At 73.2% G+C, this 57,671-nt stretch carries 32 protein-coding genes (2 of these 32 cut by a window edge); 13 read left to right on the top strand and 19 right to left on the bottom strand.

From position 1 onward, the window contains the following. From ACFV88_RS14475 to ACFV88_RS14450, 6 genes are all read right to left on the bottom strand, one after another. Nucleotides 1–1,056, bottom strand: partial view of an acyltransferase gene (locus ACFV88_RS14475; RefSeq protein ID WP_385490329.1) — the 5' portion only. The gene continues 159 nt to the left of window position 1, outside the view; the window shows 1,056 of its 1,215 coding nt (coding positions 1–1,056); its start codon is at nt 1,054–1,056; its stop codon lies off the left edge, out of view. Beyond that, on the bottom strand, nt 1,049–2,146 hold the full coding sequence (locus ACFV88_RS14470) for an alpha/beta hydrolase (RefSeq protein WP_385490326.1): 1,098 nt from the start codon (nt 2,144–2,146) through the stop codon (nt 1,049–1,051). Before ACFV88_RS14470 ends, ACFV88_RS14475 begins: the two co-directional genes overlap by 8 nt. 235 nt (nt 2,147–2,381) lie before the next feature. After that, nucleotides 2,382–3,449 (bottom strand): ABC transporter substrate-binding protein, encoded by a 1,068-nt coding sequence (locus tag ACFV88_RS14465; RefSeq protein WP_385490323.1) that lies wholly within the window; start codon nt 3,447–3,449, stop codon nt 2,382–2,384. Nucleotides 3,450–3,518: 69 nt separating this feature from the next. Next, nucleotides 3,519–4,355: an ABC transporter ATP-binding protein gene (locus ACFV88_RS14460; protein ID WP_385490320.1), complete on the bottom strand. Its 837-nt coding sequence runs from the start codon at nt 4,353–4,355 to the stop codon at nt 3,519–3,521. 3 nt (nt 4,356–4,358) lie between these two features. After that, nucleotides 4,359–5,447: a FecCD family ABC transporter permease gene (locus tag ACFV88_RS14455; RefSeq protein WP_385490317.1), complete on the bottom strand. Its 1,089-nt coding sequence runs from the start codon at nt 5,445–5,447 to the stop codon at nt 4,359–4,361. 3 nt (nt 5,448–5,450) lie between these two features. Then, the gene (locus ACFV88_RS14450) at nt 5,451–6,455 is read right to left on the bottom strand and encodes a FecCD family ABC transporter permease (RefSeq protein WP_385490314.1); all 1,005 of its coding nucleotides are present in this window, start codon (nt 6,453–6,455) and stop codon (nt 5,451–5,453) included. Between the two features lie 481 nt (nt 6,456–6,936). Here ACFV88_RS14450 and ACFV88_RS14445 point away from each other — a divergent pair, with 481 nt between their 5' ends. Then, complete coding sequence (locus ACFV88_RS14445) at nt 6,937–14,793, top strand: amino acid adenylation domain-containing protein (RefSeq protein ID WP_385490311.1); 7,857 nt, start codon at nt 6,937–6,939, stop codon at nt 14,791–14,793. Then, nucleotides 14,790–21,872, top strand: a complete 7,083-nt coding sequence (locus ACFV88_RS14440; protein ID WP_385490308.1) for an amino acid adenylation domain-containing protein — start codon at nt 14,790–14,792, stop codon at nt 21,870–21,872. The genes ACFV88_RS14445 and ACFV88_RS14440 overlap by 4 nt, the downstream gene beginning before the upstream one ends. 36 nt (nt 21,873–21,908) lie before the next feature. Here the strand turns inward: ACFV88_RS14440 and ACFV88_RS14435 are convergent, their stop codons facing one another. Further along, on the bottom strand, nt 21,909–23,555 hold the full coding sequence (locus tag ACFV88_RS14435; protein ID WP_385490305.1) for a (2,3-dihydroxybenzoyl)adenylate synthase: 1,647 nt from the start codon (nt 23,553–23,555) through the stop codon (nt 21,909–21,911). A 285-nt stretch (nt 23,556–23,840) separates the two neighbouring features. Between ACFV88_RS14435 and ACFV88_RS14430 the strand changes: the two genes are divergently transcribed. Together ACFV88_RS14430 and ACFV88_RS14425 are read left to right on the top strand one after the other, a co-directional pair. Continuing rightward, nucleotides 23,841–27,371 carry an amino acid adenylation domain-containing protein gene (locus ACFV88_RS14430; protein ID WP_385490302.1) on the top strand — a complete coding sequence of 1,177 codons (3,531 nt, stop codon included), beginning with the start codon at nt 23,841–23,843 and terminating at the stop codon, nt 27,369–27,371. Then, a complete protein-coding gene (locus tag ACFV88_RS14425) occupies nt 27,364–29,673 on the top strand; it encodes a salicylate synthase (protein ID WP_385490300.1) in 2,310 nt (769 codons plus the stop codon). The genes ACFV88_RS14430 and ACFV88_RS14425 overlap by 8 nt, the downstream gene beginning before the upstream one ends. Before the next feature lie 143 nt (nt 29,674–29,816). Here the strand turns inward: ACFV88_RS14425 and ACFV88_RS14420 are convergent, their stop codons facing one another. Both ACFV88_RS14420 and ACFV88_RS14415 read right to left on the bottom strand, forming a co-directional pair. Next, nucleotides 29,817–31,400 (bottom strand): MFS transporter, encoded by a 1,584-nt coding sequence (locus ACFV88_RS14420; RefSeq protein WP_385490297.1) that lies wholly within the window; start codon nt 31,398–31,400, stop codon nt 29,817–29,819. Between the two features lie 134 nt (nt 31,401–31,534). Continuing rightward, complete coding sequence (locus ACFV88_RS14415; RefSeq protein WP_385490294.1) at nt 31,535–32,134, bottom strand: NADPH-dependent FMN reductase; 600 nt, start codon at nt 32,132–32,134, stop codon at nt 31,535–31,537. A gap of 162 nt (nt 32,135–32,296) precedes the next feature. Between ACFV88_RS14415 and ACFV88_RS14410 the strand changes: the two genes are divergently transcribed. Further along, nucleotides 32,297–35,569, top strand: coding sequence for a BTAD domain-containing putative transcriptional regulator (locus tag ACFV88_RS14410; protein WP_385490291.1), 3,273 nt, complete (start codon nt 32,297–32,299; stop codon nt 35,567–35,569). Between the two features lie 192 nt (nt 35,570–35,761). Then, entirely contained in the window at nt 35,762–38,014 is a 2,253-nt protein-coding gene (locus ACFV88_RS14405; protein ID WP_385490288.1) for an LLM class flavin-dependent oxidoreductase, read from the top strand. A 26-nt stretch (nt 38,015–38,040) separates the two neighbouring features. On the opposite strand, the gene ACFV88_RS14400 is transcribed toward ACFV88_RS14405, so the two are convergent. From ACFV88_RS14400 to ACFV88_RS14390, 3 genes are all read right to left on the bottom strand, one after another. Further along, a complete protein-coding gene (locus ACFV88_RS14400) occupies nt 38,041–38,697 on the bottom strand; it encodes a hypothetical protein (protein WP_385490285.1) in 657 nt (218 codons plus the stop codon). Continuing rightward, nucleotides 38,694–39,608 (bottom strand): ATP-binding cassette domain-containing protein, encoded by a 915-nt coding sequence (locus tag ACFV88_RS14395; RefSeq protein WP_385490282.1) that lies wholly within the window; start codon nt 39,606–39,608, stop codon nt 38,694–38,696. Before ACFV88_RS14395 ends, ACFV88_RS14400 begins: the two co-directional genes overlap by 4 nt. A 140-nt stretch (nt 39,609–39,748) precedes the next feature. Beyond that, complete coding sequence (locus ACFV88_RS14390; protein ID WP_385490279.1) at nt 39,749–40,477, bottom strand: ribonuclease H; 729 nt, start codon at nt 40,475–40,477, stop codon at nt 39,749–39,751. A gap of 95 nt (nt 40,478–40,572) precedes the next feature. Here ACFV88_RS14390 and ACFV88_RS14385 point away from each other — a divergent pair, with 95 nt between their 5' ends. Both ACFV88_RS14385 and ACFV88_RS14380 read left to right on the top strand, forming a co-directional pair. After that, complete coding sequence (locus ACFV88_RS14385; protein WP_385490276.1) at nt 40,573–41,052, top strand: RrF2 family transcriptional regulator; 480 nt, start codon at nt 40,573–40,575, stop codon at nt 41,050–41,052. A 105-nt stretch (nt 41,053–41,157) separates the two neighbouring features. After that, the gene (locus ACFV88_RS14380) at nt 41,158–42,378 is read left to right on the top strand and encodes an MFS transporter (protein ID WP_385490273.1); all 1,221 of its coding nucleotides are present in this window, start codon (nt 41,158–41,160) and stop codon (nt 42,376–42,378) included. 19 nt (nt 42,379–42,397) lie between these two features. Here the strand turns inward: ACFV88_RS14380 and ACFV88_RS14375 are convergent, their stop codons facing one another. Together ACFV88_RS14375 and ACFV88_RS14370 are read right to left on the bottom strand one after the other, a co-directional pair. Beyond that, a complete protein-coding gene (locus ACFV88_RS14375) occupies nt 42,398–43,084 on the bottom strand; it encodes an HAD family hydrolase (RefSeq protein ID WP_385490270.1) in 687 nt (228 codons plus the stop codon). Between the two features lie 436 nt (nt 43,085–43,520). Then, nucleotides 43,521–44,483 carry an NADP-dependent oxidoreductase gene (locus ACFV88_RS14370; protein ID WP_385490267.1) on the bottom strand — a complete coding sequence of 321 codons (963 nt, stop codon included), beginning with the start codon at nt 44,481–44,483 and terminating at the stop codon, nt 43,521–43,523. A gap of 362 nt (nt 44,484–44,845) precedes the next feature. Here ACFV88_RS14370 and ACFV88_RS14365 point away from each other — a divergent pair, with 362 nt between their 5' ends. Next, a complete protein-coding gene (locus ACFV88_RS14365; RefSeq protein ID WP_385490264.1) occupies nt 44,846–45,289 on the top strand; it encodes an RrF2 family transcriptional regulator in 444 nt (147 codons plus the stop codon). A gap of 71 nt (nt 45,290–45,360) precedes the next feature. Continuing rightward, nucleotides 45,361–46,560, top strand: coding sequence for a globin domain-containing protein (locus tag ACFV88_RS14360; RefSeq protein WP_385490262.1), 1,200 nt, complete (start codon nt 45,361–45,363; stop codon nt 46,558–46,560). Between the two features lie 36 nt (nt 46,561–46,596). Here ACFV88_RS14360 and ACFV88_RS14355 read toward each other — a convergent pair whose 3' ends face one another. Continuing rightward, nucleotides 46,597–47,697: a hypothetical protein gene (locus tag ACFV88_RS14355; RefSeq protein WP_385490259.1), complete on the bottom strand. Its 1,101-nt coding sequence runs from the start codon at nt 47,695–47,697 to the stop codon at nt 46,597–46,599. Nucleotides 47,698–48,318: 621 nt separating this feature from the next. Here ACFV88_RS14355 and ACFV88_RS14350 point away from each other — a divergent pair. Then, entirely contained in the window at nt 48,319–50,172 is a 1,854-nt protein-coding gene (locus ACFV88_RS14350; RefSeq protein ID WP_385490256.1) for a BTAD domain-containing putative transcriptional regulator, read from the top strand. Nucleotides 50,173–50,279: 107 nt separating this feature from the next. Here the strand turns inward: ACFV88_RS14350 and ACFV88_RS14345 are convergent, their stop codons facing one another. Beyond that, entirely contained in the window at nt 50,280–51,800 is a 1,521-nt protein-coding gene (locus ACFV88_RS14345; protein WP_385490253.1) for a long-chain fatty acid--CoA ligase, read from the bottom strand. Between the two features lie 6 nt (nt 51,801–51,806). Further along, entirely contained in the window at nt 51,807–53,348 is a 1,542-nt protein-coding gene (locus tag ACFV88_RS14340) for an AMP-binding protein (protein ID WP_385490250.1), read from the bottom strand. A 328-nt stretch (nt 53,349–53,676) separates the two neighbouring features. Here ACFV88_RS14340 and hemA point away from each other — a divergent pair, with 328 nt between their 5' ends. Both hemA and ACFV88_RS14330 read left to right on the top strand, forming a co-directional pair. Continuing rightward, nucleotides 53,677–54,915, top strand: coding sequence for a 5-aminolevulinate synthase (gene hemA, locus ACFV88_RS14335; protein ID WP_385490610.1), 1,239 nt, complete (start codon nt 53,677–53,679; stop codon nt 54,913–54,915). A gap of 45 nt (nt 54,916–54,960) precedes the next feature. Next, nucleotides 54,961–55,638, top strand: coding sequence for a class I SAM-dependent methyltransferase (locus ACFV88_RS14330; protein WP_385490247.1), 678 nt, complete (start codon nt 54,961–54,963; stop codon nt 55,636–55,638). Between the two features lie 59 nt (nt 55,639–55,697). Here ACFV88_RS14330 and ACFV88_RS14325 read toward each other — a convergent pair whose 3' ends face one another. Together ACFV88_RS14325 and ACFV88_RS14320 are read right to left on the bottom strand one after the other, a co-directional pair. Continuing rightward, nucleotides 55,698–56,801 (bottom strand): HAD-IIIC family phosphatase, encoded by a 1,104-nt coding sequence (locus tag ACFV88_RS14325; RefSeq protein WP_385490244.1) that lies wholly within the window; start codon nt 56,799–56,801, stop codon nt 55,698–55,700. Beyond that, nucleotides 56,798–57,671, bottom strand: partial view of an acyl-CoA dehydrogenase family protein gene (locus ACFV88_RS14320; protein ID WP_385490241.1) — the 3' portion only. It continues 251 nt past the right edge of the window; 874 of the gene's 1,125 nt are visible here — the last part of the coding sequence; its start codon lies off the right edge, out of view; its stop codon occupies nt 56,798–56,800. Before ACFV88_RS14320 ends, ACFV88_RS14325 begins: the two co-directional genes overlap by 4 nt.

Below are 57,671 nucleotides of genomic sequence, written 5' to 3'. Positions count from 1 at the left end.
CCAGAGCGCGAGGGTGAACACCGGGAGCCACGCCACTCGGGCGAGCACCCAGCCGGTGTCATCGGGCACGGTGTGCAGACCGGGTAGGGGCACCCCGCTGAACAGCCCCAGGGTGGTCACGGCGATCATTGCCGTCTGGTGCCAGAGGAACAGGGTCATCGCCGAGAGGTTCACCAGCGCCACGACCGCCCAGACCGCGGGCCGGACGAGGAGCCGCCGCAGCGGGCCCAGCAGGAGGAGGGCTGCGCCGCACTGGGCGAGGCCGAAGGTGACCACCGCCAGGGTGGGCGGGTCCAGGTTGGAGACCGGCTGCCCGGGCACTCCCACCATCGACGCGGGGTAGCCGCCCCAGCGGACGAGTCCGGCGGTGACCGCGGCCCCGCCGAGCAGCAGTGTCCAGCCGAACGGCCGCGTGTGCCGGCCGCCCTGTGCCCAGATGGCGCCGAGGCAGTAGGGGACCAGCCACGCCGCCAGTACGTTGGCCGAGCCGAGCCACTCGGGCCCGTTCAGGCCGAAGCGGATCAGGTCGATGTGCAGCACCACCGTGAGCGGCCACAGCGGGTGCAGTCTCACCACCAGGGGCGTCGCCGCTGTCAGAGCCGCGAAGACGAGCAGGAACCAGAGGGGCGACAGCACGCGTTTGCCCAGGGTGTACAGGGTCGTCCCGTCCACGCCCGAGGCGAGCATCACGATCACGGCGAGCGTCCACACGACCAGCACCACGGCGACCGGGCGGAAGAGTCGCAGCAGCCGAACGCCGAGCCACCGCCCGTACCTCGTGCCCCTGGCCCGGGCTGCGAGGTAGCTCTTCGTGCCCACCTGCCCGCCCACCAGGAAGAAGACCGCGAGTGTCTGGAACGCCCAGGAGACCGGGGTGAACTGGGGCAGGTGTCCGAGCGGGCTGTCACCGCGCAGGACACCGCTGTCGACGACGAGCGCGGTCACCAACCAGTGGCCCAGCACCACGCCGAGGATGGCCAGGGCCCGTAAGGCGTCCACGGCCCGGTCACGATCAGCGGGGGTGGCCGCGTCGATGTGACGGATCAGTTCACGCATGACGGTTCCCTCCGAAACGTTCGGCTGTGCCGCTGCCCGTACCAGCGCCCGTGTCCGCATCCCCACCCGTGTCCGTCGCTTCGCCGGCGACGATCCGGGCGATGTTGCGCAGGGGCAGCGAGCCGGGTTTCAGGTACTCGCTGTGTTGGCCGTGACCCGCGCGGAAGGTCCGGGCGCCGAACTCCGGGGAGACGGGGTCGGTGCCGAATCCGAAGGTGACGAAGGGGAGTCTCAGGCGCCGGTGCGGGATGTCCACCGTCCAGTCACCGCTGCTCCGGCCCGCCCATACGGTGGCTTCGGTGCGGAGCGCGGCTGCGCTGTCGTAGCCGGTTCCCGGGCTGCCGTAGAGCACGATGTCCGCGATCCGCACCCGGGAGGCGGCGCCGGCACAGACCACGGTGCCGTAGGAGTGGCACACCAGGGACGTACGTGCGGCGGGCTTCACCCGCGTCAGTTCGTCGACCAGAGCGCGTAGGTCGGGCACGGCTCGCGCGGCCCGTCGGGCCGTGGCCACCGACAGGCTCACCGCTTCCGGGGTCCGGTAGCCGAGCCAGGCCACGACGGCGGACCGGTCGCCCAAGGTGCGGCGCAGCGCGCCGGCGTCGCTCCGCAGTCGCCCGTAGTTGTCGACGCTGGTGCCCGCGCCGGGCACCAGCACGGCTATCCGGTCGGCCCGGGCGAGGTCGCCCATCACCTCGACGGCCCGGCCGCCGTTGCGACCGTCGAAGGAGAGGAGCTGACGGGCGGGGGCCGCCAGTGTGCGCAGGGCCTCGGCTCGTTGGGTGTCGCCGTGCTCCTCGGCCGTCCGCGCGGCGGCCACCAGGTCGACGCGGGTCCCTGCGTAGCGTTCGGCAAGGGCCGCGGGGGTCGCCGCGCGGAGCTGGCCGTGGACGGTCGGCGCGGGGGCCGGTACGTCCGCCGGGCGGGCTGCGCCGGATATCGGGACGGCCACCGATGCCGTGACCAGCGCGGCCAGCGCGACGCGGCGCAGCCGGCTCCAGCTGAGGCGACTCGTGCGAGGACCGCTCGAGCGGCGGCTCGTGCGGGGGTGAGTGGCGCGGGGGCTGCTGGTGCGGGAGCGGGAGGGCATGGCAGGTGGGCTTCCTATCGAACCGGGGATCCGTGGTGTGGTGGCTCTGTGAAGCTACGGACCGCCCGTCGTCGTCCGCGTCCCGCCGGGGGGTGACCTTCCAGCTAGCTCTGGAGTACTACGCGTAGGGGGTCGGCGACCGCCCCGTCCGTCGCTGGCCGTGGGCTCGGAGGAGGACAGCACGAACGCCCCCGGGAGCGTTCGTTCGCTTCCGGGGGCGTTGGGGAGGGGCGTGTCAGACCACGTCGACGCGTGCCTTGGACACGGCAGCGGCCAGGTCGTCGAGCACCTTGGCGAAGCGCTGGTACGTGAAGGGCGTCTCGGTCTGCCAGTCGATGACCTGTCCGGCCTTCACCGCGCGGCTGGCCCGCCACGTCGGGTACGCGTCCATCTGCCGGTGGGTCAGGCCGCCTTCGGGGCGGGCGTCCTCCAGGAGGAGGTCTGCTTGGTAGCGGCCCGCCTGCTCCCAGCTGAGTGCTTCGAAACCGGCCTCGGGCTTCTTCGGCTTGACGATGTCGAGACCGAGCTGTTGGAAGTACTTGACGTCGCCGTGGAAGGCGGGGTCGGCGACGAAGAAGTTGGCCTTGGTCCCGGACACGACCGCGACGGAGAGGCCCTTCTTCGCCTCGGCCGCCTTGGTGACCGCCGCGGCTGCGGTCTCGAACTGCGTCTTCGCCTTCTTGATCTCAGCGCTGTCGGGGTCGGCGCCGAGGGCCGCCGCCAGCTCGCCGAAGCGCTTCACCGCGTCCGGCACGGCCACGCCCATCAGTTGGATGACCGCGATCGGGGCGATCTCCTCGACCTTCTTGATCACGTCCTCGGGTATGTACCAGACCGTCGGGCCGTAGGCGATGGTGACGATCAGGTCCGGCTTGAGGGATATCAGCTTCTCCATCTGGAACTCGCCGAAGGCGGTGCCGACCGAGGTGGTCTCGGCGAGGTCCACATTGCCGATCTGCGGGCTGGGCTTGCCGTCCGCAGCCTTCTGCGGGCCGAAGATGCCGACCGGGCGGACGCCGAAGTCCCAGAGCGCGGCGGCGGGATGGGACTGGGCGACGACGCGCTCCGGGCGCCGGGGTAGTTCGATCTTCTTGCCCCGATCGTCCGTGAAGCTCCACGGGCCGCTGCCCTTCGCACCGTCGGAGCCGGAACCGCCGCTGCTCCGCGAGTCCTTCGAGTCGTCCGCACCGCAGGCCGCCAGCAGCGGCGCGGCGGCGACCAGTGCACTCAGGGCGAGGAACCGGCGGCGGTCCGGCCGGACGTCCGCGAACGGGGAGTGGGCACGGGAGTGGTGGCGGGGCATGGGTGTCCTTCCGGGCTGCGGTCACCGCAGGGTGGTGTCTGAGGGTGCACGGGTGGTGGTGGGCGAGGGTCAGCGGTTGATGACCGTCGCCGTGCGGTCGGGGGCGACGGCGTGGTGCCGGCCGAACGGGATGATGTGCGGGCCGCCGCCGGCCGGGTCCTCGATGACGGTGCAGCTGAGTCCGAAGACCTCGGCGATCAGGTGCTGGCTGACCACGGCGGCGGGAGCGCCTTCGGCGACGATCCGTCCCTCCTTCAGGGCGATGACGTGATCGGCGTAGCGGCAGGCGTGGTTGAGGTCGTGCAGCACCAGGACGATGGTGCGGCCCTGGTCCCGGTTGAGGTCGACGGCCAGGTCCAGGATGTCGATCTGGTGGGCGAGGTCGAGGTGGTTGGTGGGTTCGTCGAGGAGCAGGACGGGGGTGTCCTGGGCCAGGGCCATGGCGATCCACGCGCGCTGACGCTGCCCCCCGGACAGCTCGTCCACGCTGCGTTGCCCCTGTTCGGTGAGCCCGGTGGCGGACAGGGCCTCGTACACGGCCCGTTCGTCTTCGGGGGACCATTGGCGCCACCAGGACTGGTGCGGGCTGCGTCCGCGTTTCACCAGGTCCAGTACGGTGATGCCCTCCGGGGCGACCGGTGACTGCGGCAGCATGCCGAGCCGGCGGGCGAGTTCCTTGCCGCGCAGGGAGTGGATGAGCTGACCGTCCAGGTAGACGGCGCCCCGTCGGGGTGCGAGCAGCCGGGACAGCCCCTTCAGTAACGTCGACTTGCCGCAGGCGTTCGCGCCGATCACGGCGGTGATCCGGCCGGCGGGTATCGCCACGTCGAGGTCGTCGACCACGCTGCGGCCTTCGTACGCGAGGGTGAGGCCCTCCGCTGTCAGCCCCTTCGGTCGTGGGTCCACGGGTCAGCCTCCCGATCCGGTGCGGTTGGACCTGCTGAGCAGCCAGAGCAGGCAGGGGGCGCCGAGCACTCCGGTCACCACGCCCACCGGCAGTTCGGTGTCGGGCAGGAGTTGTCGTCCCACCACGTCCCCGGCGAGCACGACGAGGGAGCCGACCAGGGCCGACGGGAGTAGCGCGGGGCCCGGGGGGCCCGTGAGCCGTAGCGCGATCTGGGGGGCGATCAGGGCGACGAACGCGACCGGCCCGGCCGCCGCTGTGGCGAACGAGGCCAGCGCGGCTCCGACGACGAGCAGCGCGATGCGTGCGGTCTGCACCGGCAGGCCGAGGGACCGGGCGGTCTCGTCGCCGAGTTGCAGGCCGCTGAGCCAGGGCGCCAGCAGCAGGACGCAGGGCAGCAGCACGGCCAGGGCGAGGGCCAGGGGGCGCACGTGCTCCCAGTCGCGGGCGTTGAGGCTGCCGGTGAGCCACATCAGGGCCTGCTGGGCCTGGTAGACGCCCGCTTTCAGGAGCAGGTAGCTGGTCGCGCTGGTGCACAGGGCGGCCACGCCGATGCCGACGAGCACGATGCGGTAGCCCGTGGTGCCGGACTTCCAGGCGAGTGCGTAGATCAGTGCCGCGGCGGCGAGGCCCCCGGTCAGCGCGAACGTCGGGAGGGCGACCCCGCTGCCGGCGCCGAGCAGCATTCCGGCGGTGGCGGCCGTTCCGGCGCCCGCGGAGATCCCGATGACGTCGGGGCTGGCCAACGGATTGCGGGTGAGGTTCTGGAAGACGGCACCGGCGAGTCCGAAGGCGGCTCCGCACAGCAGCCCGACCAGCGCCCGGGGCAGTCGGAGCCCTTGGATCACCAGTTCGGTGGCGGGGTCGGCGTCGCCGAAGAGGCTGTGCACGACGTCGGCGAGCGGCAGGTCCAGTTCGCCGGAGGCGAGGGAGACGACGAAGGCCAGGGCGACCGCCGCGACGAGCAGGAGGCTGACGAGGGTGCCGCGCGGGCGGATGATCCAGGAGGCGCGGGTCCGGGGCACCCGCAGGACCAGGCCGCCGGCGGGCCGGGCGGTCTCCTTGACGGGAGGGGCGGTGGGAGTGGTGGGCATGGTTCAGGACTCCCGCAGCCGGCGGCGGCGCACCGACAGGATGAAGAACGGGGCGCCCACGGCCGTCACCACGATGCCGACGTGCAGTTCGTCCGGGCGGGCGATGAGACGGCCCACGAGGTCGGCGGCGAGGAGCAGAGCGGGCCCGAGCAGCGCCGAGTAGGCGACGATCCAACGGTGGTCGGGGCCGGTGAGCAGACGGGCGATCTGCGGGATCACCAGGCCGACGAAGGCGATCGGTCCGCAGAGCGCGACCGCGCTGGCGGTGAGGAGCGTGATGGCGGCGGCCCCGCGGACGCGGACCAGGCCCACGTTCTGACCGAGGGAGGTCGCGACGCCGTCGCCGAGGGCGAGCTTGTTGAGGGCGGGCGCGGTGAGGACGGCGAGCAGGAGGCCGGCTCCGAGGAAGGGCAGCAGGTCGACGAGGAGCCCCGCGGGTTGTCCGATGAGCGAGCCGACGGCCCAGAACCGGAAGTCGCCGAGGGCTGCCGCGTCGAACAACAGGACGGCGTTGACCAGGGACTGGAGCAGCGCGGAGACGGCTGCGCCGGCGAGGGCGAGTTTGGCGGGGGTGGCGCCGCCGCGGCCTGCGCCGCCGAGGGCGTAGACGAGGACCGTCGCGAGGAGGGCTCCGGCGAACGCGAACCAGAGGTAGCCGTGGACGGCCGTGATGCCGAGCAGTCCGGTGGTCACGACGACACCGAGTGAGGCGCCCGCGGTGACTCCGAGCAGGCCGGGGTCGGCGAGCGGGTTGCGGGTGAGTCCCTGCATCAGTGCGCCCGCCGTGCCGAGGGCGGCTCCGACCACGAGGCCGAACAGGGTGCGCGGTACGCGCATGTCGTGCACGATGCCGGACTCTTCGGAACCGTCGGGGTGGAGCAGGAGGTCGAGGACGCGGTCCGCGGCGATCCACTTGGTGCCGAGGGCGAGGGAGCCGAGGCAGAGCAGCAGCAGGAGGAGCAGGCAGAGGGGGACGGCCGCGTAGTGCGGGAGGGGCTTCAGGGTCAACCGGGACAACCGCGACGACCGGAGGGACCGGGATGGAGAGGGCCGGAGCGAAGCCTTCTCCGGCGAGGGAACGGGCGCCGCGGTCGAACTCGGCGGATCGTGATGCACGGGAAAAGGATAGCCATACCTAAGTGCCCGCCAACAAGGTTCGATGCGGCCCGTTGCGTCTCCGTTACCCTCACCCCCCGGCCATCCGACTTACCTGGACGCACCATCAATGACCCGGAGAGGGACTGGCGTTGAGCGAACAGGGCAAGCAGGCAACGGAGTACCGCGGAGCGCATCAGAGTCACTATAGCAAGATAAGGCTATCCTAAGTTAGTGTGCGGCTCACCAGTCGGACCTTGAGGGGACGTGAGCCTTCTTGTCGGGTGCGGACATCGGTGCGGGCGACGGATCGGCAGAGCGACGGAGGGAGTTGTTACGCCGGCAACTGGCCGTCCGCGGCATGGCAAGACCCCAGAGCGGGACCGGTACACCCGTGCATCCCGCACACCGCGCCGAAGGACCCGCGCCGCTCTCCCCACCGCAACGCCGGATGTGGCTCCTGCACCAACTCGACCCCGTGAGCACCGCCTACCACGTGTGTGTGGCGGTGCGCCTGTCCGGCGACCTCGCCGCGCCCGGGTTCGCGGACGCCCTGCGCACCGCCGCCGAACGCCACCACGTGCTACGCACGGTCTACCGGGTGGACGGCGACGGGGTGCCGTTCCAGGTGTTCCTTCCGCGCACCGTCGTGCCGGTGACCCTGACCGATCTGACGGGCGCGCCCGCCGACCGGCGGGAGGCCGCGGTGGACGCCGCCGCCTCCCGGCTCGCCGACCGACCCTTCGACCTGACGGAGGACGCCCCGGTCCGGTTCGAACTGCTGCAACTGTCAGCCCGGGAACACGTGTTGGTGCTCGTCGCCCATCACATCGCCTGGGACGACGGCAGTTGGCAGGTCCTGCTGCATGAGGTGGCCGCCGGCTATCGGGGCGCCGAGCCATCCGAACCGACCGTCCAGTACGCCGACCTCGCGCACGCCGAGACCCGTCGGACGCCCTGGACGGACGTCGATCTGGACCACTGGCGCACCACTCTCGCCGACCCGCCCGGGCCGCTTCCGCTGCCCACCGACTTCCCCCGCTCCCCCACCGGGGCCGCCGAGGGCGGGCGACTGGTCCGTACCCTTCCCGCCGAGCTGCGGGAGCGCCTGCACGCCGGGTGCCGGGCCGAAGGCGTCAGTCCGTTCATGGCCCTGCTCGCGGTGTTCACCACCCTGCTGCACCGGTTCTGTGGCGCACCGGACGTCCTGGTGGGATCACCCGCGGTGCTGCGGTCCGCACCCGGCGCCGCGGAGCTCGTCGGCAACTTCGGCAACACCCTGGTGCTCCGCTCGACGGCCGGCCCCGACACCACCTTCCGGGCGCTGCTCGCACAGGTCCGCGAGCGGTGCCTCGGCGCGTACGCCCATCAGGCCGTGCCCTTCGACACCCTGGTGGAGGAGTTGCGCCCCGAGCGCACCCCGGGTCACCACGTGCTGTTCGACGTGATGTTCTCGCTGCGCAGTGATGTGTGGGAGGGCTTCGACCTGCCCGGCGTCCGGCTCGCCGACCGGCCGGTGGCGGGCGGCGGCGCCGCCTTCGACCTCTCCGTTTCCGCGGTGTTGGACGCCGCGGGCACCCTCACCCTGGACACCACCTACCGCCGGGACCTGTACGCGCCGGACACCGTGGCCGGGCTGCTCGACCGGTTCGCCCGCCTGCTGGACGCGGCGCTCGACGCACCGGACACGCCGCTCGGTGACCTCGCGCCGATCGGCGGAGAGGAGCAGCGGCGCCTGCTCGCCGACTGGACCGGCGAGGCTCCGGCAGCGCCGCGCGCCACCCTGCCGGAGCTGTTCGCCCGGCGGGTCCGCGACGCCCCCGACGCCCCGGCGCTCAGCTGGCAGGACGGTGACCCCGACGGGACGGTGCACCGGCTCAGCTACGCCGAACTGGACGCCCGGGCAGAGACGTTGGCCGGGGAGTTGGCCGCGCTGGGCGCGGCGCCCGAACGGGTGGTCGCCGTGGCGCTACCGCGCTCGGGCGATTTCCTGGTGGCGGCGCTCGCCGTCCTGAAATCGGGCGCCGCGTACCTACCGGTCGATCCGGAGTACCCGGCGGACCGGATCGCCCTGATGCTGGCCGACGCCCGCCCGCACCTGGTGGTCACCGACACCCGGTCCGCGGCCCGGCTCGCCGGGGACACCACCCCACGGCTCCTCGTCGACGACGGGGCCCGCGCCACGCTCGGCGCCCGTGCGCCGCTGCTCCCCGCGCACCCCGAACACGCCGCCTACCTCATCTACACCTCGGGATCGACGGGCCGACCCAAGGGGGTGGTGGTCACCCACGCGGGGGTGTCCGCACTGGTGTCGACCATGTCCGGGGAGTTGGGCGTCGGACCCGGCTCCCGGGTGCTCCAGTTCGCCTCGTTCAGTTTCGACACCTCGGTGTGGGAGTGGACGATGGCCCTGCTGACCGGTGGCGCGCTCGCCGTCGTCCCCGCGGAGCAGCGGCTCGGACCGCCGCTCGCCGCGTTCTGCGACCGGCACGCGATCACCCATCTGACCCTTCCTCCCGGGGTGTTGGCCACCCTGCCCGACGAACACGCGCTACCCGACGGCGTCACCCTGGTCGTCGCGGGTGAGGCCTGCCCCGCCGCACTGATGCGTCGCTGGGCGGGCACCACCCGGATGTTCAACTCGTACGGGCCGACCGAGACCACCGTCGACGCCACCCTCTGGGCCTGCCGTCCGGATCGTGACGGCTCCCTCGTACCGATCGGCGGGCCGGTGCACCACACGGCGCTGCGGCTGTTGGACGACCGGTTGCACCTGGTGCCGCCGGGCTCGCCCGGCGAGTTGTACGTGACGGGCGAGGGACTGGCCCGCGGTTATCTGGACCGTGGCGGCCTCACCGCGGGGCGGTTCGTCGCCGACCCCTTCGGGCCGGCCGGCGGGCGGATGTACCGCACCGGTGATCTGGCGCGCTGGAGCGCCGACGGAGTCTTCGAGTACCTGGGGCGGGTCGACCACCAGGTGAAGATCCGTGGTTTCCGCGTCGAGCCCGGCGAGGTCGAACACCTGCTGCGGCACGCCGGAGGCATCGCCCAGGCCGCCGTCATCGCACGGGAGGACACCCCCGGTGATCCTCGGCTGGTGGCCTACGTGGTGCCTGCCGAGGGGGCCCCGGCACCCGATCCCGAGCTGCTGCGCGCGGAGCTGGCGGCACGACTGCCCGACCACCTGGTGCCCGCTGCGGTCGTCGTCCTCGGGCGGCTGCCCCTGACCGGCAACGGGAAGCTGGACCGGAGGGCGTTGCCGGCCCCCGTGTACGCCCGGGCCACCGGTCGGGCACCCGCGACCGCGGCGGAGACCCGGCTGTGCGCGCTGTTCGCCGCGGTGATGGATGTTCCGGAGGTCGGGCCCGACGACGACTTCTTCCTGCTCGGCGGGCACTCCATGCTCGCGGCACGACTGCTCACCCGGATCGAGAGCGCCTTCGGGGTGCGCCCGCCCCTGCGCGCGCTCTTCGATGCGCGCACCCCCGCCGGGTTGGCCCGGCTCCTCGATGCGGAGGGGCCGGTGACCGATGCCGGTAATCGGCCCGCCCTCACGGCCTCGGCGGATCGGGCGGCTTCGCCGGGCTCAGGGGAGGACGGGGCCGCACCGCTGTCGTTCTCCCAGCAACGGCTTTGGCTGCTGCACCAGTTGGAGGAGCCGGGCGCGGCCTACAACATCCCGACGGCGCTGCGGATCAGCGGGCCGCTGGACCGGGAAGCCCTGGCTGCCGCCGTGGTCGACGTCGGCACCCGGCACGCCACCCTGCGCACCGTCTTCCACGGCCGGGACGGGACCGCGTCGCCGGTGGTCCTGCCGCCGGAACAGGGGCCCCGGCTCCAGCTGTGCGCGGTGGCGCCCGCAGGGGTGGCGCAGTCGCTGGCCGAGGCCGCCGCGCACGTGTTCGCGCTCGCGCAGGAACCGCCGCTGCGCGTCACCCTGTTCGAGACCGGGCCGGAGGAACACGTACTGCTCCTGCTGCTGCACCACATCGCGGGTGACGGGCAGTCCCTACCGGTGCTCGTGGACGACCTCGCCCGCGCGTACCGCGCACGGCGGATCGGCGAGGCACCGGCGTGGGATCCCTTGCCGGTGAGCTATGCGGACTTCGCCCGGTGGCAGCGGCAGTTGCTCGGCGAGGCGGAGGACCCGAGGAGCGTGACGTCCCGTCAGGCTGCGTTCTGGAAGAAGGAACTGACGGGTGCCCCCGCCGAGTTGCGGCTGCCGGCGGACCGCTCCCGCCCCCCGGAGTCCTCCTATCGGGGCGGTACGGTCCGGTTCGCCGTGGACGGGGAGTTGGCCCGCCGGGTCCGGAGCCTCGCCACCGATCTGGGTGTCACCCCCTTCATGGTCTACCAGGCGTCGGTGGCCGCACTGCTCGGCAGGCTCGGCGCCGGGGAGGACATCCCGCTCGGGACCCCGGTCGCCGGGCGTTCGGCCGAGGAACTGGACGGCTTGGTCGGCTTCTTCGTGAACACCCTCGTGCTGCGTACCGACGTCAGTGGCGACCCGTCGTTCGTGACCCTGCTGCACCGCGTCCGGGAGACCGCCGTCGCGGCGTTCGAGCACCAGGACCTCCCGTTCGAGCGGCTGGTCGAGATCGTCAACCCGCCGCGTTCCACCGCCCGGCACCCGCTGTTCCAGGTGATGGTGGTGCACCAGTCGGGCACCGCCTCCGAACTGCCCGTGCCGGGACTGCGCAGCCGGCCCGAGGTGGTGTCGGCCGGGACCACCACCTTCGATCTGAGTCTCACCTTCATCGAAGGCTTCGACCCGGACGGCGACCCGGACGCGGTCGCCGGATTCGCGCAGTACAGCGCGGACCTGTTCGACCCGGACACCGTGGAGCGGCTGACCGGACGGCTGCTGCGGCTGCTGGCCGCCGCGGTGGACCGGCGGGACCTGCCGCTCTCCCACCACGACCTGTTGACCGGAGCGGAACGCGCGGTGCTGCTGGCGGAGCCCGAGCCCGCGCCGGTGGTGCCGTTGTTGCACGAGGTGTTCGCCGAACGGGTCCGGTACGCCCCCGGTGCGACGGCCCTCGTCCTCGGTGGTCGAGGCGGCGCCGGCGAACGGCTCACCTACGCCCAGCTCGACGCCCGGGTGGAGCGGTTCGCGCGGTGGGCCGCGGCACGGGGCGCCGCCCCCGGGCGCATCGTCGCGCTCGCGTTGCCGCGTCATGCGATGGTCCCCGCACTGTTGGGGGTGCTGCGCACGGGTGCGGCCTTCCTGCCCCTCGACCCCGGGTACCCGACGGACCGGCTCGCGGGCATGCTGGCGGACGCAGCCCCGGTCTGCCTCCTCACCACCCGCGCCCTGGCCCCGTCCCTGCCGGTGTGCCCCGAGGTGCCCGTGGTGCTGGTGGACGCCGAAGCGCCCGGCGGTGCGCGGGGGCCGTTGGTCGGGGCGGGGCCGGACGACGCCGCGTACGTGCTGTTCACCTCGGGTTCGACGGGGCGCCCCAAGGGCGTGGTGGTCACCCACGCCAACCTCGCCAACCTGTACGCCGCGCACACCTCCACCCGCTTCCCGCCCGAGGTGGACGCGGTCGGGGGCAAGCGGCTGCGGGCCGGGCACATCGCCTCCTTCGCCTTCGACGCCTCGCTCGACCCGGTGGTCCTGTTGGTGGGCGGCCACGAGCTCCACGTCCTGGACGAGGACACGTACCCGGACGCCGAAGCGGTCGCCGCGTACGTGGCCGCCGAACGCCTCGACTATCTGGGGCTCACCCCCGTCCAGCTCCAGCAACTCGTCGCCCACGGGCTGCTGGACGAGGGGCGGCACCGGCCCGCGCTGCTCGGGCCGGGTGGGGACGCCCTGCCCGAGGCCCTGTGGCGCAAGCTCGCGGCGCACCCCACGACCACTGCGTACAACCTCTACGGTCCGACCGAGTGCACCGTGGACTCGGTGGTCGCCGAGGTCACGGGGGACGGCCCGCCCCGCATCGGGCGCCCGGTCCGGGGCGCGACCGCGTACGTGCTGGACGGCCGGCTGCGCCCGGTGCCGCCGGGGGTGCCCGGGGAGTTGTACCTGGCGGGCGCGGGCCTGGCCCGCGGCTATCTGGGGCGGCCCGGGTTGACGGCCGAGAGGTTCACGGCCGACCCGTACGGACGGCCCGGCACCCGGATGTACCGCACCGGGGACCTGGCGCGCTGGAGAACCGACGGGGAGTTGGAGTGCCTGGGCCGCACCGATCACCAGGTGAAGATCCATGGCTTCCGCATCGAGCTGGGTGAGATCGAGACCGTCCTCGGACGTCATGCGGGTGTCGCGGAGGTCGCCGTGCTCGCCCGGGACGACGTGCCCGGTTCGCGCCGGCTGGTCGCCTACGTGGTGCCAGCGGCCGGCCGGGCGGTGGACCCGGACGGTTGGCGGGCGCACGCCGCTTCGTTGTTGCCCGATCACATGGTGCCCGCGCTGTGGGTGCCGATGGAGCGGCTGCCACAGTCCGCGAACCTCAAGCTGGACCGCGCGGCGCTGCCCGTGCCGGTGCTGCCCGAAGGCGTCGGCCGGGCACCCGCCGACGTGACGGAACGCCTGTTCAGCGACCTGTTCGCCGCGCTGCTCGGCCGGCCGGAGGTGGACGCGGACGGCAACTTCTTCGCACTGGGGGGCGACAGCATCATCGCCCTGCAACTGGTCTCCCGGGCCCGGGCCGCGGGGTGGACGGTCGGGGCCCGGGAAGTGTTCCGGCACCAGACACCGGCCGCCCTGGCCGCGGTGGCCGTCCCCCTGACGGACCGCGCCGAGACGGTCGTGCGGGCGGACGACGGGCTCGGGCGGATCGCGGAGACGCCGATCGTCGCCCGGCTGCGGGAGCTGGCCACGGCGTCGAACGCGCCCCGGCCCGGGAGCGTCGGACCACTGGTGGACGACTACAGCCAGGGCATGACGCTGACGACGCCGCCCGGGGTGGACCGCGCCGCGCTGGTGGCCGTGCTCCAGGCCGTGCTGGATCGTCACCCCGCGCTCCGGGCCCGTCTCGTGGTGGCGTCCGACGGCACCTGGGAGCTGGCCGTACCCGCGCCCGGCACCCCGCGCGCGACAGACCTCCTCCGGCTCGCACGGGGTGATCACCAGCAGGAGACGGCGGCGGCCGGTACGCGGCTGCGGCCGGCGGACGGGGTCATGGTGCAGGCGGTCTGGTGGCCCCCCGCGAGCAGCGGGTCGTCCGGGCAACTCGCTCTGGCCATTCACCACTTGGTGGTCGACGGGGTGTCCTGGCGCGTGCTGTGCGACGATCTCGCCACCGCCTGGCGGGGCGAGGAGCTGGCCCCCGAGGGCACCTCCCTACGGACGTGGAGCGGGTTGCTGCGCGACTACGCCCGGCGCCCGGCCACCGTCGACCGGGCGGAGCAGTGGGCCGCCGCGGTCAGCGCAGCGACCCGACTGACCGAAGTGGCGCCGGACCCCGTACGGGACACCGCGGCGACGTCGGCCCGCCACACGGTGACGGTGGGCCCCGAGGACACCGAAGCGCTGCTGACGCGGGTGCCGGCGGCCTTCCACGCGAACACCGAGGACGTTCTGATCACCGCCCTGGCCCTGGCGGTCGCCGAACGACGGCGCACCACCGGTACGAGCAGTGGACGGGCGGTGAGCGTCGACCTCGAAGGGCACGGCCGTGAAGCCTTCGCGGGCGCCGACGCCGAGTTGTCCCGCACGGTGGGCTGGTTCACCACCGTGCATCCGGTGCGGCTCGACCCAGGGGCCGTGGACCTCGCCGACGCCCGGGCCGGGGGCCCGGCGGCCGGACAGGCCCTCAAGACCGTCAAGGAGCAGGTGCGGTCCCCCGCCGACGGGGGCCTCGGGTACGGTGCGTTGCGCCACCTCAACCCGGACACGGCCGCTACCCTCGCGGCGCTGACCACCCCCGACATCGCCTTCAACTACCTGGGCCGGTTCGGCGGTTTAGGCGAGCAGGCCGAACCGTGGCAGCCGGTCACCGGCGCGCACGCCCTGTTCCACCGGGTGCCGCCGACGCTGGCGCTGGGTCATGCCCTGGAGATCGACGCGTATGTCACCACGGGCCCCGACGGGCCCCGGTTGACGGCCACTTGGTCGTACGCGTCTCAGGTCCTGCGCCCGGACGCGGTGGCGGAGCTCGCGGCGGGCTGGCTCGCCCATCTGAGGGGGATCGCGGCCCATGCCGCCACCGCCGACGCGGGTGGGTGGACGCCCTCCGACCTCTCCCTCATCGCGCTCACCCAGGACGAGATCGACGACTTCGAAGCCGACTGGAGGCATGCGTGACGGCCCGATCCGAGCTGGCGGACATCCTTCCGCTGACGCCCTTGCAAGAGGGCCTGCTGTTCCGGGCGGAGTTCGACGACCACAGCCGCGGGGTGTACGTGGGCAGACTCTGCCTGACGCTGCGCGGCCCGGTGGACGAGCCGGCGCTGCGGTCGGCCGCCCAAGCGCTGCTGGACCGCTGGCCGGGGCTGCGCGCGGCGTTCCGTCGCAACCGGCGGGGCAAGGCCGCAGCGCTGATCCCGTCCCGGTTGGCCGTCGACTGGGCGTACGACGACCTGCGCCCGCTGTCGGCCCCGGAGCAGGAGCGCGAAGCGGCCCTGCTGACGGAGGCCGATGCCGCACGGGGCTTCGACCTGGGCCGGCCGCCCCTCGTCCGGTTCCGGCTGCTCACCCTGGCGGACGAGTCGCACCGGCTGGTGATCACCAATCACCACATCGTGCTGGACGGCTGGTCACAACCCCTCCTGGTGCGCGAGCTGTTCGCGCGGTACGCCGCCGGTGCGGGTCGTGCGCCGGCACCGGCCGCGTCCCCGCGCGCACACCTCGACTGGCTGGCGTCCCAGGACCGGCCCGCAGCGGTCGCCGCCTGGCGGGAAGCCCTGCACGGGGTGGAAGGACCGACCCTGATCGCCCCCGACTCCACCGATGCGGTCGGGGTTCGTCCGCGCCGGATCGTCGTGGAACTCACCGAGGAGCTGACCGGCTCGGTGACCGCCCTGGCCCGTTCGCGGGGGCTGACCCTGGGGACCGTCGTGCAGGGCGCCTGGGGTCTGGCACTCGCGCGGACCCTGGGGCGCACGGACGTGGTGTTCGGCGGTGTGGTGTCCGGGCGGCCCGCCGACCTGCCGGGCGTGGAAACGATGATCGGCGTGTTCGTCAACACGGTTCCGGTGCGCACACGTTGGGATGCGGCCGAGCAGTACGCCGCGGCGCTGGCCCGGTTCCAGGAGGAGCAGTCGACGCTGGTGGCGCACCAGCACCTGGGGCTCACCGAGATCCAGGGGGCCTCGGGAGGACGGGAGCTGTTCGACACCCTCGCCGTGGTGGAGAACTACCCCCTCGACCCCGCTGCCCTCGCCGAGCTCGCCCCGGGGTTGCGCCTGCTGGAAGCCGACGGCCACGAGGACGTGCACTATCCGCTGGCCCTGACCGCGCTGCCGGGCCGCCGGCTGCGGCTGAGCCTCGGATACCGCGCCGACGCCGTCACCCGGACCCAGGTGCAGTCGATCGCCGACCGGTTGCGCCGGGCGTTCGAGGCGTTCGCGACCACCCCTGACCTTCCGCTCGGCCGGATCGATCTGCTCCGACCGGAGGAGGTGGCGCGGGCGACGGTCACCGGCGGCGAACACGCGGTGCCGGACGCCACCCTCGCCGATCTCCTCGCCGCCCAGGTGGCCCGCAGCCCGGACGCCACCGCCGTGATCGCCCCGGGCGGCACGCTCAGCTACGCCGAGTTGGACGCCCGGGCCCGGGCGCTGGCCGCCCGGCTCGTGCGGCACGGGGCCGGACCCGGCACGGTGGTGGCGGTGGCGCTCCCCCGGTCCGCCGAGCTGGTGGTCACGCTCCATGCGGTGGTGCGGGCCGGCGCCGCCTATCTGCCGTTGGACCCCGACTACCCGGCGGACCGGATCGCCTTCATGCTCGCCGACGCGCACCCGGTCGCCCTCGTCACCGACGGCTCCGGCGCGCATCCGGCAGCGGGCGGCAGCACCGCCGTACTGGTGGCGGACGACCCTGCGGCGGACGCCGACGACGACTCCGACGGCCCCGCCCCGGTACGGGCGGCCGGTCCGGGCGACCCGGCGTACGTGATCTACACCTCCGGGTCCACCGGTCGTCCCAAGGGCGTCGTCGTACCGCACTCGGCGATCGTGAACCGGCTGTCGTGGGCCCAGGCCGAGTACCGCCTCACCCCCGACGACCGGGTCCTCCAGAAGACCCCGTCCAGTTTCGACGTGTCCGTGTGGGAGTTCTTCTGGCCGCTGATCACCGGGGCGGCCGTGGTGGTGGCCCGTCCGCAGGGCCATCAGGACCCGCGGTACCTGGCCCGGCTGATCCGGGAGCACGGGGTCACCACCGTGCACTTCGTGCCCTCGATGCTGCGGGCGTTCACCGCCGAAGCGGAGGCCGCCGGCTGCACGGGACTGGTGCGGGTGCTGTGCAGCGGCGAGGCCCTGGCCCCGGACCTGGTCGACGGCTTCCACGCGTTGTACGACGGCGCGGTCGAACTGCACAACCTGTACGGGCCCACCGAAGCCGCCGTGGACGTCACCGCGTGGCCCTGCCCGAGGTCCGGTGCCGCCCCCGCCGCGAGCGTGCCGATCGGCCGTCCGGTGTGGAACACCTCCGTCCACGTGCTGGACGCGGCGCTGCGCCCGGTCCCGGACGGGGTGCCCGGGGAGCTGTACCTCGCCGGCCGCCAGTTGGCGTACGGGTACCTCGGCCGCACCGGGCTGACGGCGGGGCGCTTCACCGCGGACCCCTACGGGCCGCCCGGTACCCGGATGTACCGCACCGGCGACCTGGCGCGGCGGCGCGCCGACGGGGTGATCGAGTACCTGGGCCGCACGGACGACCAGGTGAAGGTCCGCGGCTTCCGGGTGGAGCCCGGGGAGGTCGAGGCGGCGTTGACCGCGCACCCCTCGGTCCGCCAGGCCGTGGTGGTCGCCCGCACCGACCTGGGCGCGGACGCGGCGGCCGTCCTCGTCGGCTACGTCACCGGAGCCCCGGGGCACGCACCCGAGCCCGCCGTCCTGAGGCGGGCGCTGTCCGCCTCGCTGCCCGAGCACCTGGTGCCGACGGCCCTGGTGGTGCTGGACGCCCTGCCGCTGACGCCCAGCGGCAAGCTCGACCGCCGTGCCCTGCCCGCGCCGCTACCGGGCACGGTCCCGGGTACCGGGCGGCGGCCCCGCACCCCCACCGAGGAGATCCTGTGCGACCTGTTCGCCGAGGTCCTCGGCGTACCCGAGGTCGGCATCGACGACGACTTCTTCGACCTCGGAGGGCATTCGCTGCTCGCCACCGGGCTCGCCAGCCGGGTGCGCTCCACCCTGGGTACGGACCTACCGCTGCGCAACGTGTTCGACGCGCCCACCGTGGCGTCGCTGGCCCCGACCCTGGGGTCCGCCAGCACCAGGCCACCGCTGCGGGCAGCGGTGCGACCCGATCCGTTGCCGCTGTCCTTCGCCCAGGCGCGGATGTGGTTCCAGTACCGTCTGGAGGGCCCGAACCCGGCGTACAACATGGCCTTCGCGGCACGGTTCGCGGGCGCCCTCGACCGGGCGGCCCTGCACGGTGCGCTCGGTGACGTGAGCGATCGGCACGAGGCGTTGCGCACCGTCCTGGCCGAGGACGCCGGGGTGCCCCACCAGGTGCTGCTGGACGCGGAGGGGGCCCGCCCCGACCTCCACGTCACCCCGACCGACGCGGCGGGGCTGGGGGCGCTGCTGTCGGCGGCCCTGGCGCGCCCGTTCCGGATCGACGCCGAAGTGCCCTTCCGCGCGGAGCTGTTCGCCGTCGGACCGGACGACCACGTGCTGCTCCTGGTGCTGCACCACGTGGCGGCCGACGGCTGGTCGGCGCTCCCGCTGCTCCAGGACCTGGCCGCGGCGTACACCGCGCGCGGCCGGGGTGACGTGCCGGCCTTCGTCCCGCTGCCCGTGGGCTATGCCGATCACGCACTGTGGCAACGGGCCGTGCTCGGCGCGGAGTCGGACCCGGAGAGCCTGTTGAGCCGGCAGTCCGACTTCTGGCGCAAGGCGCTGGAGGGGTTGCCCGAGGAACTGCCGCTGCCCACCGACCGTCCGCGTCCCGCCGCGCCGAGCCTGCGGGGTGCGACCGTGGTGGCCGAGGTCCCGGCGGCGCTGCACCGGCGGCTGCGCGCCCTGGCCCGCCGCTGTGACGCCAGTGTGTTCATGGTGCTGCACGCCGCATTGGGCGCCTTGCTGACACGGTTGGGCGCGGGCACCGACATCCCGCTCGGGACGCCGATCGCGGGACGTGGCGACGACGCCGTGGACCAGGTGGTGGGATTCTTCGCCAACACCCTGGTGCTGCGCACCGATACGTCCGGCGATCCGGGCTTCCGGGAGTTGGTGGCCCGGGTGCGGGAGGTCGACCTCGCTGCGTACGCACACCAGGACGTGCCCTTCGAGCGTCTGGTGGAGCTGCTCAACCCGGCCCGGTCGATGGCCCGCCATCCCCTGTTCCAGGTGATGCTCAGCCACCAGGCCCGGCCGGCCATGGACCTCACCTTCGGTGAACTGGGTGTGGTGCAGGAGCCGTTGGAATCGCGGACCGCCAAGTTCGACCTGGCCTTCGAGGTGGTGGAGGAGTACGGCCGCGAAGGCATGCGGCTGGGCGTGGAGTACAGCACCGATCTGTTCGACGCCGGGACCGTCGGCAATGTGGTCACCCGGTTCCTGCGGGTGTTGGAGGCGGTCACGGACGCCCCGGACCGTTCCCTCGGGTCCCTGGACCTGTTGTCCGTCGAGGAGCGCCGCCGGGTGCTCGTCGATTGGCAGGGCGATGTCGTCGCCGGGCCTGCGACGACCCTGGTCGCGCTCTTCGAACGCCAGGTGTCGCGCACGCCCGACGCGACGGCCCTGGTGTGCGGCGGGACCTCGTACACCTTCGCCGAGTTGGATCGGCGCACCGCGCGGCTCGCCCGGCTGTTGCGGGGGCGGGGCGTCGGCCCGGAGGTCACCGTGGCCCTCCTGCTCCCCCGGACGGCCGACACGGTGGTCGCCCTGCTCGCGGTGATGCGGGCGGGCGGCGCCTACGTGCCGATCGACCCGGGCTACCCGAGCGGCCGGATCGCGCACGTCCTCACCGACGCACGCCCCCGGCTGTTGATCACCACCAGCGGGTCGACCGGCCGGGACGCCGTGCCGACCACCGGGGAGCGGCCCGTCGAGCTGCTGTTGGACGCGCCGGAGGTCCAGCAGGCCCTGGCGGACGAGGGCCCCGAGCCGGATGGCGACGCGCTCCCGCACCCCTCGCCCGGCCACCCCGCCTACGTCATCTACACCTCGGGGTCGACGGGGCTGCCCAAGGGCGTGGTGGTGGAGCACCGCAGCATCGCCAACCTGTTCGCCAGTCACCGTGCGTTGTTGTACCGGCCGACCGTCGCTGCTGCCGGGGGGCGCTCGCTGCGTGTGGCGCACGCCTGGTCGTTCGCGTTCGACGCCTCCTGGCAGCCGCAGTTGTGGATGCTGGACGGACACGCGCTGCACCTGGTCACCGAGGAGACCGTGCGCGATCCCGAGGCGCTGGTGGAGTTCGTCGCCACGCAGGGCATCGACTTCATCGAGGTCACCCCCTCGCACGCGATGCAGTTGGTCGGGGCGGGCCTGGTGCGCGACGGGCGCTGTGCGCTGTTGGCGCTGGGCGTCGGCGGGGAGGCCGTGCCGTCGCCGCTGTGGCACGACCTCAGGTCGCTCGCCGGGACTTCGGGCTTCAACCTGTACGGGCCCACCGAGTGCACGGTCGACGCCTTGGCCGCGCGGGTGGCGGACAGCGAACGTCCCCTGGTGGGGCGGCCGACCGCCAACACCGCGGCCCGGGTGCTCGACGGTCGGCTCCAGCCGGTGCCCGCCGGGGTGATCGGTGAGCTGTACCTGTCGGGGGCCGGTCTGGCCCGCGGGTACCTCGGTCGGGCGGCGCTCACGGCGGAGCGGTTCGTGGCCGATCCGTTCGGCGGGCCCGGCACCCGGATGTACCGCACCGGGGACCTGGCGCGGTGGATGCCGGACGGGACGGTCGACTATCTGGGCCGCACCGACGATCAGGTCAAGATCCGCGGTTTCCGCATCGAACTCGGGGAGGTCACTGCCGCGTTGGCCGCCGATCCGGCGGTGCTCCAGGCCGCGGTGGACGTCCGGGAGGACGGCCCGCGAGGCCGTCACGTCGTCGGTTACGCGGTGCTGGCCGCCGGGGCGGTGTTCGATCCCGCGGCGCTGCGGGCGCGGCTCATCAGGGTGCTCCCGGACTACATGGTGCCCTCGGCGTACGTGGAGTTGCCCGCGCTCCCGTTGACGGAGCACGGCAAGGTCGACCGGCGGGCGTTGCCGGCGCCGCCGATGCCCGTGCCGCGCGAGGGGCGGGGCCCGCGGGACCCGGTCGAGGCGCGGGTGTGCGCGGCCTTCGCGGAGGTCCTGGAACTGCCCCAGGTGGGGATCGAGGACGACTTCTTCGACCTGGGCGGGCATTCGATGCTGCTGGTGCGGCTGCGGGACCGGCTCCAGCGCACCACCGGGCGCCAGGTGGCCGTCGCCGACCTGTTCCGGCATCCGACGCCGATGTCCCTGGCCGGTCTGCTGCGCGGCGCGGACGGCCCCGGCACGGGCCTGGACGTCGTGTGCACGCTGCGGGCGGCCCCCGGCGCGGAGTCCGCCGCCCGTCCGGCTCCGCTGTGGTGCCCGGCGCCGGCCACCGGTCTGGGCTGGCGGTACGCGTCGCTGCTGGGCCGGGTCCCGGAGGCGGTGGCGGTGCACGCGCTCCAGGCGCCCGACCTCACGGGCGGTGAGCCGACCCGGTCCCTGACGGAGTTGGTGGACGTGTATCTGGCCGCCCTGACCCGGGCGCAACCGCACGGCCCGTACCGGCTGCTCGGTTGGTCCCTGGGCGGTGTGCTGGCCCAGGCGCTCGCCTGCCGCCTCCAGCGGCGCGGGGAGCGGGTCGACCTGCTCGCGGTGCTGGACGGCTATCCCGGGGCGGACGGTCCCGTACCGGGGCCCGCCGGGGCGGACGGGCCTGCACCCGGGCCCGCCGGGCCGGTGGCCGAAGCGGTGGCTGCGGCGGTGGCAGGGCTGGGGCTCCCCGAGGAGGCGGTGCGGGCGATGGCCGCCAACCTCGCCGCCGCCGCAGCGCAGTCGGCGGCGTTCGCACCGGACCGGTTCCGGGGCACGCTCCTGCACTTCCGGGCCTCGTCGGGTCGCCGGGGCGAGGAGTGGGCCGCCCACACGGACGGCGTGGTCGAGGTGCACACCGTCGCCGACGACCACGACGGGGTGCTCGATCCGGCGGCGCTGCGGAAGGTCATGGAGGTGCTGGAGGAACACACCGGGGGATGGCGGTAGCCGGTGGGCGGGGCCCGGCAGGCCCCGCCCACCGGTTCAGCCGCGGTCGGTCGCGGTCAGCCGGGTGCGCAGGGCCCGTTTGTCGATCTTCCCGATGGCCGTCAGCGGGAGGTCCGTGACGACGTCGACGCGGTCGGGGAGTTTGTAGGCGGCCAGGCCGCGTTCCATCAGGAACGCGCGCAGCGTCTGCACGGTCGGCGCTCGTGGGCCGGCCGGGACGATCACCGCGCAGATCCGTTCCCCTCCTCCGCTGGGGTCGGGGAGGCCCACCGCGGCGCAGCGCCGCACTTCGGGATGGGCGGCCACTTGGCCCTCCACCTCCTCGGCGGACACGCTTTCGCCGTTGCGGTCGATGGTGTCCTTGACCCGACCCTCGACGATCAGGTGCCCGGAGGGCAGTTGACGGACCAGGTCGCCGGAGGCGTAGTAGCCGTCGTGGGTGAACGCGGTGGCGTTGACCTCGGGGGCCCGGTAGTAGCCGCGCAGGGTGTACGGGCCGCGGACGAGGAGTTCACCGACCTCGCCGGGCGCGACCGGGCGGCCCGTGGGGTCCACGATGCGCAGTTCGTCGTCCTCGCTGAGCGGCCTGCCCTGGGAGCGGGCCACCAGGTCGGGGGTGTCCGCGGAGCGGGTGTAGTTGAGCAGCCCCTCGGCCATGCCGAAGACCTGTTGCACGGCGCAGCCCAGGGCGTCGGGGACGGACCGGGCGAGGTCGGCGGAGAGTTTGGAGCCTCCGGCCTGTAGGACGCGCAGGCTGGAGAGGTCCGCGGGGTCCCATTCCGCGGCGTCGATCCACAGGGGGATCAGCGGCGGCACCAGTGCGGTGTGGGTGACCCGTTCTGATGCGATGAGGGGGAAGGCGTCCCCCGGGTCGGGGGAGGGCGCGAGCACCACTCGGCCGCCGACCGCGAGGGTGCCGAGCATGCCGGGGCAGGCCAGGGGGAAGTTGTGGGCGATCGGCAGACAGGCCAAGTACACCGTGTCGGCGTCGAGTTCGCAGGCCTCGGCGCTCGCCCGGGCGTTGTAGCCGTAGTCGTTGTGGGTGCGCGGGATCAGTTTGGGCACCCCGGTCGTGCCACCGGACACCAGGAGCAGTGCGAGGTCCGTGGGGTCCGGCTCGGGCAGCTCGCGCGGTGCGGCGTCGACCTCGGCGAGGGCGTGGAACGGGCCGGGCTCCCCGTCCACCAGGACGTACCGCAGTGCGGGGGCCTGCGCCTGGATGTCCGCGGCGAGTTGACGATAGTCGAAGCCGCCGTGTTCATCGGCGATGACGTACGCGACGGCGCCGGACAGTCGGGCCAGCTGACCGATCTCGGTGCTGCGGTGTGCGGGCAGGGTCAGTGCGGGGACGGCACCGAGGCGTAACAGGGCGAAGAGGAGCACGGGGAACGCGGCGTTGTTGGGCAGCTGGACCAGGACCCGGTCGCCGGGCCGGATGCCGAGTTCCGCGAGGCCCGCCGCCATCCGGTTAGCGCGTCGATCGAGTTGACGGTACGTCAGCCGGGTGGTCCCGGCGGTGATCGCGGTGCGGTCGGCGTACCGCGTCGACCATTCGCGCAGCAGGGCGCCGAGGGTCCGTCCGTCCCAGTGGCCGGCCGCGGTGTAGCGGGCCGCGAGTTCTTCGGGCCAGGGGGTCAGCCCCGAGGGACGGGGGGTGGGGGTCGGGGGGGTGTGTGACGTCACGTGGGCTCGACTCTCCTGGTCCGGGGGGCGGTTCACGCTCCGCACGGGCGCCTGGTCGTCAGCGCGTGCGCGCCCCAGGCGCACTGGGCGGCATCCACAAACTGGCACGGTTAGGTTAACCTAACCACCGTCGTTGCACACCTCCCGTTGCCGAGGGTCCCCGGGACGGCCGTCCGGGCCGTTCTCCCTGTCGTTCGGCTTCGGGCCCATGGATCAGTGCCCTTCTCGGCCCACTGCCGACGCCCGCAACTCCCCTCACACGACGTGTTAGGAAGATGCCGCTTCATGCTGTCCATCGACGACCTCCGCGATGTGGTCACCGACCTGCTCGGCGGCGATACCGAGCCGCCCGGTGACCACGACAGCCTCATTGAACTCGGCCTGGACTCACTGAAGCTGATGGGAGTGGCGAACCGACTGCGCCGCTCGGGCATCGACGTGGGATTCGCCGATCTGGCACGCCGGCCGACGCTCGCGGAGTGGAACGCCCTGCTGGCCGGGGCTCCGGGCACGGACCCGCCCACCGATCCGCCGCAGCCCACCGGGGGGCCGGCACCGGGACCGCTCCCGTCTAGTGCCGTGGCGGCCGCGGGCGGTACGGAGCCGTTCCCGCTGGCTCTGATGCAGCACGCCTACTGGGTGGGTCGGGGCGGCTCCCAGGCCCTGGGTGCGGTGGCCGCCCACCTCTACACCGAGTTCGACGGGACCGGTGTCGACCCCGATCGTCTCGGGGTCGCCGTGGCCGCCCTGATCGACCGCCACCCGATGCTGCGCGCCCGTGTCCTCGACGACGGCCGGCAGGTGATCGGGCCCCGGGCGCACGACGGTCGGCTCCCGGTCCTCGACCTGCGCGGAGCGACCCCCCAGGAGGCGGAGCAGGAGGCCGACCGGCTCCGGGACCGTCTCTCCCACCAGATGCTGGACGTCGCCGCGGGTCGGATGATCGACGTCCGGGTGACCCTGCTGCCCGGTGGCCGCACCCGGGTCCACGTGGACGTCGACATGCTCGCCGCCGACGCCCGCAGCTACCGCGTGCTGCTCGCCGATCTGGTGCACCTCTACGAGCAACCCGACGCCCCGTTGCCGCATCTGGGCTACGACTACGCCCGGTACCTCGCCGAGCGCCGCGCCGAACCGCCCCGCGAGCGGGACGTCCACTGGTGGCGGGACCGGTTGGGCGTCCTGCCCGGCGCCCCCGAGTTGCCCACCCGTCCCGGGTCGGGCAGCGGGAGCGGCGGCCGGGTGACCCGCTTGCACCACTGGCTCGACCCCGAACGGCGCACGGCGCTCACGGCGCGGGCCCGGGCGCACGCGGTGACCCCCGCGGTCGCCGTCGCCACCGCCTTCGCCGAGGTGATCGGCGCCTGGAGCGGTGAGCCCCGCTTCCTGCTGAACGTCCCCCTCTTCGACCGACGGCCGCTGCACCCCGATGTGGACCTGCTCGTCGGCGACTTCACCGGCTCCGTCCTGCTCGACGTCGACCTCACCGAGCCGGGCACCTTCACCGACCGGGCCAGGGACACCCAGGAGCGGATGCACGCGGCGGCGGCCCACTCCTCGTACTCCGGCATCGAGGTCCTGCGTGACCTCTCCCGGGACCGGGGCGCGCAGGTCCTCGCCCCGGTCGTGTTCACCAGTGCCCTCGATCTCGGCGAGCTCTTCGGTGACGAGGTCGAAGCCTGCCTCGGCGAGCCGGTGTGGATCGTCTCCCAGGGACCGCAGGTGCTCCTCGACGCCCAGGTCACCGAGGTGCACGACGGGCTGCTCGTCAACTGGGACGTGCGCTCGGACGCCCTTCCCGAAGGCAGTGCCGAGGCCATGTTCACGGCCTTCACGGCCTTGATCGACCGGATCGCGGACGGCACCGCCTGGGACGTTCCGGTGGGGCCGCTGGTCGCTCCCGACCGGGTGACCGTCCGCGCCGAAGCCAACCGCACCGACGGCCCGCTCCCCCGACACCCCCTGCACCACGCCTTCTTCGCCCGTGCCCGGATCGCGCCCGACGCCCCGGCCGTGCTGTCCGGCGACGCCCCCGCCCTCGGCTACGGCCGACTCGCCGAGCGGGCGCTCCGGGTGGCCGGGGCGCTGCGCGAGCACGGGGTGCGCCCCGGTGACGCCGTCGCCGTCAGCCTGCCCAAGGGCCCGGACCAGGTGGTGGCGGTGCTCGGGGTCCACGCGGCGGGGGCGCACTACGTGCCGATCGGCGTGGAGCAGCCGCCCGTCCGGGCCGCGGCGATCCGCGACGGGGCGGGCGCGGCCCTCGTCATCGCATCCGCCGGCGGCCCCGGGGCGTTGGCTCTCCACGAGGCCGCCCGATGGCCCCGCCCACTGCCCGAGCCGGTGTACGCGGCACCGGACGAGATCGCGTACCTGCTGTTCACCTCCGGTTCCACCGGTCGGCCGAAGGGGGTCGAGGTCTCCCACCGGGCCGCCGCCAACACCCTCGCTGACCTCGTCGAACGGCTGGGGATCGGACCCGCGGACCGCACGCTGGCGCTGTCCGCCCTCGACTTCGACCTCTCGGTCTTCGACGTCTTCGCCCCCCTGTCGGTCGGTGGCGCCGTCGTCACCGTGGACGAACGGTCCCGCAAGGACGCCGCCGGCTGGGCCGACCTGGTGCGCGAACACGGTGTCACCGTGCTGAACTGCGTGCCGGGGCTGCTGGACATGCTGCTGACCGCCGCCGAACGCACGCCGCTCGGCGGCTCGTTGCGGGCGGTGCTCCTCGGCGGTGACTGGGTGGGGGTGGACCTGCCGGTCCGGCTGCACGACCGGGTCCCCGACTGTCGCTTCCTCGCACTCGGCGGCACCACCGAGACCGCCGTCCACTCGACGGTCCAGGAAGTGACCGGTGGGCAGGTGCCGGCCCACTGGAGCAGCGTTCCCTACGGCAGGCCGCTGCGGAACGTCCGCTGCCGGGTCGTCGACGTCCAGGGCCGGGACCGTCCCGACTGGGTGGCGGGCGAGCTGTGGATCGGCGGCGCCGGGGTCGCCGACGGCTACCGGGGCGACCCGGAGCGCACCGCGGACCGGTTCCCGGTCCGGGACGGCGTGCGCTGGTACCGCACCGGTGACCGGGCCCGCTACTGGCCGGACGGGACCCTGGAGTTCCTCGGCCGGGCGGACGACCAGGTGAAGGTCCGCGGGTTCCGCATCGAACTGGGAGAGGTCGAGGCGGCGTTGGCCGCCCACCCCGCGGTGCGCCGGGTCTCCGCCCTGGTGCTGCGCGACGGTCCCGCCCCCCGGTTGTGCGCGGTCGTGGCGACCGGCACCACGCCGACCGCTGCCGCCGAACTGCGGGACCTGGCCGCGCAACGACTGCCCGCCCCCATGCTGCCCGACGTCCTCGCCGTCGTCGCCGAACTGCCGCTGACGGCGAACGGCAAGGTGGACCGGCGGGCGCTGCGGGCGCTCCTGGCCGCCGAGCGGGCGGCCGGCGGTGGGGGTGAGGCCGCCAGGACCGCCCTGGAGGAGGTCATCGCCCGGGTCTGGAGCCGGGTGCTCGACACGGGGACGCCCGGGCGGGACGAGGACTTCTTCTCGCTCGGCGGCGACTCCGTCCTCGCCACTCGTGTCGTCGCGCTGCTGCGTGAGTACCTGGACACCGAGGACGTCACGGTGCACGACGTGCTGTCCTCCCTGACCGTCGCGCGGCTCGCCCGTGCGCTGGCCGCCCGGGACACGGACGGGGGTCGGTGGGAGGTCGTCGCGGAACTCTTCCTGGAGATCGAATCCCTGTCCGAGGAGGAACTCGACGCCCGGTTGGCCTCGACGGCGGGGCACGACGGCGACCTCGCGGAGTCCGATCGTGGCTGAGCAACCGAGGGGCACGCGGGCCCCGGACCCCGAGACTTGGTTCCGTCGCTACGTCCCCCGGCCGAAGGCCGCGGCCCGAGTGGTGTGCTTCGGCCCGGCGGGCGGGTCGCCGGCGTTCTACCGGGACTGGGCCAGGGCCGCACCGTCGGAGGTCGAAGTGCTGTCGGCGGTGCTGCCGGGACGCGAAAGCCGTGTGTCGGAGCCCCCGTTGACGTCGATGACGGCGCTGGCGGACACCGCGACGGCCGCGCTCGTGCCCTGGCTGGACCGGCCGACCGTCCTGTTCGGGCACAGCATGGGTGCTTCCCTCGCCTTCGAGGTGACCCGCAGGCTGGAGGCCCGCCCTGGCCCCCGACCGACGGCGTTGTTCGTGTCGGCCCGGCCCAGCCCCCGCCGGCTCCGGGAGTTCCCGTCGCCGGTGGCCGACTACGACGACGAAGCCATCGTCGCCTATCTGCGCGAACGCGGCGGCACCCCCGACGCACTCCTCGACGACCCCGACGTACGGGAGTTGATCCTGCCGCCGTGCCGGGCCGACTTCCAGGTGATCGGAGGGTACGCACCCGATCTGGACCGGCCCCGGATCGACACCCCGCTCCGGGTGCTCCTCGGGGCGCTCGACCGGGGCGTGCCGGTGAGCGACGGGTCCCGTTGGGAAGAGGTCGCCGCCCGGTTCCGCGGCACCCGGGTGTTCGCCGGTGGTCACTTCTACCTCCTCGACGACCCGCCGTGGGTACTCGACCACGTCCTGCGGGCCCTGCGCAGCGAGACGGCCGCGGCCCGCGCCCCGAGGTCCGCTCCCCCGCCCGGCGCACCCCTCGGAACGCCCCGTCCCACCGGACCGATCGGCTCCGGGAAAGGAAGTGAGGCCGTGCGGACCCAGGCCCGCGCCCACCACGAACGTCGCATCGCGCTGACCGGCGAGCCGCTGAACACCGCGGCGGCGCTGTCGGCGACGTCCCACGAGGACCACGTCCTGTACGAGGACCGGGGCGCCGTCGGTTGGGCCGAAGGCGCGCACGCCCGGGTCACCGTGCACCCCGACCGGACGGTCCTCGCCCTGCGCGGCCCCGGTCGGGACGCCGACGCCGCGGGCGCGTCAACGGTGTTCCCCACCGACGGCGGGGTGCTCCGGACGCTCGACCGGGCCTTGGCCGCCGTCCCCGTGCGGAACTGGCGGGCCTACGGTTGGGCCGCGTTCGAGCTGAGCTATCCGCTGCACGGGTTGCCGCCCGTTCCCGGGGACGCGCCCCTGGCGCACCTGGTGGTGCCGGACCGGGAGGTACGCCTCGACGCGGGCACGGCGCTGCTGCGTTGCCTCGATCCGGACGAGCTCGACGCCCTGGAGCGGCGCGTCCGTGCGGCCGCTGCCCTCGGCGGCGCGATCGGCGGCACCGCGCGGGTGACGGTGGACATCGAGCAGCACGGCGCCGACGCGTACCGGGCGTCCGTGGCCGCGGCGGTGCGGGAGATCCGCGCCGCACGTCTCACCAAGGTGATCCTGTCCCGGACCGTGCCGGTCACCTCGCCGGTCGATCTGCCCGCCACCTACGTGGAGGGGCGTCGGGGCAACGATCCGGCGCGCTCCTTCCTGCTGCGGCTCGGCGGCTGGGAGGCGGCGGGGTTCAGTCCCGAGATCGTCACCCGGGTCACGGGGGACGACCGGGTGGTCACCGCCCAGCCGCTGGCCGGGACCCGCGCCCTGGAGGGCGATCCCGAGGCGGACCACGACCGTCGGGCCGAGTTGTACCGCGATGCGAAGGAGGTGTTCGAGCACGCGATGTCGGTCCGGTTGGCGGCCGAGGAGCTCCACCGGGTCTGCTCTGCGGAGAGCGTCACCGTCGACGACTTCATGTCGGTGAAGGAACGGGGCAGCGTCCAGCACCTCGCTTCCCGTCTCTCCGGCACCCTGGCGCCCGGGCGCACCGCGTGGGACGCCGTGGGTGCGCTCTTCCCCGCCGTCACCGCGTCCGGCATCCCCAAGGCCGAGGGGTGTGCCCTGATCCGGCGCAGCGAGCCCGGGCCCCGCGGTCTTTACAGCGGTGCGGTGCTGACGGTGGACGCCGACGGGACCATCGACGCGGCGCTGGTGCTGCGGAGCGTGTACCGCCACGAGGGGCGGACCTGGTTGCGGGCGGGGGCGGGCGTCGTCGCGGACTCCACGCCGGAGCGGGAGTTGGAGGAGACCCGGGAGAAGCTGCGGAGCGTGTCGGGGTTCCTGGTCCCGGCCGCGGACGCCCCGTCGGGCGGTGCCCGCGGGGCCCGTGACCTGGACGAGCAGTCCGCGGCGCTGACCGGCTGAGCACCGGCGTCGGGCGCCCCTGGTGCGGCGGGGCGCCCGGGGCACGGACTCCTTCGACCGCGGCCGGGGGCTGCCCGCGGCAGACGCCGACAAGCACCGACGAGCGCCGGCGGTCCGCAGGGCCGCGGGCGCTCCCGACGCGGTCAGTGGTGCTGGGCCACCGGCTGCGGGGCCTCGGAACCGTCGTCAGGCGTGGGGTGCGCGGCGGCCGACCCCGCCCGGCGCAGCACGGTCAGGGCGATTCCCGCGGTCACCGCGGCGAGCACCGCGCAGACCACGGCAACGGTGTTGAGCCCCGCCGTGTACGCCTCCCCCGCGGCGGACAGCACCTGTTCGCCCAGCGCCGGGGGCAGTGTCTCGGCTGCCGCCAGTGCCCCCTCGATGCTGCTGCCCACGGCCTCGGCGGCTTCCTCCGGTAGGCCTTCGGGGACGGTGATCTGGCCCTGGTAGACCGCCCCGCCGAGGCTGCCGAGCCCCGCCAGGCCGAAGGAGACCCCGAACTCCCCGCTCGTCTCCGACATCGAGGCGGCGGACCCCGCCTTCTCCGGCGGCGCGGAGCCGACCACGAGGTTGGTGCCCAGGGCGCCGATGGGACCGGTGCCCATGAAGGCGACGACGAAGCCCGTGAGGAGCAGCGGGAGTCCGGCGACCGGGTCGACGAAGACGAGCAGGGCGTAGCCGACGGCCGTGACGACGAGGCCGGTCCCGATGATGACTCCGATCGGGAACCGCTTGGCGAGTGTGGGGGCGAGCATCGCGGTGACCACGGAGACCAGCGCGGAGGGCACCATCCACAGTCCGGCTTCGAACGGGGAGAGCCCTTCGACCATCTGGAGGTACCCGGTGATGAACAGGTAGCTGCCCCCCATGGTGATCATGGCCAGCATCAGGATGAGGAGCGAGGCCGTGAAGGCGCCCTGTCGGAACAGGGTCAGGTCCAACAGCGGTGCGGAAAGCTTGTGTTGGCGTGCGACGAACAAGAAGCCGATGGCGAGCCCGACCGCGATGGCGAGCGGCGGGAGCAGCCCCCACCCCTCGCGGGCGATCTCCTTGAGGCCGTAGATGACGGGGAGGATGGCGCCGAGCGAGAGGACCACGCTGGGCAGGTCGATCCGACCGGCATCGGGGTTGCGGTACTCCGGCAGCACGAACGGCGCCGTGACGAGCAGCAGCACCATCACCGGGACGCCGAGCACGAACACGGAGCCCCACCAGAAGTACTCCAGCATGATCCCGCCGACCACGGGCCCGAGTGCGGTGCCGCCCATGAAGCAGCAGGCCCACACGGCGATGGCCCGGCCGCGCTGGAGCGGGTCGCGGAAGAGGGTGCCGATCAGGGCCAGGGTGGACGGCATCAGGGTGGCGGCGGCGATGCCGAGCAGGGCGCGGGTGACGATCAGCATTTCGGCGCTGGTGGAGAACGCGGCCAGCAGGGAGGCCACGCCGACCACGACGGCCCCGCCGGTGAGCATTTTGCGGCGGCCGATGCGGTCGCCCAGGGTGCCCATCGTCACCAGGAACCCGGCGATCATGAACCCGTAGATGTCCATGATCCACAGCGTTTGGTTGGCGCTGGGGTCCAGGGACTCCGCGAGGTGCGGGAGGGCCAGGAACAGCACGCTCTGGTCGAGGGAGATCAGCAGGGTGGGCAGCGCCAGGACGGCGAGGCCGGCCCATTGTCGTGGCCCTGCCTTCTCCGGGACCTGCGTGGGGACGGTGGAGGGCATGGTCTTCCTTTCCGGGCACGGTCCGTCGAACGACGGCCGGCCGTCAGGGGCGTGAGGTGTTCCCGGTGCCGCCGGGAGGCGGCCCGGTGGGGGCGCGCGGGCAGGCGCCGCCGTCCCGAGGACGACAGGTGAGGTCAGACGGGGAACGGCCGTCGTTCCCGGGCTTCCCGTAGGGCCCGGCCCCACCAGGTGAGTTGGTCCAGCAGCGCCTCGGCAGCCGCCTCCGCGTCGGGGTCGGTGGGGCGGCCCTGCCCGTCGAAGCGGTCGTCCGGGCCGACGAAGGCGACCGTGTCGCGGACGGTGGCGGCGTGCAGCGCGGAGAAGATCTCCCTCAGGTGCGACACGGCGCGCAGCCCGCCCGACGGCCCGCCGTAGCTGACGAAGCCGACGGGCTTGGCACGCCATTCGTCGACGTACCAGTCGATCGCGTTCTTGAGGGGCGCCGGGATGCTGCCGTTGTGCTCCGGGGTCACGATCACGAAGGCGTCCGCGCCGGCCAGCCAGGGGGCGAGGTCGCGGACCGCGGGCGGGGGCGGGGCGCCGGTCCGATCCGGGTGGACGTCGGGGAGCCACACCTCGGCGAGGTCGATCACGTCGACCTCCAGCCCTTCGCGGGCCGCGGCCAGCGCCGCGATCCAGCGGGCCGGGGTGGGGCCGAAGCGATGGGCGTGCACGCTGCCGATGATGACGGTCAGGCGCAGACCGCGTTCGGTGGTGTCGGACGGGGCGGTCATGTCGGTTGCCTCGCTCTCTTCGTGTTCCGGCACCGACCGTGCCGGTGGCCCCTCTCGGTCCGCTCCCGGTCCGCTCTCGGTGCCGGACGGTTCGCCCGGGGGCCGCTCCCGGCCGGTTCCCGAGGGCGGAGCGCGGCCCTGAGCATGGGTTAGCGTGAGGCCATGCGTTTCGGGGTGCTCGGTCCACTGGCCGTGTGGACATCGGACGGGCGACCGGTACAGGTCCCCGAACTCAAGGTCCGCGCGCTACTGGCGTGTCTGCTCACCCACCGCGACGGCCCGGTTTCCGCCGACCGGTTGATCGACGACCTGTGGGGGGACCGGCTACCGCGCCGTCCCGCGGCAGCGCTCCAGAACAAGGTGTGGCAGCTGCGTCGGGCGTTGGAGGGCGCCGAGCCCGGTGGCCGGGACCTGGTCGTGTCGCTCCCGGCCGGTTACCGGCTGCACACCGGTGCGCCTTCCCCGAACGACACGGACGGCACGGGCAGCGCCCGGTGTCCGGACCCCGTGCACACCGTGGACGCTGATCAGTTCGACGCCCTGACGGACTCTGCGCGGGCCACCGAGGACCCGGCCGCACGGGCCGCCCTGTGGGCCGAGGCCCTCGCGCTCTGGCGGGGCCCCGCCTACGGGGACTTCGCGGACGAGGAGTTCGCCCGTGCCGTCGCCGCCCGGCTCACCGAGCAGCGGCTGACCGCATGGGAGGAACAGGCCGAAACCCGGCTCGCCCTGGGGGAACACGTCTTGGTGGCAGACGAGTTGGGCGATCTGACCCAACGACATCCGCTACGGGAGCGGCTGCGCTCCGCGCATGTGCGGGCGCTGTACCTGGCCGGCCGGCAGAGTGCCGCGCTCGCCGGCTACACGGAGTTGCGGGAGCGGCTGGCCGACGAGTTGGGGGTCGATCCGAGCCCTCCGCTGGTCGCGCTGCACCGGGCGATCCTCAGCCAGGACCCGTCGCTGACCGCGGCGCCCGCACCGGTCACCACCGCGGCCAGGCCACCGGCCCGGCTCCCCGGCGGACTGACCGAGCTGGTCGGTCGGGACGCGGCGGTACGGGAACTCGACGGGGTCCTCGCCGCCCACCGGTTGGTCACGCTCACCGGGCCCGGCGGGGTCGGCAAGACCCGGCTGGCATGGGCGGCGGCCGCCCGCTCGGCCGCTGCGGACCCCGGTGGGGTGCGGCTGGCCGACCTCGCCGCCCTGCCGCCCGCGCACGGAGCGGACGACACCCGGGCACTGGAGTTGGTGGCCGATGTCGCGGGGGTCCGCGACGACGTCGCCACGCCGGGCGACCGGCCGCGGTCGCTGGCCGATCGGGTGGCCCACGCCTTGGGCGACCGGCCCTCCCTGCTGGTCCTCGACAATTGCGAACACGTCGTCGAACCCGTGGCCGACCTGGTGGGCCGGCTGCAGACGGCGCTGCCCGGGCTACGGGTCCTGGCGACCAGTCAACTCCCGTTGGGGGTGCCCGGGGAACGCCTCCAGGAGGTGCCGCCGCTGGCCGAACCGGACGCGGTGGCCCTCTTCGCGGCCCGTGCGGCGGCCGTCGCCCCGTTCGTGCTCGACGCCACCACCCGGGAGGAGGTCGCCGCGATCTGTCGGCGGCTCGACGGGATACCGCTCGCCGTGGAGATGGCCGCCACCCGGGTGCGGGTGCTGGGCTTGAACGAGCTCGCGGCCCGACTGGACGACCGCTTCCGACTGTTGGCCTCCGGGGTGCGCGGCGCCCCTCCGCGCCAACGGACCCTGCGGGCGGTCATCGATTGGAGCTGGGAGCTGCTCGGTGAGCGGGAGCGCACCGTCCTCACGCGCCTCGCCGTGCACGCCGACGGCTGCGACCTGCCCGCCGCGGAAGCGGTCTGCCCGGCCGGCGGCGTGGACCGTCACGATGTGCTCGACCTGCTGACGCGGCTGGTGGACGGGTCGCTGGTCGTGGTGCGCGACGGCACCGACGGGCCCCGCTACCGACTGTTGGAGTCGGTGGCGGCGTACTGCCTCGACCGGCTCCGGGCGGCGGGCGAGCTGGCCGGGCTCCAGGAGCGGCACCGCGACCACTACACCCGCCTGGCCGAGCGCGCCGCACCCCATCTGCGGGGCCACGGCCAGCGGGAGTGGCTGCGCCGCCTGGACACGGAGAACGCGAACCTGCGGGCGGCGCTGGAGGGCGCGGTACGGGACGGCGACGGCGAGCGCGCGCTGCGGTTGGTGAACGCCCTGGGCTGGTACTGGTACCTGCGGGGCCGTCACCGGGAGGCCGAGCGCGCACTGACCCGGGCCCTCGCGGTGCCGTACCCGACCGACGGACGCCCCGGGGAGCGGGCCGCGCGCATCGCCCGGGCGAGCGCGCTGCTGGGCGGGGTCCGCCTCGCGCTGGGCGGCACCGCCGACCCGGCGGCCGAGTACCGGACGGCCCTGGCGCGGTTCGAGGACGTGGACGACCCCGCGGGGTTGGCGTGGTCCCGCTGGTTCCTCGGCCTGAACCTGTACGGCATCACCGATGCGACGCCGAGCGAGGAGCTGATCACCGGGGCGCTGGGCGAGTTCCGTGCGATGGGCGACCGGTGGGGCACGGCGGCGGCGCTCGCGAGCCAGGCGTGCCAGGCGAAGTTGCGGGGCCGCTTCGGCGTGTTGCGCGGTCTCGGCGAACAGAGCCTGCGGGTCTTCACGGAGTTGGGGGACGCCTGGGGCCAGGTGCAGTCCCTGGTCCCGCTCCAGACCCTCGCGGAGGTGACCGGCGACTACGCGAGCGCCGGCCGGTTGCACCGGGAGGCCCTGCGCCTGGCGGAGGACCTGGGGCTGTGGCGGGAGGTGTCCTTCCAGCTCTCCGGGCTCGGGCGGATCGCGCTGCTCACCGGTGACCTGCCGTTGGCCGCCGAGTACCACGGGCGGGCGCGGCGGCTCGCCGTGGAGCAGTCGGACGGGATGAGCGAGCAGTACGCGGAGACGGGGCTCGCGATGGGGGCGCGCCGCGCCGGCGACCTCGACGCCGCGGAGGCGGGCTTCGACCGGGTCCTCGTCCTGCACCGTCGGCTCGGCTACGAGCCCGCCCGGCCGCCGCTGATCCTGGCGGAACTGGGCTTCGTCGCGGAGGCGCGGGGGGACCGGGACACGGCCCTGCGGCTCCATGCGGAGGGCCTGGCCACCGCCCGGGGCTCGGGTGATCCGAGGGCGCTGGCGCTGGGCCTGGAGGGGCTGGCCGCCGCGCGTTCGCTGTTCGGGGACGTCGAGGAGGCCGCTCGGCTGCTGGGCGCCGCCGACGCGGCCCGCTGCGCCGTGGGCGCGCCCCTGCCGGACGGCGAGCGGGGCGACGTGGACCGGGTCGGCGCCCGGGCGCGGCGGGCCCTGGGGGCGGACGGCTTCGCCGCCGCGTTCGCGCGGGGTCGTTCCCCGGACCCCGACAGTGCCCTGGGCGACCTCGTGCCGTCGCCCTGAGGGCACGGGGCGTCGGCCCGGGGTCGGCCGCCGGTGCTCGTCAGGCCGGGTCGGTGGTGGGGCGTGTCGGCAGGGTCACGGGAGCGACCGGGCATAACCCGACGACCCTGTTCGTTGACCATTCAACGACATCGTTAGGGTGGACGCACCCGCCGTCAACGGCGCACCCACACCTCCAGGGGAGGCAGCACCATGGCCGACTATGGGCACGAACTGGAGTTCGGCTCGTTCCTCACCCCCAGCACCCGTGACCCCCGGGGCGTGGTGGACCTCGCCGTCCTCTCCGAGGAGGTCGGCCTCGACCTCGTCACCTTCCAGGACCACCCCTACAACCCCGGGCTGCTCGACACCTGGACGCTGCTGAGCTGGGTGGCCGCACACACCCGGCGCATCCGCGTGGGAAGCAACGTCACCGGTGTGCCGCTGCGCAACCCCGCCGTCCTCGCCCGCACGGCGACCAGCCTGGACCTGCTCTCCGGGGGCCGGCTGGGCCTCGGACTGGGGGCCGGCGCCTTCTGGGAGGCCATCAGCGCCATGGGCGTGCCCGCCCTGACGCCCGGACAACGCGTCACGGCGCTCGGCGAGGCGATCGACATCATCCGGGGGATCTGGGACACCGACGAACGAGGTCCCCTGCGCGTGGCGGGAGGGTTCCACTCGGTGGACGGCGCCAAGCGCGGCCCCGCCCCGGCCCACGACATACCGATCTGGCTGGGTGCCTACAAGCCGCGGCTGCTGCGGATGGTCGGCGCCAAGGCCGACGGGTGGCTGCCCAGTCTGAGCTACCTCGGCTCGCCGACCGTGTCCGAGAGCAATGCCCTCATCGACGAGGAAGCCGAGCGCGTCGGCCGCGACCCCCGGGAGATCCGCCGGCTGCTCAACATCAGCGGTGCCTTCGGCCCCTCCTCAGGGCAGCTCCAGGGTCCGCCCGAGCAGTGGGTGGAGGAGCTGCTGCCGTTCGTCCTGGAGGACGGCTTCAGCACCTTCGTCCTCGGCTCCGACGACCCGCGCGTGCTCTCCGTCTTCGGCCGGGAAGTGGCCCCGGCCCTGCGCGAGGCGGTCGCCGCCGAACGGGCCTCTTCCGGCACGGCCGTCAGCGGACGGATCCGGCCGGCCGCCGCCCTGGCCCTGCGGCACGACGGCATCGACCACGACGCGGTGCCCGACTCCCTCGCCGAGCGGGCCGTGGAACCGGGGGACCGCGCCTACGAGAACGTGCGGTCCACGTACCTGTGGCGGGGTGCACCGGGACTCGTCCTGCGGCCCTCCACCGCCGACCAGGTGGCCGACGCGGTCCGCTACGCCCGGACCCAGTCCGTACCCCTCTCCGTCCGCAGCGGCGGCCACGGCATCAGCTCACGGTCCACCAACGACGGCGGAATCGTGATCGGTCTCGGCGCGCTCGACCAGGTGACCCTGCTGGACCGCGAACGCCGTCTGGTCCGGGTCGGAGCCGGCGCGCGCTGGGGCGAGGTCGCGGCGAAGCTCGCCCCGCACGGTCTGGCCATCAGCTCCGGCGACTCCGGTGGGGTGGGCGCGGGCGGGCTCGCGACGACCGGCGGGATCGGCTTCCTCGCCCGCTCGTACGGCCTCACCATCGACCACGTCAAGGCCGTCGAAGTGGTCCTCGCGGACGGCCGACGGGTGACCGCCGACGCCGACCACGAGCCCGATCTGTTCTGGGCGCTACGGGGCGCAGGAGCCAACATGGGCGTCGTCACCTCGTTCGACATCGAGGCGACGGAACTCGATGACGTGGTGCTCGCCGTCTTCGCCCATGACGCGTCCGACCTGGCGGGCTTCCTGGGCGCCTGGGGCGCACTGGTCGAGGCGAGCCCCCGGGAGCTGACCCCGTTCCTCACCGTCGTCCGGCAGCGCGGACAGGTGATCGGCCAGACGTACGCCCTGTGGGCGGGCGACGACACCGAGGCCGCGGTCGCGGCGCTGGAGCCCTTCCTCGGCATCGCCCCCGTGCTCCAGCAGCAGGCCCAGCTCGTACCGTACTCGGGGGTCGTCGCCCCCGGACGCACCGTGCACCGCGGCGAAGGCGGCCACCGCATGCGCTCCGCGCTCGTCGACCACCTCGACGAAGGGGTCACCCGGACCGTGGCCGGGATGTTCGAGGACGGCGGCACGGGCTACTTCCAGATCCGCTCCGTGGGCGGCGCCGTCAACGACACGCCCGCCGACGCGACCGCCTACGCCCACCGCAGCCAGAACTTCGCCCTCTCCGCGATGCTGCGCGGGTCTGCGGGCGGTCACGCGGACGACGCCTGGAACGCGCTGGGTGCCACGGGTCTGTATCTGAGCTTCGAAACCCATGAGCACGCCACCGCCCTGACCCGGGCCTACCCCCCGGCGACGCTCGGCCGACTGCTGCGGATCAAGCACGCCTACGATCCGGACAACGTGTTCCACGCCAACTTCCCGGTCCTGCCGGCCTGATCCCCTCCACGGGCCGGCGTAGGCGCTCAGTCGCGACGCGTGGCGAGGTGGTGGGTCACCGTCCCCGCGAGCGTCAGCAGGACGACCGACAGCGCGAGCATGCCGCCCGCCAGAGCGAGGAGCGCAGCGGAGTCGGAGGAGTCGGCCATCCGTCGGAAGAGGTGGTTGACGGGAGGCAGGCCGGGGGTGAACAACGTCGTCAGCACCAGGGTGAGGGCGGCGACGAGCCCGTAACCGGGGCGCCGGAACACCGATCGGGAACAGAGCAGTCCGATGGCGGTTCCGGTGAGCGCGCAGGTGAGTTGGGCGATCGCACCGAGCAGCAGATCGACCGGGCGGACCTGGTACGCGCCCACCCAGAGCGGGAAGAAGAGGCCGAGCACCAGCAGGGGGAGACAGCTGAGCAGGACGGTGGTCGTCGAACCGGCCAGCACCTTCCAGGACCGCCCGGCGCTGACCGTGACGATGGCGCGCTGGGAGGGGCCGTCGAGGCCGAGCAGGGCGACCGTCAGCCAGGTCGAGGCGATGAACAGCGCGCCCGCGGAGGAGGCGTACGCCGGCGGCAGCGGTCCGCTGCCGCTGACGGTGAGCACCCCGAGCAGGCCGGTGAAGAGCAGCAGCGGGGGCAGATAGCGCTGGGAGTGCAGCGCGACGGCCAGCGAGTAGCGGATCAGTGCGATCACCTGGGTCCGCCTCCGGGGCCGGGTCGGGTGGGCGTCCGCGTTCCCTCGTGGGTCACGGCCACCACGGACCATCCGCTGCGCAGCGCCGTGAGCAGCAGGGTGTCGCAGTGGGCGGGGTCCACGCGCAGGACGGTGTCGGGGCCGCGCACGGCGTGGGAGAGGGCGCCGACCGCCGTCCAGTCGAGCGGTCGCGCCGACGGTCCGCCGGCGCGGGGGGTGAGCACCACCTCGGTGGCGGGGCCCACCTCCGCGTGGGGGCGGGTCTCGGCGGCGGGGCGCCCCGTGCTCAGCTCCGCAACGGCCGGGAGGGCCGTCACCCGCCCCTGCCGTACGGCGTACGTGGCGGTCGCGCGGGCCCGGCTGACGGACTCCCGGTGATCGGTGAACACCACGGCGCCGCCGGCCTCGGCGACCTCCGTGATGACCTCCGCGAGCACGTCGTGCGCGGAGGCGTCGAGACCGGACCACGGTTCGTCGAGGATCAGGAGTTCCGGTGGGACGAGCAGGGCTTGGGCGAGTGCGACCTTCTGCGCGTTGCCCTTGGACAGGGTCTGTAACTGCGCGCCCTCGCCGCCGACCAACGACAGCCGTTCCAGCAGCCGTCGGCCGCGTGCGGCAGCGGCGTCGGTAGACAGTCCACGGACCCGACCGAGGTGGACCAGGTAGGCGAGCGCGGAGAGCCGTCCGGGCGGGCCGAACCGGTCGGGCACGTAGCCGACGCAGAGGGGTCTGCCGGTGATCCTCCCCCGTGTAGGACGCGAGAGGCCGGCCAGCAGGCGCAACAGGGTCGACTTCCCCGAACCGTTGTCGCCGCGGAAGGCCACGATCTCGGCGGCTCGGACCGTGAGGTGCACGTCCGAAAGGACCCACTCCCCGCGGCCGTGGCGCTTGCTCACGGCTTCCAGCTTCATCCCGTCCCCCTGCCGCCGGGCCGGTCGTCGGCGCGCGGTGAACTCAGCGACGGGCAGGTCCGGTTGGAGCCGCAACTCCCGTTGTCGAAGTGGTGCACGGGACCCACCGTACGGCGTGGTTCACTCCCCGCGGGTCCCCGTCACGCCCCCGTCGCCCGGTCCGCGGCGGTTCGTTCCGTACGGCAGTCCGGGTGTCCCCAGCCCGTGCCGACCTTGGTGATCTTGGCGCCGGCGGTGTAGGAGGTGCCGCAGGGGCATCGACCGGCGAACTTCGCGCTGATGACCCGGGGTTGGCCGTCGGTGCGCCCCGGCCGCGCGGCGCTCTTGGGGCGACGGTCCGACGGCCGCTTCGCCCGCGTCTCGGTGGCGCGCTGAGGCGCGGGGACCGGCAGTCCGTGATGGCCGAGGGCCGTACCGGCGGGGGCCTGGGCCGTTGCCGCATCGCTGGCGGCCTGGTCGGCGATCGCGTTCAACGGGTCGCCGTCCGCCTGGTGGGCGGGGACGTGGACCAGTTCCACGTCCCGGCCGGCCAACAGCTCTTCGATGTGTTCGATGAGGTCCCGATTGGCCACCGGGCTACCGCTCGCGGTCTTCCACCCCTTGCGTTTCCACCCCGGAAGCCACTGGGTGACGGCCTTCATCGCGTACTGCGAGTCCATGCGCACTTCGAGCGGCGTGCCGGCGGGGACGGCTTCGAGGAGGCGCGCCAGGGCGGTCAGCTCGGCGACGTTGTTGGTGGCGGCGCCCAGCGGTCCGGCCTCCCAACGCTGGGGGCGCCCCTGCGGGTCCGCCGTGACCCAGGCCCAGGCGGCGGGCCCCGGGTTACCCCTCGATGAGCCGTCACAGGCGGCGATGATGCGGTCAGACATGCCCCGATCATGCCACCCCGCTCCGTACCGGCCGACCCGACGAGTCCCGCCGGACCCACCGGCCCGCCGAAACCCGGACGTGTATCGTCCTGGTTATGCGCATGGGTGAGGGAGTGGAGTGGGGCCTGCACTGCTGCCTCACGTTGGCATGGCTGGAGGACGAGGCGCCGGTACCGACGGCGCGGCTGGCGGCCTGGTTCGACCTACCGCCCGCCTACCTCACCAAGCGACTCCAGACGTTGGTGCGATCCGGAATCCTGAACTCCACCCCCGGCGCCCGGGGCGGCTTCCGGCTGGGCCGGCGACCGGAGCAGATCACGTTGATGGACGTGGTCGCCGCCGTCGAAGGCCCGGACGACGTCTTCCGCTGCACCGAGATCCGCCAGCGCGGCGCCGGCCTCGACACACCGGCACAGGAGTTCCAGCGCCCCTGCGGGATCGCCACCGCGATGCGTAGGGCAGAACTCGCCTGGCGTCGGGAACTCGCCGGGCAGACGGTGGCCGATCTGATGGCCGCGGCGCCGGCCACGGCCGCGGACCGCACCCGGCGCCACTACGCACGCACCACCGGCTGAGCACACCCACCCCCAGCGGCCCGACGCCGCACCCGCCGACGCGGACACCGCACACACGGACACGGACACGGGCACCGCACGCACGAACACAGAAGGAGAATCAGGATGTCAAACGTCTCGATTCCGATCGGACGGTCGAAGCGGGCCGCCCCGGACTCGACGCCCCGAAGCGGGCTGCCGTCCACCCTCGTCCTCGCGCTGGGCGCCTTCGCCGTCGGGACGGACGCCTTCATCGTGGCCGGCTTCCTCCCCTCCATGGCCGAGGACCTCCGGATGTCCTCGGCGACGGCGGGTCAGTCGATCACCGTCTTCGCGATCGCCTACGCCGCCCTCTCCCCGGTGCTGGCCACGGCCCTCGCACGGCTGCCGCGCCGGACCTTACTGATCGGCGCGCTGTCCGTGCTGGGCATCGCCAACCTCGGCTCGGCGCTCGCCCCCGACCCGGCCGCCCTGCTCGGCAGCCGCGTCCTGGCCGCAGCCGGTGCGGCCGCCTACACGCCCACCGCGGGCGCGGTCAGCGCCGCCCTCGTCCGGCCCGAACTCCGCGCTCGCGCACTCGCCGTGGTGATCGGCGGGCTCACGGCCGCCACCGCGCTCGGCGTCCCGCTCGGCAGCGCCGCCAGCCAGTGGTTCGGTTGGCGCACCGCACTCGGCCTGGTCGCCGCGCTGTGTCTGCTCGTCGCCGCGGTGCTGCGCCTGGTCATGCCGTGGCTGCCGGGCGACGCCCGGGTGCCGTTGCGCACCCGCCTCGCCGTACTGCGACGGCCCGCCGTCCTCGGCGTGCTGCCGCTCACCGTGCTCGGCATGGGAGCCAGCTACACGGCGTACGCCTACAGCGTGCCCGTGTTGGAGGCGGTCGACGTGCGCGGGGACGGCGTCCTGTGGATGCTCTTCCTGTACGGCCTGGGTGCCGTCCTCGGCAACCTGGCCGCCGGATACACCACCGACGTCCGGGGTTCCACCACGGTGTTGACCGTGGGGTACGTCGTCATGGCGCTCGCCCTCGGGTCACTGGGGCGGCTCGCCGCGGTGGGCGCCGACGCCACCCCCCTGGTCGGGCTGCTGGTGTTCCTCTGGGGTGCGAGCAGTTGGTGCCAGACACCCGCGCAACAGCACCGACTGATCGGGGTCGCCCCGCAGGAGGCCCCCCTGGTGGTCTCGCTCAACTCGTCCTCGATCTACCTGGGCATCGGCCTCGGCACCGTGCTCGGCGGCGCCGCTCTCGGAGCCGGCGCGGCGACGGTGTACGCCCTGGGGGCGGTGATCGCCGCGGCGGCCCTGGTCTTCCTGTGGTGCACTTCGCGAGCGACGTCGAACGTCGCCTGACCCCGAGGGGCCGCCCCGGTCAGTCGGTGGCGTCGGGGAGGGTCCCCCGCATCCAGCTGACCAGTTCCAGGGCGTCGAGGGTGTCGACCCACCAGTTGGCCGGGTGCTCCTGCCACGCCGGTTGCCTACCGACGCCGACCACCCTCAGTCCGGCGCGGCGTGCCGCTTCGATGCCGGTGAGGGAGTCCTCGAAGGCCAGGGTGTCCCCGGGGGGCGTGCCGCAGAGGTCCGCGGCGCGCGAGTAGAGGTCGGGTTCGGGTTTGGGTCGCAGTTCCTCGTCCGGGACGACGAGGTGGTCGAAGTGGTCGAGGAGGCCGGCCCTGCCGAGGCTCGCCTCCACCACTGCGGCCGGGCAGTTGCTCGCGACCGCCAGGGGCAGTCGGCCCGAGACCAAGCGCACCAGGTCCTCCGCACCGGGCATGGTGGTCGGGGCCGTGTCGGCGAGTTCCGTGAAGTGGGACAGCAGGGCCTGCGTCAACGCGTCGGCCAGTTCCGGCGCCCCGGTCTCCTCGGCCATGAGGCTCCCGCATTCCGTGTAGTGCACTCCGGCCGCTCTCTCGGCGAAACCGGGTGGTGCCTTCAGTCCGAATTCGGAGAAGGACCGCATGCGTGCGGCCTGCCAGTGGGATTCCGTGTCCACCAGCGTGCCGTCACAGTCGAAGACCAGTGCTGCGGGAATCGAAGGGAAGGTTCCAGGAACAGTCATGCGAATTGCCCTTTCTCGAAGAACGTGCGACCACAGGGGTCGCCGCTTCGACGGCAAGCACAGAAGTGTCCTGGCCAGGACCACGAGGGCCGCCACCCATTGCCCTCGCAGCCACGAACGCTACGGTGCGGAATTGGCGCGGGGCAAGGCACTCGCCTCGCCGCCAGCACCCAGGAAATGCAAGGGGAAATGATTCTTCCGTCAAAGAATCCAGTCACACATTCATATGATGCAACGTCAGGGGTGGCGCGACATACGGGGGTTAGGGATTAACAAGATCACATAAGATGTCCGCTCACACCACACCGGTCACCGCCGCCCCCCTGGAACACATTTCACCCGATGGTGGGCGCGGCGCACTCTGCCACCACACCCACCGAACCGGGCGGGCGGGCGGTGACTCGGGGTCCACCAAGGCCGCTCGTACGGCACCGGATCACCGCACGAGGAGCACCAGCTTGCCGGCCGTCCGTCCGGTCTCCCCCTGCGCGTGCGCCTCGGCGGCATCGGCCAGCGGGTACGTCCCGGCGATGGCGGCGCGCAACCGGTCGGTCCGGACGAGGTCGGCGATCGCGTTCATTCCGGCGTGGTCGGACTCGACGATCATCACCTCCCCGCGCACCCCGAACCGGGCCGCCTCCGCGGAGAGTTCCCGCTTCTCGTAGGGCAGGAGGGAGACGAGCACACCGCCCCGGCAAAGGGTCCGGAGCGAGCGGGCACGGTAGTCACCCCCGACGGCGTCCAGGACGACGTCCACCTCACTGACGACTTCGGCGAAGTCGACCTCCCGGTAGTCGATCACCTCGTCGCAGCCCAGCCCGCGCAGGAACCCGTGCTTGTCCCCACCGGCCGTGCCGATCACGTACGCCCCCCTGGCCTTGGCGATCTGCACGGCCAGATGACCGACCCCGCCGGCCGCCGCGTGGATCAGGACGCGGTGCCCCGGCCCCACCCGAGCGGTGTCGACGAGCGCCTGCCACGCCGTCAGCGCGGCCAACGGCAGGGCTGACGCCTGTACGTGGTCGATCCGGGACGGCTTGGACGCGAAGGCGCGGGCCGGCGCGGTCACGTACTCGGCGTGGGCTCCCGCACCGTACGGGTAGGGCAACATCCCGAAGACCTCGTCCCCGGGTCCGAACAGGGTGACCCCGGTCCCGACCGTCTCGACCACCCCGGAGACGTCCCAGCCGAGGACGAACGGCGGTTCGCCGAGGAACGCCGCCCTCGCCCGGTGCTTCCAGTCGGTCGGGTTGAGCCCGGCCGCGTGCACCCGGACGAGGAGTTCGTTCGGCCCCGGTTCCGGGACCTCCCGCCGCACCTCCCTCAGCACCTCGGGCCCGCCGAAGGCCTCCTGGCTGATCGCACGCATGGTGGCGACGGCATCTGCGGCTGCGCTCATGGACGGACTACCCCTTCGACGTGGTGGTAGACGGAGCCGATCGGGCCACCGCCGCCGAGGGCGTGGTCCCTACCGGCCTCACGGGAGACCCGGACCGGCCGCGCCGGAGGCACCGTCGAGCCGCGGAGGCGGGGTTCCGGACCCCGGCACATGTTTACGATCTTCAGTCGGTTCGGGCGCGGTGGGCAGTGTCGGCCGCACCTAGGTCCGCCACCACCACTCTCCGTTCTCCGTCGCACGGGTCGCCCGCCCCGGTCGCCGGCGAGCAGCCACCGGGGGGACGCAACGCCGGCGCCGCCGGGCCGGCACCGAACGACCCACCCAAATAAGCCTCCAGAATGCATATTTGATACGGTCCACGCATGCGGCTGACCAAGTTCACCGACCTGGCCCTGCGCGCCGTGATGAGCCTCGCCGCCACGAAGGACGCCGAACCGCTCACCACGCGCGAGGTCGCCCACGCCATGGACGTGCCGTACACGCACATGACCAAGGCCGTCGCACGACTGCAACACCTGGGCGTGATCGAGGCACGACGGGGCCGGGGCGGTGGACTCGCCCTCACGGAGGCCGGGCGGCACACCTCGGTCGGCCGCCTGGTCCGCGACCTGGAGGGCGAGGAGGAGGTCGTCGCCTGCGAGGGCGACTCCCCCTGCCCGCTGCGCGGGGCCTGCCGACTGCGCGGGGCGCTGCGCACCGCCCAGGAAGCGTTCTACTCGGCACTCGATCCGCTGACCGTCAACGATCTCGCCGCCTCGCCCGCCGGTCCCGTACTCGTCGGGCTGATCGGACGCCGACACATCTGACCCGCCCACCCGCCGAGCGGGACCTCCCCCCGCTCTTAAATATGCAGATCATCTACCACTTAGGAGTCGCCGTGCTGTCCACACGATCCGTCCCGGTCGTTCGCGCCACCCTGCCGGTCGTGGGCGCCGCCCTCGAAAGGATCACCGATCGGTTCTACCGGCGCCTCTTCGAGGAGTGTCCCGAGCTGCTGCGGGACCTCTTCAACCGCGGCAACCAGGCGAACGGCTCCCAGCAGCAGGCCCTCGCCGGGTCGATCGCCGCCTTCGCCGGGATGCTGCTCGAACGGCCCGACGACCGGCCGGACGAACTGCTCCTGCGGATCGCGCACAAGCACGCCTCGCTGGGCGTCACCCCCGACCAGTACCGGCTGGTCCACCGCCACCTCTTCGCGGCGATAGCCGAAGTGCTCGGCAAGGACACCGTCACACCCGAGGTCGTCGCCGCCTGGGACGAGGTGTACTGGCTCATGGCCAACGCCTTGATCGCCGTCGAAGCCCGTCTCTACCGCGACGCCGGAGCGACCGGCGCCGACACCTGGCGGCGCATGGTGATCGCCGAGCGTCGCACCGAGACCCGGGACACCGTCTCGCTGACCCTGCGCCCCGCTGACGACCGCCCCCTCGCAGCGTTCCGGCCCGGCCAGTACGTGAGCGTGCAAGCCCAACTGCCGGGCGGCGCACGGCAGATCCGCCAGTACAGCCTCTCCGGCGCGCCCGGACGTGCACCGTGGCGCATCACCGTCAAGCGGGTGGCGGCCGACGGAGCACCGAACGGCGAGGTGTCCCACTGGCTCCATGCACACGCCCGGCCCGGTGTCGCCCTCACCGTATCCGCACCATTCGGCGATCTGGTGTTGCCTCCGGGCGACGGGCCCCTCCTCCTCGCCTCCGCCGGAATCGGCTGCACGCCGATGCTGTCCATGCTCGACCACCTGGCCCGGACCGAGCCGTCCCGCCGGGTGACCGTGGTGCACGCCGACCGCGCCCCGGCCACCCACGCCCATCGCGACGAACTGCACGCCCTGGTCGCACGCCTCCCCCGGGCGACGCTGCACCTGTGGTACGACGACCCCGACGACGCCGAGCCGGAGGCGCTGCCCGGCCGGGTCGACGTCAGCGCACTGGACCTGCCGGACGGGGTGACGGCCTACCTGTGCGGGCCGCTCCCCTTCATGCGGGCCGTCCGCGACGGCCTGCTGCACCGGGGCGTACCCGCCCGGTCGATCCACTACGAGGTGTTCGGCCCGGATCTGTGGCTCGGGCAGAAGTGACACCGACCCCATGGGGAACACGGGGCCACCGACCGGTCACGCGGAGCGCGCCAGCCAGGCGGCCAGGGCCTCCCCCGTGCCCGGCAGACCGTACGCGGACGTCAACCAGGGGCCCAGCTCGCCGGAGGCCCAAGCGGGGTCGGCGCCGGGCAGCGCACCGAGTACCGCACGCTGCCACGGGGTCAACGCTCCGGGAGCCACCGTGCTCTCGTCACCGAGTGCGTCGACCACCAACCCGGAGGCGACCGCAGCGACTTCGTCCGGCGTGGACTCCGTTTCGCCCAGCCGGCGGGCGACGAGGTCCCGGGTCGATTCCCCGCGCTCCTGAGGTAGGTGCCGCAGCGTCGCCGCGAGCAGCCCGGCGACGTGATTGTCGTGGAAGCGGGTGCGCCAGACCCTCTCGTACCCCTGGGGGTCGACGTTCACGGCGGCCAGTTCGGCGACCATCGCGGCGACGGCCGCGGGCGGTTGGTCGGGGACGGTGATGCGGCAGAGGGCGACGGCCGCGGCCCAGCGGTCGGGGTCGGCCCGATCGCCCAGCAGCTGTTCGAGCATCGCCGGGTCGGAGCGCGTACCCGCTGCCCCGGCGAGCGCGCCGAGGGCGATGAGTGCGGTGGTGCGCTCCCGGCCGGGCAGCCGGCGGGCGCACAGCCTGCGCAGTCCGGGGAGGGAGACTGACGCCAATTCAGGCAACCAAGCGAGCAGTTCGGCCGCCGCGCCGGCGGTCGACGGGTCGGCGGCGTCCAGGTGCGGCAGCACGGCTCGCGCCCCCGCGGCGACCGCACGGCGGGCGGAGTCGTCACCCGGCGGACCATCGGCCGGTGGGGTGGCCCCGTCCTCGGACGGTGACTCCACCAGCCGGGTGAGGTAGCCGAGGGTGCGTTCGCGGTCGGGGGTGCCGCCCTCGGCGAGCAGCCCCAGGAGGAAGGGCACGGCGTGCGCCGCCGCCGGGTAGACGGTGCCCTGGTGGTACAGGTGGGTCCCCAGCCACTCCCAGGCCCGGCGCCGATGCCCCGCGTCGGCGGAGGTGAGCGCCCGCAGCCGGACCGGGACGTCCGTCGCCGGGCCGCCCATGCACTCCAGCTCGGCCCAGGCCACCCGGTCCAGCTCCACCAGGGAGAGAACCCCCTCGGTCATCGCCCGCCCCCGTCGTTCCCGCACCGCCGGACCCCGCGCCCCGCGGCGAACGACTGCAGAACGTACCACCGGGGCACTCCCCGCCCGCTGCCGCCTGGACGGGCTCCGCGCCCTTGCGGGGCAACGATCGCGGCCCGGCGCCCGGAGGTCCGGCGCGCCGGTTGGTGCGGCCGGAGGGGAACGGGGAACTCTTCGAACGGGTACTTGTCCGCACCATGAATGAAGTCGAGCCCTCTCCCTGGAGAAGAACGCAGAACGTCAAACAGGTGAAACCAATTCGAACAACTTCCGCACACCGTCCTCGAAGGGGAACCCATGGTGCCCACGCATCATCTTGGGGATCAACGGCACCTCGTCCATCACCGCGCAACCACTGGGAGCGCTAAGCTGCTCACCGGGAGTGAACACGACAGACCCACCTACCCGTTGGCCCCCTTGCAGCGCACAACGACCGCGTGCCCCAGCAATGTTCGCCACACGTTCCGATTCGCCCGAACAGCGACAACGTCCCCACCCGTAGGCGTGCACCACCCCGCCCGTGATCGCCAGATGCAGCCGATGCCCCGTCGGTCAACCGTTCCCGGGCACTGATCCGACATCTTGGCCGAAGAAGGAAGCGATTTGATCGATTTCAGGATTCTTGGTCCGCTTGTCGTCGAAGTCGGCCAGCGTGAGTTGACGGTTTCCGCGCCACGGCAGAGAGTCATTCTCGCCGCCCTGTTGCTGAGTGCCAAACAGATCGTCTCGGTGGATCGCCTCCAGGACTTCGTCTGGGACGGCACACCGCCGCCGAGCGGACCGGCCGTGGTCCGCACCTACGTGATGCGGCTGCGACAGGCACTCGGTCCGAAGGCCGGGGCACGGATCATCACCCGCACCCCGGGATACCTGATCGAGGTGGACGAGGAGGAGACCGACCTCGGCCGGTTCAACAACCGTCGGGACAAGGCCGGCGTACTCGCCGCGGCGGGGGACCTCGAAGGGGCCTCGGCGGAGCTGGCGGAGGCGCTGTCGGCGTGGCGGGAACCGCTGCACGACATAGATTCGACGACCTTACGCGACATCGAGGTGCGGCACCTCGAGGAGCGCTACTTCCAGACCCTGAGCTGGCGGCTGGATCTGGACCTGCAACTGGGCCGGCACGCGAGCCTCGTTCCGGAGCTCTGGCGGTTGACCCGCGAACACCCCCTACGGGAAGCACTGGTGGCCCGGCTGATGTTGGCGCTGTTCCGCTCCGGCCGACAGTGCGACGCGCTGAACGTCTTCCAGCAGACCAGGGCCCTGCTGGTCGAGCAGCTGGCCACCGAACCGGGCGCCGAACTCCAGGAGATGCAGGCGCGGATCCTCGCCGCGGAGGGTGCGCCCCCCTCCGATCCGGTGCCCGCCGTGGCCCGTCCGTTGGCCAGGATCACTTCGACCCGACCGCAGCCGGCCCAGCTCCCGGCCGCCCTACCCGATTTCGTGACACGTCGACTGCCCGTGGACGACGAACCGGGCGGGGGCCACCCGTTCGACCCGCTGGCCGGGGACCCGGCCCTCGGCCCGGCCGCGACGACGGTGATCAGTGGTGGTGGCGGGGTCGGCAAGACCGCCCTCGCCGTGCACACCGCGCACGCGTACCGCGGGGAGTTCGTTCACGGCCAGCTCTACGCCTCCCTGGGCGGCAGCGGAGGACAACCGGCCCATCCTTCGAGCGTGCTGGCCCGGTTCCTGCGGGATCTCGGCGTGCCGCACGGCGCCGTCCCCCAGGACGAAGCCGAACTGGTGGCCATGTACCGCTCCGTCGTCGCCGACCGCAAGCTGCTGATCGTGCTCGACGACGCCGCCGACACCGCCCAGGTGCGCCCCCTCATCCCCGGCGGTGCGCGCAGCAGGGTGATCATCACCAGTCGGGACCGGCTGGCCGGGCTGGAGGGTGCGCGGACCGTCGTGCTGCGCCGCATGGACAAGGAGAGCTCCCTCCAGCTGCTCGGCGCGGTCGTCGGTCGCACGCGTGTCGAGTCGGAACTCGTGGCGGCCCAGCAGATCGTCCGGATCAGCGGCGGCCTGCCGTTGGCCCTGCGGATCATCGGCATCCGGTTGCGCCAGCAGCCGTACCGCCCGCTCGCCGACATGGCCGCCCGGCTGGCGGCGCCCGAACGGTTGCTCGACGAGCTGAGCGTCGGGGACCTGGTGGTGCGCGACTGCTTCGCCCGTAGTTACGCCGCCCTCAGTACCCCGGTGGGGCGCAGGGTCGGCCCGGACCGGGTGCTGCGGACCCTGGGGACCCCCGACACGTCGACCTTCACGGCCGCCTCGGTCGCCGAACGGCTCGACTGCTCCTCCCTCGACGCCGAGGACGCGTTGGACCGCCTCGTCGACGCCAACCTGTTGGAGCAGGACGGCTTCGGGCGGTACTTCCTGTGTGACGTGGTCCGGGCCTACGCCAGGGAGATGGACCGGGCGACGTACGGGACCGCTCCGCAGGCCGGGTGACACCGCGGTCCCCGACCCGCGGCGGCGGGTCGGGGCCGAGCTGCCTCCCGTACGCGGGAGGGCCTGCCCCCAGGCCCTCCCGGGTACGGGGACCGCGCCCGGGGGTGTCACGGGCGGCGGGCCCCGGGGGTCGCGAACCGTGCCGTCAGCTCCCGCTTGAGGACCTTCCCGCTGGGCCCCAACGGCATCGCGTCGGTGAGCACGGCCAGCCGCGGGTACTTGTGGGCCGCCATGCGCTCACGGCACCAGTCGACGATCTGGCCGGGCAACGCCTCGTCGGCGGCGCCGGGCCGGGGCACCACCACCGCGCAGACCTCCTCGCCGAGGGTGTCGTGCGGCACGCCGATCACGGCGACCTGCGCCACCGCGGGGTGTCGGGCCAGGGTCTCTTCGAGTTCGCGCGGGTAGACGTTGTATCCACCGCGGATCACCAGGTCCTTCTTGCGATCGACGATGCGCAGGTACCCGTCGGCGTCCAGGAGGCCCAGGTCGGCGGAGCGGAACCAACCGTCGACCAGGGCCTCGGCGGTGGCCTCCGGACGGTTCAGGTAGCCGGCCATCACGTTGTGGCCGCGGATGACGACTTCCCCGACCTCGCCGGCAGGGAGCAGTTCGATGCGGTCGTCGACGTCGGAGCGCGCGATCGCGACGTCGACGCCCCAGATCGGTTTGCCGACCGTTCCGGGGCGTCGTGGCCAGGCCTGCTGGTTGTACGCGACCACGGGCGAGGTCTCGGTCAGGCCGTACCCCTCGTAGATCGGGCAGCCGAACCGCGCCTCGAAGGCCTCCAGCACCGCGACGGGGAGGGCGGCCCCACCCGAGTAGGCCCGGTCCAACCGGGGCGGACGGGCGGTGTGTTCGGTGGCGGCGAGCAGCGCGAGGTACATCGTCGGTACGCCCATGAGCACCGTGCAGCCGTGCGTCGCCATGAGGTCCAGTGCCCGCGGGCCGTCGAAGCGTTCCATCAGCACCACGGTCGCGCCGGCCCGGAACGCGGTGTTCATGCCGCAGATCTGCCCGAAGGTGTGGAACAGCGGCAGGCACCCCAACAGCACGTCGTCGGCGTCCATCGCGAACGGTGACTCCCTGCCGAGTTCGACGTTGAGGAACACGCTGAGGTGGGTGAGCATGGCGCCCTTGGGGCGGCCGGTGGTACCGGAGGTGTAGAGGATCAGTGCGATGTCGTCGGGGGCGCGCGGGACGAGGGTGTCGACGGAGTCGGTCCCGGCGTCGAGGGCGTCGTCGGTGAGGACGGGCGTGGCCGTCCGGGCCGCGGCGGCGCCGCCGTGACCGTGGCGCGCGTCTTCGGTGCAGATCAGCACGCGGGCTTCGGAGTCCGCCAGGACGTACGCGATCTCGTCGGTGCGCAGGGTCGTCGGGATCGGCACGAGCGTCGCCCCGAGGGCGAGCGCCCCGAAGTACGCCATCGGGAAGCAGGGCTCGTTGGGGAGCAGCAGGGCCACCCGGTCGCCGGGGCCGACGCCCTGCCCGCGGAGCACGGCGGCGTGGCGGCGGGCGCCGGTCCAGAGTTCGGCGTAGGTGAGGGTGGCGTCGGTCGTCACGAGGGCCGGGTGCTCGGGCCGGCGCAGGGCGGACTCGGCGAGGACGGCGGCCAGGGAGAGGGTCATGGCGGCTCAGCGACCCGTTTCCGCGGCCAGCCGGGCCTTGTCGGGCTTGCCGACCGCGGTCAACGGCAGCGTGGGGCGCAGGTGGATGCGCTCGGGGACGTGCGGGGCGGAGAGCTCCGCGCCGATCCTGGCCTTCAGCTCTTCCTCGGTGACGGGGGTGTGGGCGTTCCGGAGGGCGACCGCCGCGTGCAGGTGCTCGATCCGGTCGCCGTCCACCACCGCGAAGACCGCGGCCTGGGCGATGCCCGGGTGGGCGAGGAGGACCCGTTCCACGTTGGTCGGGTAGACCTTGATGCCGCCGGTCTTCACCGTTTCGGAGCGTCGGCCGCGGATGGTGAGGTAGCCGCGGGCGTCGAGGGAGCCCAGGTCGCCGGTGTGGAGCCAGCCGTCGCGCAGGGTCCGGGCGGTGAGCTCCGCGTCGCCGACGTAGCGGGTCATCGCGAACGGCGACCGGACGAGGATCTCCCCGGTCTCGCCGGTGGGCAGGTCCCGGGTGTCCTGTTCGTCGCGGATGCGCAGCTGGGTGAAGAGCGGGCGTCCGGCGGTGGTCAGCAGCGCCGGATCGGAGTGTTCGAACGGGGTCAGCAGGGTGATGGCGGCGGCTTCGCTGGTGCCGTATATCTGCATGAGCACCGGTCCGAACCGTTTCGCCGCGCGGGCCAGGCGCTCCGGTGAGGACGGGGCTCCGGTGTAGCTGAGGACGGTGATGCTGGACAGGTCGGCGCGGTCGACGTCGGGGTGGTCGAGCAGGAGGTACAGCTGTGGCGGCGACACCAGGAGGCGGGTGATCCGGTGGTGCGGGACGGCGGCGAGCACCTTGCCGGCGTCGAAGCCGTCGTGCAGGACCACCGTGCCGCCGGAGGCGAGCGTGTCGTCGGCGGCCTGTCCGCTGGAGTGGCTCATCGGCAGGGTGGCGAGGTAGACGGCGGGCCACGCCTGTTGGAGGCCGCCGGTGATGAATCCCCTGCGGGTGCCGAAGCTGACCACGATGCCCTTCGGTTTGCCCGTGGTGCCGCTGGTGTAGGTGACGACGGCGTCGGCGGACGGGGCGACGGTCACGGCCGAGGCGTCGAACGCCGGGTCGCCCGCGGTGAGGTCGGTGACGTCCGGGCCGAGGTCGCCGAGTGCCACCATGTCGACCGGAGTGAGTACGCCGTCGCGCACCTCACGGGCCCGTTCCAGGTTGTTCGCGTCGACGGCCAGCACCGTCACCCGGGTCTCCTCCACGATCCGGCGGGCGGCGTCGAGGCCGATCCGGTCGCTGGGGTCGACCGCGTTGGTGGTGTGCAGGTGCACCACCGTGGCTCCGACGAGGTTCGCGGCGTACCGCAGGATCAGGGTGGCCGGGGTGTTGGTCACGGTGAGCACGCCGACCACGAGGTCGGGCCGACCGCCGGTACACCGGTGCAGCACCGCGGCGGCGGCCCGGACGGCACCGGTGAACTGCCGTGCGGTGAGCGTCACATCGCGCCAGGTGAGGACGGGTTTGCCGGGTTCGGCGTCGAGGACCCCGAGGATCTCACCGACGTACGTATGGTTCGCGGGCATGGTGAATTCGTCCCCTCCCATGGCGGAATCCCGCAGAGCATACCGTGCGGACAATGTGAAGAGAATGAATCCACGAGGCCCCGGCACATGTATCGCGAACAATTCGAGGAAGTCATCGAGACGCCATCGGGATGATATTCGACGCCGCGAGAATTGCCATCCGGAACGCTCCTTCCCAGCGACATGAGTACGTTTTACGTTCCCGCGCACGGGGCTGCCGCGAGCATGACGGATTCGAGTCGTGCACACACCGCACCACGCTCCGCCGCCCACGGCCGCGGAACGCTGCCGCCTCATCGTCATGAATTCCAGAGAACGGGTCGACGTCATGTCTCATTACCTCGACGCCCTGCAAAAGCTGCACACGGCCCTGGACTCCGCCGGGCCGAAACGCGATTTCCTGGAGGTCGACCGGATCGCCGGGCGTTTCCCGGCGGCCGTGAGCAGCCGCCCGCGGAACCCCGCCGACATCAGTGTGTGGTGCAGCAATGACTACCTGGGTATGGGGCAGCATCCCGCCGTACTGACCGCGATGCGCGACACGTTGGGCGCGTCGGGGGCCGGAGCTGGCGGCTCACGGAACATCGGGGGCACGAACGGGCAACACGTCCTGTTGGAGCGGGAGCTCGCGGAGCTCCACGCGAAGGACGAGGCGCTGCTTTTCACCTCCGGATACACCGCCAACGAGGGCGCGTTGTCCGTGTTGGCGGGGCAGATCGAGGGCTGTCTGGTCTTCTCCGACGAGAAGAACCACGCCTCGATCATCGACGGTCTGCGGCACAGCGGCGCCGAGAAGCGGATCTTCCGGCACAACGATGCCGCGCACCTCGAAGAGCTGGTGTCCGCGGCCGATCCGGACCGGCCCAAGATGATCGTCACGGAGTCCGTGTACTCCATGGACGGCGATGTGGCGCCGCTCTCCGAGATCGCCGCCATCGCGAAGCGCCACGGCGCGATGACGTTCCTGGACGAGGTGCACGCGGTCGGCATGTACGGTCCGCAGGGTGCCGGGATAGCGGCCGGCCTCGGTCTCGCCGACCGGTTCACCGTCATCATGGGGACGCTCGCCAAGGGCTTCGGTACGACGGGCGGTTACATCGCCGGTCCTGCGGACCTCATCGACGTCGTCCGCAGGCTCTCCCGCTCCTTCATCTTCACCACGGCCCTACCGCCCGCGGTGGTCGCGGGCAGCCTCGCCGCGGTGCGTCATCTGCGCGTCTCGGACGAGGAACGCGGCCGGTTGAGCGAGAACGCGACGCTGCTGCACCGGTTGTTGAAGCAGCGCCGCATACCCTTCCTGTCCGACGAGTCGCACATCGTCTCCGTCCTGGTCGGCGATGACGCGACCAGCCGGCGCATCTCCGACCTGCTGCTGGAGCGGCACGGCATCTACGTCCAGGCCATCAACGCGCCCAGCGTCCGCGAGGGCCGTGAGATCCTGCGCATCGCGCCGAGCGCGGTGCACTCCACCGACGAGGTCCGGGCCTTCGTCGAGGCGCTCGACGGCATCTGGCAGGAGCTGGACCAGCGCCGCTCCGGCCTGGCCGCCGTCTCCGCCGCCTCCTGACGGGCACCCGCGCATCCGCGCACCGATCGACAACGAAGGACCATCGTGGCTGATCAGATCGCCGTCACCCCGCGCCTCGCCGCGTACGTGCGTGAGGTGTCCGTACGCGAGGACCCGCTGCTGCGCGAGCTCCGCGAGGAGACCGCCGGCCTCCCCGGTGGGGTGGCCATGCAGGTGCCCCCCGAAGAGGGGCAGTTGCTGTCCCTGCTGGCCCGACTGGTGAACGCCCGCGCCGTCTTGGAGATCGGGACGTTCACCGGGTACAGCACGCTCTGCCTGGCCCGGGCGCTGCCCGCCGACGGCCGGGTGGTGACCTGCGACATCACCGACCGTTGGCCCTCCATCGGGGCTCCCTACTGGGAGCGGGCCGGCGTCGCGGACCGGATCGACCTGCGCATCGGCGACGCTCGGGAGACGCTGGCGAAGCTGCGGGCCGAGGACGGACCGGACGGCCCCGGCGCCTTCGACCTGGTGTTCGTCGACGCGGACAAGACGGGGTACCCGGAGTACTACGAACTCTGTCTGACGCTGGTGCGTCCGGGCGGGCTGATCGTCGTGGACAACACCCTCTTCTTCGGTCGGGTCGTCGATCCGTCGGCGCAGGACCCCGACACCGAGGCCGTCCGCGAGCTCAACGCCCGGCTGCACGGTGACGAGCGGGTGGACGTCAGCATGCTCGCCGTGGCCGACGGCATCACCCTGGTGCGCCGCCGGCCCGAGTGAGCGAAGCGTGATGAGGTGGCCGCCGCACCGTTCCCGGTGCGGCGGCCTTCGGCTTTCCGTCAGTGGGCGGCCGGGGCGGCACTGTCGGCAACCAGCTCCGGGGCGTCGAGCCGGACGGTCGTCGAACCGCCCCATGCGGTCGGCACCAGGTGCAGCCGTTGCACGGTCTCGACCGCCGGCGGGGCGAGTGCCTCGCGGCAGGTGCACTCCGTGTCGTCGAAGCCGGCGAAGCGGTACGCCACCTCCATCATCCGGTTGCGGTCGGTGGGCCGGAAGTCCGCGAGGAAGTGCACCCCCGCCCGGGCCGCCTGGCCCGCGAGCCAGGCGAGCAGGGTGGAGCCGGCGCCGAAGGAGACCACCCGGCAGGAGGTGGCGAGCAGGCGCAGGTGCCACACCTGCGGATGCTTCTCCACGAGGATGACGCCGACCGCCCCGTGCGGGCCGAACCGGTCGGTGAGCGAGGCCACCAGCACCTCGTGGTCGGGGTCCGCCAGCAGCCCGCGGAGCGTCTCGTCCGCGTAGTGCACCCCGGTCGCGTTCATCTGACTGGTGCGCAGGGTGAGTTCCTCCACGCGGGAGAGTTCGTCCTCGGTCGCCCGGTCGATCCGCATGACCAGTTCCAGCGAGCGCAGGAAGTCCTCGTCGGGGCCCGAGTAGTCGGCCCGTTCGGCGTCGCGTCGGAAGCCCGCCTGGTACATGTCCCGCCGCCGCCGGGAGTCGACCGTGCTGAACGGCGGTCTGAACTCCGGCAGTTCGGTCAGCTTCGGGGCCGCATCGGCCGGATAGGTGCGCACCTGCGGGAGGTGGAACTCGACCTCGGCCCGCTCGGTGTGCTGGTCGTCGATGAACGCGATGGTGCCGGGCGCGAAGTTGAGCTGCTCGGCGATCCGGCGGATCGCGTCCGACTTGTTGCCCCACCCTATCTCCGGCAGCACGAAGTACTCCGCGACGCCCAGGGCTTCGAGCCGCGGCCAGGCCAGGTCGTGGTCGTTGCGGCTGCTGACCGACTGGAGGATGCCCCGCGCGTCCAACTCGACGATCACCGCGCGGATCTCGTCGGTGAGCCGTACCTCGCCGTCCTCCAGCAGGGTCCCCTGCCAGAGCGTGTTGTCGAGGTCCCACACCAGGCACTTGACGACGGTCGGTGCCGTCTGCTCGCTCAACGTCCCCCCTCCCGGGCTCCGGACAGCACGTGGTCGGCCAACAGCAGCCGGCTCATCTCGTTGCTGCCCTCGATGATCTCCATGCACTTGGCGTCGCGGTAGGCGCGCGCCACGACGTGCCCGTCCCGGGTGCCGGCCGAGGCCAGCACCTGTACCGCCAGGGCCGCGCCGTGCGCCGCGTTCGTCGCGCTGGTGTGCTTGGCCAGCACGGTGGCGACGACCTGGTCCGGAGAACTCTCGTCCCAGCAGCGGCTGGCGTACTCACAGGCCCGGCTCGCGGCCTGCTCGGCGACGAGCAGGTCGGCCAGGTGCCCGGCCACCAGTTGGTGGCTGCCGAGCGGCTGACCGAACTGTTCGCGGGTCCGCGCGTGCGACCCGGCAGCGGCCAGGCACGCGCGCAGGATGCCGACGCAGCCCCAGGCGACCGACATCCGCCCATACGCGAGTGCGGTGGTCACCAGCAGCGGCAGGAACTGGCCGCCGCCGCCGAGCAGGTTCTCCGCCGGCAGCCGCACCCCGGTCATGCGCACGTCCGCGTGTCCGGCGGCGCGGCACCCCAGCGGGGCGGCGATGCGTTCCACCGTGACGCCGGGCGCGTCGGTGGGCACGACGACCGCGCCCGCCCCGCCGTCGTCGAGCAGCCCGAACACCACCACGAAGTCGGCGTAGGCCGCCCCTGTCGTCCAGGTCTTGCGGCCGTCGACCACGACGGTGTCGCCGTCGCGCACGATGCGGGTGTCGATGGCCGACAGGTCGCTGCCCGCCTGCGGCTCGCTGAACGCCACCGCGGCCAGTTCCCCGCCGGTGAGCCGACCCAGCAGGGCGGTGCGCTGACGCGCGTCGCCCAGCCGGGTGATCGTCCAGGCGGCC

This window comes from Streptomyces sp. NPDC059816, from assembly GCF_042732055.1.
GTDB lineage: Bacteria > Actinomycetota > Actinomycetes > Streptomycetales > Streptomycetaceae > Streptomyces.
The sequence above is the reverse complement of the archived record's forward strand: the minus strand, read 5'-3'. Positions and strand labels throughout refer to the sequence as shown.

What these genes read in the sequence shown, in the direction of transcription:
- ACFV88_RS14375 (WP_385490270.1), bottom strand. Translation starts at nt 43,084, where the DNA reads ATGACTGTTCCTGGAACCTTCCCTTCGATTCCCGCAGCACTGGTCTTC.
- ACFV88_RS14365 (WP_385490264.1), top strand. Translation starts at nt 44,846, where the DNA reads ATGCGGCTGACCAAGTTCACCGACCTGGCCCTGCGCGCCGTGATGAGC.
- ACFV88_RS14395 (WP_385490282.1), bottom strand. Translation starts at nt 39,608, where the DNA reads ATGAAGCTGGAAGCCGTGAGCAAGCGCCACGGCCGCGGGGAGTGGGTC.
- ACFV88_RS14455 (WP_385490317.1), bottom strand. Translation starts at nt 5,447, where the DNA reads ATGCCCACCACTCCCACCGCCCCTCCCGTCAAGGAGACCGCCCGGCCC.
- ACFV88_RS14465 (WP_385490323.1), bottom strand. Translation starts at nt 3,449, where the DNA reads ATGCCCCGCCACCACTCCCGTGCCCACTCCCCGTTCGCGGACGTCCGG.
- ACFV88_RS14370 (WP_385490267.1), bottom strand. Translation starts at nt 44,483, where the DNA reads ATGAGCGCAGCCGCAGATGCCGTCGCCACCATGCGTGCGATCAGCCAG.
- ACFV88_RS14340 (WP_385490250.1), bottom strand. Translation starts at nt 53,348, where the DNA reads ATGCCCGCGAACCATACGTACGTCGGTGAGATCCTCGGGGTCCTCGAC.
- ACFV88_RS14415 (WP_385490294.1), bottom strand. Translation starts at nt 32,134, where the DNA reads ATGACCGCCCCGTCCGACACCACCGAACGCGGTCTGCGCCTGACCGTC.
- ACFV88_RS14410 (WP_385490291.1), top strand. Translation starts at nt 32,297, where the DNA reads ATGCGTTTCGGGGTGCTCGGTCCACTGGCCGTGTGGACATCGGACGGG.
- hemA (WP_385490610.1), top strand. Translation starts at nt 53,677, where the DNA reads ATGTCTCATTACCTCGACGCCCTGCAAAAGCTGCACACGGCCCTGGAC.
- ACFV88_RS14470 (WP_385490326.1), bottom strand. Translation starts at nt 2,146, where the DNA reads ATGCCCTCCCGCTCCCGCACCAGCAGCCCCCGCGCCACTCACCCCCGC.
- ACFV88_RS14390 (WP_385490279.1), bottom strand. Translation starts at nt 40,477, where the DNA reads ATGTCTGACCGCATCATCGCCGCCTGTGACGGCTCATCGAGGGGTAAC.
- ACFV88_RS14345 (WP_385490253.1), bottom strand. Translation starts at nt 51,800, where the DNA reads ATGACCCTCTCCCTGGCCGCCGTCCTCGCCGAGTCCGCCCTGCGCCGG.
- ACFV88_RS14380 (WP_385490273.1), top strand. Translation starts at nt 41,158, where the DNA reads ATGTCAAACGTCTCGATTCCGATCGGACGGTCGAAGCGGGCCGCCCCG.
- ACFV88_RS14420 (WP_385490297.1), bottom strand. Translation starts at nt 31,400, where the DNA reads ATGCCCTCCACCGTCCCCACGCAGGTCCCGGAGAAGGCAGGGCCACGA.
- ACFV88_RS14405 (WP_385490288.1), top strand. Translation starts at nt 35,762, where the DNA reads ATGGCCGACTATGGGCACGAACTGGAGTTCGGCTCGTTCCTCACCCCC.
- ACFV88_RS14355 (WP_385490259.1), bottom strand. Translation starts at nt 47,697, where the DNA reads ATGACCGAGGGGGTTCTCTCCCTGGTGGAGCTGGACCGGGTGGCCTGG.
- ACFV88_RS14430 (WP_385490302.1), top strand. Translation starts at nt 23,841, where the DNA reads ATGCTGTCCATCGACGACCTCCGCGATGTGGTCACCGACCTGCTCGGC.
- ACFV88_RS14385 (WP_385490276.1), top strand. Translation starts at nt 40,573, where the DNA reads ATGCGCATGGGTGAGGGAGTGGAGTGGGGCCTGCACTGCTGCCTCACG.